Below are 57,671 nucleotides of genomic sequence, written 5' to 3'. Positions count from 1 at the left end.
CATCGGGCAGGACGAGGTTGAAAGTGACGAGCGCAGCGGTAAGCCAGTGCAGGACGCGTTGAGATACGGAGAATGATAGAGGTCTAGACGTTGTCATTGGTGATCCTTCCATCGTGGTTGTCTCAGACGTCGCATGGGGCGATCGGATGGTGAGCGTCGACGGGGCATTGGGTTTGATCATCGAGATCGCTTGGTGCGGGGACTTCAGCTTCACACGCACCGTTTCATTCCTTCGGTTGTCAGGATGATCGACTAGAGGCCGAAGCTGACATTGAACTGAAGGCGGTCAGGGTCATTTCCCAACGCCTGCCTCCGCTGCCATGACGCGGTCTCGAAGCGTTTTGCGACTGCATCAGGTAGAGAGACCCAGCCGCCACGACGGTCCGTTCCGGACGGCCCGAACACCGTGCCGGTCGCCGTGGAAAGGTTCATCCGCGGCAGCCGTTGCGGTCACGGATAGAGTTATACGGGGTGAAAGACCGATCATTCAAAGCGTATGCGAAAGCAGAAAAAAACAGACGCCGTGTTCAGGGGAGTCAATCCAAAAGTTCGCGTAAGACGGTCGCGAGCTCCCGAGCAGTATGTGGTTTCCGTAACCATCGTCCTGACTGAGCCAGTTCTTTACCGGCGATGGTTGGCTCGGCGTATCCGGACGTGAACAGAACCTTTATCGTCGGCTTTGCCATCCTCACTTGATCCGCAAGCTCGTTGCCTGTCATGCCGCCTGGCATGACGATGTCGGTAAAGAGGAGCGAGATGTCATCGTGCTTTTGGAGGAGTTCGAGCGCCTCAATTCCAGTTGCTGCTTCGATGATCTGGTAGCCGAGGTCTGCAAGCCGTGCGACCACAACTCGACGCACCCTCGGATCGTCTTCGACGACCAAAAGCTTTTCCCAGCCTCGGGGCAGCGGAGCGGTTTCGGCCGTGTCGAAATGCGTGATCTCTTCGTCAGCTTTTGACCGGGCGGAAGGCAGAAAGAGCCGGACGCTCGTTCCCTGCCCGGGCTCGCTGTAGAGCTGGATGTTTCCACCGGATTGCTTGGCAAAACCGTAGACCATACTCAAACCCAGACCTGTCCCGGCACCAAGGCCCTTCGTTGTGAAGAACGGGTCAAAAGCCTTCTCGCGAACCTCGGCCGTCATTCCCGAACCCGTGTCCGTTACTGAGATCAAGACAAAGTCACCAGTCCTTACCGACGGATAGGTTTTCGCGTAGTCAGCATCGAGTTTGACGCTGGAGATATCGATCGTCAGCCTTCCGCCTTTTGGCATAGCGTCGCGCGCATTTATCGCCAAATTCAGGATGGCATTCTGGAGCTGCGATCCGTCGACCGAAGCCTCGATGGCCGCGCCTGATATAACCGTGCGAAGCTCAACGGCTTCTCCAAGGGTTCTGCGTAACAGGTCCGAAAAGCCGCCGACGAGTTGCCCTATGTCCACCGTTCTCGGATTGAGGCTTTGACGCCGTCCGAATGCGAGAAGCTGGCTTGTCAGTTTGGCTCCGTCATCTGCCGCGCTTTGCGCCTCACGCAGGAGCACTCGAAGCTTTGGATCCTCAAGCTTGTTATCGATCATTTCCAGATTGCCGCTGACCACGGTCAGGAGATTGTTGAAATCATGAGCCAAACCGCCGGTCAGCTGGCCGATGGCCTCCATCTTCTGCGATTGGCGCAGTTCTTCCTCGATCTTGTGTCGGCTCGTCAGGTCCCGGATGAAGCCCGTAAAGATCCGCTTGTTGTGGGTTGCTGCTTCGCCCACCGAAAGCTCCATCGGAAAGGTCGAGCCGTCCTTGCGTCGTCCGGTCACAACCCGGCCATATCCGATAATGCGCCGTTCGCCGGTCGTCAGGTAATTGGAAATGTAGCTATCGTGCGCCGCGCGGTCGGGATCGGGCATCAAAACCTTGACATTCAGTCCGCAGACTTCTGCTGCCTTGTATCCGAACAGCCGTTCCGCAGCCGCGCTGAACGATGAAATGATGCCCGCTTCATCAATGACGACCATCCCGTCAGGAACGGTATCCAGGATAGAAAGCTGGTGGGCCTCGCGCTCGGCGACGGTTTCCTGCATCACTTTCATCGCCGTGACATCGTTGTTTGTCTGGACCACGACCTGCTCGGCCGAGCCCAGCGGCGACAGAAGAACCCAGTGGGTCGCAATGAAGAGAGGACGGCCATCCTTGTGGTGATGGATGACTTCGCCGCTCCAAGACTGCGCAGCCAAGAACCGGTTTCGTTGTTCTTCAACAGATTCAGGGAACTGCGTGCCGAGAAGCTCGTGAACCTCTTGGCCAACGGCCTCGATGCGTGACCATCCGTAGAGGTTTTCGCATCCTGCAGTCCAGCTGCGGATGATACCATCCGTTCCGTGAACAATGATGTTTGCCGCATCCAGCAAGCCTGTAACAGCAGAAAGCTGTCGTTCGAGCTCATCTCGACTGCCTCTATATGACATAGCTTTCCCATGATCGCACGCTCAGTGGGACCGTCCCCCGCGGACGATCGTTAACCGGGGCTCGCGGGAACGATCATCTTCATCTCCGGCCATCTGCGCAAGCAGAACCGGACGGCAGATCGTTATCGCGTTTCGAGCCGCCACACCGTCGATTTGGATGGCACCCTTGCCGATGAGCTTTGTCATGGTGCGCGAGACTGTTTCGATTGTCAGTCCAAGGTAATCGGCTATGTCCTGCCTCCCCATGGGAAGCTCCAGCGTGGTCCGGTTGCCTGAGGAAGCCGCTTGGCGCCGGAGTGTCGCCAGCAGAAAGGAACAAAGGCGTTCCTCCGCGTTCTTGGACGACAGGAGTACCATCTGATCCTGCGCTGCCGCCATCTCGTCGGAGACCAGAGCGAAGAGCTGTGGGCGCAAGTGATCACTCTCGGTCACCGCTGCATCGAACCGGCGTCGTGACAATCGCCTCAGGGTTACAGACGTCACCGCCTCGGCACTGTAGAGATAACGCCCGCCAAGCGAGATGCCGACGATATCGTTTGGATAGAGGAAGCCGGTAATCACCCGCCGTCCGTCGGCGATGATCCGAAAAATTCTCAACGTACCTTCGAGAATTTCGAAAACATCGACCGCATCGTCGCTCTCAAAGAAAAGCGCTTTTCCCGCTGTCAAATGTTCAAACGGCTGCTTGCAGAACAGGCTGTGAAGGCTGGTTTGGTGATGGACTGCGTGAAGAGCAGTCGTCCCACTTTCATAATTCTGAGTTGTACTGAGCATAACCGTGCCTCCAATCTCGATGCGCGCAGTTGACTCGCGTGGCGTGACGGGCGGATGCTGTTTCCGTGACAATCTATGGAATTGCGTAACACATTGTAACAGGAGGGGATAATGGCGCGGCAAAATCCTGCGACAGCTCACATCCTCATCGTCGATGATGATGTGAGGATCACTCAAATGTTGAAGCGATATCTCGACGAAGAGGGCTATTTAACCAGCGAGGCCAAGGACGGTGAGGAGATGCGCCTGCAACTTGCGCACACACAGGTCGATCTCATCCTGCTGGACGTCTCTTTGCCCGGAGGGGCCGATGGTTTTGATCTTGTTCGGGAGGTGCGAGCGGCGTCCGATACCCCGATCATCATGCTGACCGGTCGAAATGACGTTGTGGACCGGATCATCGGGCTTGAGATGGGCGCCGACGACTATCTCGCGAAGCCGTTTAACCTCAGGGAGCTGCACGCCAGGCTGAAAGCCATTCTTCGCCGGCGAAACGTGCAACCTCCCGAGCAGGAAGAGACCGACAAGATCGTCCATTTCGACCGCTGGGCTCTGAACCTTACGCGACGCGAGCTGTCATCAGCGGATGGCGAAGGTATCCATCTGACAACAGGCGAATACGACCTCCTTGCTGCCTTTGTGGCCCATCCAGGACGCGTGCTGTCGCGAGATTTCTTGCTAGAGGAAACAAAAGGGCGCCATCTCGATGCCTATGATCGGGCAATCGACGCTCAAATCGTCCGGATCCGGCGCAAGGTGGAGATCGACCCCAAACAGCCGCAAATAATTCGCTCCATCCGGGGCGTCGGCTACATGTTCGCCGCACGCGTCAGCGTGGCGAAGGTTGCTTAGAGGGCGATAGGTCATACGTTAAACCGGCCCGCGGTACTTTGAAAGTCGAGGTGTCGCCCAGAAGCCAGTGGTCCGTTTTGGCGACGGGCCAGACGTGGATGCGATTGCATCCTTCCTCTGCAGCGCGGCGTTTCGCATACTCCAACAAGCGCCCTGCCACGCTGTGCTCATTGAGGAGACTTACGGACGCGAGAACAGGAACTTCCAGCTGTTTGCTCAAGCCACTTTGCGGGCTGACAAATACCAGGGAAATCCCGCGGACAACCCCTGCCGGGTCGATTACAGTAAGCCAATTTCTCCGGAGGTCTTCTGTGGAAGTCGCTGCCTGCCACTCGGCAAGATCAATGTTCGGAAAGAGATGCCGAACGATTGCGTAAGCACGAGCAACGTCCGAGGCTCGAAGTGCACTGACCGTATAGTCCGCATCCATCTCCATCCCCCCATTGCACCGTTACTCTTTGGTGGACCGGCTGAGCCTGCATTGACGGCGGTCAACGCAACGACTGCAGATGTCGAAGGGTCAGCGCGGGTGAAGAAAGACGCAATATGGACGCTGAAGCGCCTTCTTCAGCGCGTAGCGTGAGGATCGAAGGAGAGCGCAAGGATGTGCTTATCCATTCGCCCGATGAACCTGGAAGGCATGCCTGCTCGGAAATCAGGCGACGGTCTTCAACTGGTCCTCTGCCAACATCCGCTGCGCCACAAACGCCTGACCCACAATGGCTCAACGATCAACGCCCCGTTGCATTGCGCTTTATCAATGAGAGCCGCACCATTCCGGGTGAAAGAGTTACCGGAGGCGAGCCACCGAGAACGACCGTTTTGAACACGCGGCCCCAAAGCCCAGCCATGCGGTCGCAGGACTACTGAATGATTGCCATTACAGCGCCGTGTCGAGCCGCGGGCTGCAAGAGGACGTGAAACAAGGACGCCTTTATGACGGACAAGCTTCTCCTCACCTTCAATGCCGGATCTTCATCCGTGAAAATCGGCATCTTCAGAGTGGACGGTGAAAGGCCTGAGCGGATCGGCAAAGCCGTGGTCGATTTTGCAAGCGACCCCGTGTCGCTGCATCTGAAGGAAGGTCCGGCGCAGTTCGAACTGTCGCTGGAAGGCGCTTCCGGCGACGATCTTGCCGGCCTGATGGACAAGGTGTTCGGGGAACTGAGTGCCCATTTCGATCTCGACGCCGTCACCTCCGCCGGTCACCGCATCGTCCATGGCGGCGACGTCTTCGACGGTCCCGTGGAACTGACGACCGCGACTGCTGCGAAGGTTCGGTCGTTGACGGCACTTGCGCCACTCCATCAGCCCCAGGCGCTACGGATGATCGAAGCCGTCCGGCACCTGCGCCCTGATTTGTTCCAGACCGGTTCCTTCGATACGACTTTCCATGCGACACAGTCCGACCTCGTGCGGCGTCTCGCAATTCCGCGCGCCTATCATGACGAGGGTATCAAGCGGTACGGCTTCCATGGACTGTCCTATCGCTACGTCGCCGGTGCACTGGCCGCCAAGGCGCCCGGTATTGCGGACGGCAAGGTCATCATCGCCCATCTGGGCAGCGGCGCCAGCCTCTGCGCCATCGAAAACGGTCTCAGCCGCGATTCCAGCATGGGCTTTTCGACGCTGGACGGAATCCCGATGGCAACGCGACCCGGCTGGCTTGATCCCGGTGTGCTGCTGCATTTTCTGGGGCCGCTCGGCAAGTCGGTCGAAGACGTGGAGGACATGCTCTACCACAAGTCCGGCCTGCTGGGTGTTTCAGGCCTTAGCGGCGATACGCGCGAGCTCCTGGAGAACGACAGTGAAGAAGCGCGGGAGGCAATCGATCTCTTCACGCTCCGGATCGCCGGCGAGGTCGGGAGGCTTGCATCCACGCTCGGTGGGCTCGACGGCCTCGTCTTCACCGCCGGCATTGGCGAGAACCAACCGGAGATCCGCAGGCGTATTGCAGACCAGCTTTTGTGGCTGGGCGTAGAGCTGGACGGTTCGGCCAATCAAAACAACGCGCCCACGATCAGCACCGCGGCAAGCCGCGTTGCCCTTCATGTCATCGCTACGGATGAAGAACAGATGATCGCAGAGGAGTGCCTGTCCGTTTTTCGCGCGAGGGAACATCCCGCCACCTGACGGCACCGCGGAGGCGTCGCTCCCAGTCACGACAGTAATTTTCGATCACTCGCCCTTTCGAAGGAGCAAGAAGATGCAGCTACGTAACAACCTGCCCGTCACGCCCGAGATCAGCACCGAGGAGCTGACGCTCATCGACCGCTATTGGCGGGCGGCAAACTATCTCTCCGTCGGGCAGATTTATCTTCTCGACAACCCACTGTTGAAGGAGCCCTTGAAGCCGGAGCATATCAAGGCACGGTTGCTCGGCCACTGGGGCACGACGCCCGGGCTTAACTTCATCTATGCGCATCTCAACCGGATGATCCGCAACCGCGATCTCAGCATGATCTATGTCTGCGGTCCCGGCCATGGCGGTCCCGGCATGGTGGCGAGCACCTATCTCGAAGGCACCTATAGCGAAATCTATCCGGACATCTCCGAGGATGCCGAAGGTATGCGGAAACTGTTCCGGCAGTTTTCCTTCCCTGGCGGCATTCCAAGCCATGCAGCGCCGGAAACCCCGGGCTCGATCCATGAAGGCGGCGAACTCGGCTACGCTCTGGTGCATGCCTATGGCGCAGCCTTTGACAATCCGAACCTCATTGTCGCCTGCGTCGTCGGCGATGGCGAGGCCGAGACCGGACCGCTTTCCGCAAGCTGGCAGTCGAACAAGTTTCTGAACCCCGCCCGCGACGGTGCGGTGCTGCCGATCCTGCATCTGAACGGCTACAAGATCGCCAACCCAACTCTTCTCGGCCGCATGGCGGACGAAGACATCGAGCACCTTTTCCGCGGGCACGGCTACGAACCGTTTTTCGTGGAGGGCCATGAGCCTGCCGATATGCACCGGCAGATGGCTGCGGCATTCGAGACGGTTTTCGATCGCATCCGCACGATACAGGCCGAAGCCCGCGACGGTACGGTGTCGGAAGGCTTCCCACGCTGGCCGATGATCGTGTTTCGCAGCCCCAAGGGCTGGACGGGACCAAAGGAAGTCGACGGCAAGAAGGTCGAGGGTTTCTGGCGCGCGCACCAGGTGCCGGTCTCCGGCTGCCGCGAGGACGACGGGCATCGCAAGGTCCTCGAGGACTGGATGCGGAGCTACAATCCGGACGATCTGTTCGACGCCAACGGCCGGCTGAAAGAGGAATTGCGGGCGCTTTCGCCCGGCGGCGAACGCCGCATGGGTGCCAACCCGCACGCCAATGGCGGCCTTTTGCGCAAGGAACTCATCGTTCCCGACATCCGCGACTACGCGGTGCCCGTAAAGACGCGGGGCGCCGACATGGTGCAGACGACGGAGATCCTCGGGAAGTATCTGCGCGACGTAATGAAGCGCAACGACGCGAATTCGAACTTCCGCATCTTTGGTCCGGACGAAACGGAATCGAACCGGCTCGGCAATGTCTTTGAGGTCACCGACCGCGTCTGGATGGAGAAGATCGAGCCCTACGACGTGCATCTGTCCCGCGACGGCCGAGTGATGGAGGTGCTTTCAGAGCATCTTTGCCAGGGCTGGCTGGAAGGTTATCTGTTGACCGGCAGGCATGGCCTCTTCTCCTGCTACGAGGCCTTCATCCACATCATCGATTCGATGTTCAACCAGCACGCCAAGTGGCTGAAAGTGTCGAGTGAACTGCCATGGCGCAAGCCAGTCTCTTCGCTCAACTACCTGCTCACCTCGCATGTCTGGCGGCAGGACCATAACGGCTTTTCCCACCAGGACCCGGGCTTCCTCGATCTCGTTGCCAACAAGAAGGCGGATATCGTGCGCATCTACCTGCCGCCGGATGCCAATACTCTGTTGTGGATCGGCGATCACTGCCTGAAGACCTGGGACCGCGTCAACGTGATCGTTGCCGGCAAGCAACCTGAACCGCAATGGCTGACCATGGACGAAGCGATCCGGCATTGCGAGGCCGGCATCGGCATCTGGGACTGGGCTGGCAACGAGGACGGTGCGGTCGAACCCGACGTGGTGATGGCCTGCGCCGGTGACGTGCCGACGCTCGAGACGCTGGCGGCGGTTTGCCTGCTGCGGGACGCGATCCCGGAACTCAGCATACGCGTCGTCAATGTCGTCGACCTGCTCGCCCTGCAATCGCAGGACCAGCATCCCCATGGTCTCTCAGACGAGATGTTCGATCGTCTGTTCACCACCGACAGGCCGGTGATCTTCGCCTATCACGGTTACCCCTACCTCATCCACCGGCTGACCTACAAACGTACCAACCACCAGAACATCCATGTTCGAGGCTTCATCGAAGAAGGCACGACGACAACTCCATTCGACATGACGGTGCTGAACGAACTCGATCGCTTCCATCTCGCGATCGAGGCGATCGAACGCGTACCCGGTTTGAAGGACAAGGCAGGCAGCGTGATCGCGATGCTTGAGGACAAGCTGGCGGAACACACACGCTATGTCCGCGAACATGGCGAGGACATGCCGGAGATTCGCGACTGGAAATGGAAAGCCATCGAGACGGTCGGATAAGAGGCCGGACATCAAACGAAGCAGCCCGACCTCATCACGCTCGGGCTGCTTTGAGCGGAAGCACCAAGTCCGCTTGACCACGATCAATGCCCTTGCCTGCGAGTGGAAGAATATCCGGTCTCACACTTAAAACTCGGGGACACGATGACGACATTCTCATTTGAGCAGCGGAAGCAGCGCGAGACGAAGTTCAAGGCGATCCTCCTCCAACGACAGCAGTATCTGCAAACACGCCTCGAAAAAATCGAGCATGACTTTGAACAACCTCGTAATCGCGACGACGACGATCGTGCCGTCGAACGCAACAACGACGAGGTTCTGGATGAGCTCGGCGAGGCGGGGCAAACGGAGCTGTTGGCGATCGAGGCCGCCCTTCACCGGGTAAAGGAAGGCACTTTCGGTATCTGCGCCAAATGCGGCAATGCCATCAGCGAGCAACGTCTCGACGTCGTCCCGCACACGCCGTTCTGCCAATCCTGCGCACACGCGCTTCAGCATCTCTAGACAGCCCTATGGCGGCGTTACGGGCGAAGGCGTGAATTCCGGCAGTGGCTGCGTCTCGGGCGCCTTGCGTTGCGCAAGATCAAAGGTCTCCAGCATCGCATCTGTCAAAGTGAACAAAAGCTGCGAGAGGATTGTTTGATGTTGGTCAGGGACTTCATGACACAGAGGCCGATCTGCGTGTCGGCGAACACGAGTATCAAACATGCGATCCAGCTGATGCTCGATCACAAGGTCAGCGGTCTGCCGGTGATCAGCGACGATGGTCAAGTCGTCGGGATGCTGACGGAAGGCGATCTCTTGAGTCGGAGCGTCTTCAATCTCGGCCCGCAGTCTCCACCGAAAGATCCTGACGATAGTTTCTTCGAAAATTACGTGCGAGCGCACGGCACCACCGTGGCAGATTCGATGACAAAGGACGTTATCTCCGTCTCGCCACAACAATCGCTTGCGGATGTTGCCGCGCTTGTCAGGACGCATGGTGTCAAACGGTTGCCCGTTCTTCAGTCGGAAAGGCTCGTGGGGATCATCAGTCGGAGCGATATCATGCGGGCCGTGACTGCAAACCGCGATGCCGTGGCAAAAGGAGATGTCGCGTTGCGGCTTGCAGTTTTGACGCGGCTGCGCTCGGAGCTCGGCCTCGAGCCAGAGCGACTTACAATTGAGGTCAGGAATTCGATCGTCGAGATCTTCGGCCCTGTCCCCTCGCCTGCGCAACGGCGTGCCATGCAAGTCGTCGCAGAAAGCGTTGCTGGTGTAGCCGGCCTGATTTTCGAAACCAACTGCGTTGAGACACTGGACCACTGACGCGACGTTTGCCTTGTCCAACGCCTTTCGGTTGTCCAAATAGGCAGGCGTAGGCGGCGACCGCCCCTCAAAACGAAGACGACCATGCGCGAGCGATTTCGTACGGTCCGCCTGCGCAGGCACTGTTCGGCTCAAAATCCTGGAGGTGAGACTGGCATCTCCGGTAGTCCGACAACCAGAATCTGATCGATCACCTTGGTGACACCCAGAGTGTTCTCAGCCGCGACCCGCGCAGCCGTCTTCTCGCGTGCATCCAGTACCCTGCCTTCAAGTGTGACCACAGTCGCGTCGACGGCCACCATGATGGTGTCAGCCCAGCGTTGCCGGTCATATTCAGCCTCAAGTCCGGCTTTGATATCCGCGTCGATCCGATCGACGGCGGACGCTGACATCTGTCGGATCAGGGTGCGCATGATGTCGGCTCGCGTGACGATGCCGACAAGCTTGTTATTTTCGACAACCGGCAGGCGTTTGATGCCGCGATCGCCCATCAGGTTCGCGGCATCTTCGACGGTTATCCATGGCTCTACCGTGATCGCCGGCGAGGACATGACTTCGCTCACCTCTTTCCCGAAAGCTTTCGCGTAATCCTCCGCCAACGCACCGCGTGACGAAAACAGCCTACGCCACATCCCGGGCGAAGCCTGCGACCGAAGCTCCCCGCGTCGCAGGAAATCGCTTTCACTGATCACGCCCAGCACCTGCTCGTCAATATCGATCACGGGCAGACCGCTGAACCCGCAATCCAACATGGTGTTGGCCGCCTCCCAGATCTTGGCGTCTGGGTGAACAGAAATCGGATCTGCCGTCATGATTGATCGCACGGTCTGCATGGTCTTTTCTCCCTCGTTGTGGGGAGGTTAAACCCGCGGCTCGGGCCGTCCTTGATCTTCATCAACGATCACCGCTTCGAGCGCCCCAGTCCGGGCAACGCGTGTGCGAAGAGGCCGGTCTGAAGATAATGGACCTGTTCGGTCTCCCGAAAGCGCTTTCGTACCCATCGATTGACAAAGATCATCGCCATCTCTTCCGAGGCTTCTAGGCTTGCTTCATCCAAAACCTCTGAAATGGATGGAGCCAACCATGTCGTTCAAAACTATTCTTGCTGTCGTCGGTGAACACGGCGCCAACGCCGATATTGCTAAGGCCATCGAGCTGACAATTGAGTCAGACGCGCATCTTTCGATCATGGTCATCGGCACGGCGTTGCAGCCGATCACGTCCGACTATCCCGTGGGGACCGCCTGGCTTGAGCAACGGCAGGCAGAGATAAAGGCGCTGGTCAACGTCAAGACGGCCGCCGAGGCGCTGTGCAGCCAGAGCGCCATTTCCTTTGATATCGATCACTTTTACGACGACAATTTCATCCTTCAGAGCAATATCGGCGTGCGCGCCATGTATGCCGACCTCGTCATTCTCGGCAACAGCGTCCGGCGCGAAAGAGGGTTGCGACGTCTGGTGGTCTCAGCTGCAGCCTTTGACGCCCGCACGCCGATCCTGCTGATCCCTTCCAAGGGCAACATCACTTTTCCGCCCAAAAATGTTCTTCTCGCCTGGAATTCCAGAGCGGAATCCGCAACAGCCGCCAAGGATGCACTGGATATTCTGAAACGAGCCGATGCCGTGCATGTCGTTCTCGTCGATCCGGATGGTGCCTACTTCAAAAACGGGGGCGAGCCTGGCGCAGACGTTGCCGCATTTCTCTCGCGACATGGCATCAAGGTTGTCGTCGAACAGCTGGCGAGCGGCGGCCGAGCAACCGAGGACATTCTCACGCAGCATGCATTGGAAACCGGCTGCGACATGATCGTCATGGGAGCCTACGGCCATTCGCGGCTGCATGAACGTATCTTCGGCGGTGTGACGGCTACCTTGCTGGAATCTTCGGATTTTCCGATATTCATGGCCCGATGAGCGGCTGTCACGCACAGTCTTCGAACCTTAGGGGCATCGGCTGCGGTCGGGCCTCTCGTTCCGTCCGGCGCGTTGACGGCCTCATGGCCGTCGCGCGCCCGATGGTTCTCGTGGTTCAGGGCTTGGTCCGTCCAGCACGTTCCCGCGTCGCTGACCCGGTCGATCCTATACAAATCGTCTCGGCGGCAACCGGGGTGGGAATACCGCACTCTAAGATTGCAATCCTGATCATGCGGTCGGTCCCTGGTAGCGGTCCCCCTGTGACGGTCCCCTGCCTCATCAACAAGCGCTTGAAGACGAGGATGACTATGCCCCTGGAACACTGGCTCCGGCCGTTACGGCCCCTTCTCGTCGCGGCCCCGATCTTCGGGCTGACAATAGGATTGATCGCCTGGCACGGCGGATTTCAGGATCTCTATGTCACATCGCTGGCGCTTGCGACCGGCCTCGTCATGGTCGCCCTCGTTGCCCAGATCATCGCGCGCATTGGCGCCGGTGAAATCGGTCTGGATGTCATCGCGCTTCTCTCAATGGGCGGAGCCCTTCTTTTTGGCGAATACCTTGCGGCGACGATCGTGGCCTTGATGTATTCCGGCGGTCAATATCTCGAGAATGTCGCCGAGGGCAGAGCCCGACGGGAGATGACCGCGCTTCTTTCGCGTGCACCTCATGTGGCAACGAGGCGCCGTGAAAGCCAGATGGAGGAAGTGTCGGTCGATTCCATAGCAGTTGGCGACTGTCTTGTTGTTCGGCGTGGCGATCTGGTGCCGGTCGACGGCACCGTGAACGACGGGGAGGCTGTTCTTGACGAGTCCGCACTGACAGGCGAACCGCTGCCTGCCAAGAAACGCCCGGGCGATATCGTCATGAGCGGGGCCGCCAATGTCGGTGACCTCTTTAATATGACCGCCACAAAAGCAGCCTCCGACAGTACCTATGCGGGCATCTTGAAGCTTGTTGAGGCGGCCCAGCAGAGCAAGGCGCCGATGGCCCGCATGGCAGACCGGTATGCGTTGGTCTTCCTGACCGTCACAATCGCAATCGCTTTGCTGGCTTGGTGGATTTCCGGGGATCCCGTCAGGTCCGTCGCTGTCCTCGTGGTCGCAACACCCTGCCCACTCATCCTCGCCGTACCGATCGCTTGGGCTGCTGGTGTCTCAAGGGCGGCAAGCTCCGGTCTTCTGATCAAGGGGGCAAAAATCCTTGAAGAGCTAAGCATGATCCGGACGCTGGTGCTCGACAAGACAGGGACGCTGACCGATGGCAGACCGACCCTGCGAGAAATTTCTACATCTTGGCCGGAGGACGAGTTTCTGCGCCTCGTCGCCTCGCTCGATCAGGCATCGAGTCACGTGGCCGCCAAGGCGCTGGTTGATGCAGCGCATGCCCGGAACTTGAGCCTTGTTTCGCCGGAACAGGTGAGCGAGGAACCCGGCGAAGGAATTGCCGGGACGGTTGGCGACAGAAAGGTTGCCATCGGTGGCATCAACTTCATCGCCTCGGCCTACGGCGTTGAAATCAACGACGCACACACACCAGGAACCATCGCCGCAGCGGTCGCGATCGACGGGAAATTTGCCGGCATCTTGTTGTTTTCGGATCAACTCAGGGCGGGAGCTGCTTCGGCGTTGAACGGTTTCAAGGCAATTGGGGTAACGCGGATCATTCTGGCCACGGGCGACCGCGCGATTGTCGCACGCCAAATCACCGCCGGCCTGCCTTTCGATGAGGTCAGAGCCGACCTCTCGCCAGGCCAAAAGATCGACATCGTCAAGGATGAAAAGACACGCGCGCCGGTGATGATGATCGGCGATGGCGTGAATGACGCGCCTGCCCTTGCTGCAGCGAATATCGGACTTGCCATGGGTGCGCATGGCTCAGCTGCCGCCATCGAGTCGGCCGATGCGGTTCTGTTGGTGGAGAGGCTCGACAGGATTGTGGAGGGCATCGCGATTGCGCACGCCTGTCGACGGATCGCGCTACAGAGTATTTTTGCGGGCATCGGTCTATCGGTGGGCGCGATGATCCTCGCCGCAGCGGGGTATTTGACGCCGGTGCAGGGTGCACTGTTTCAGGAAATCATCGATATCGCCGTCATCCTCAACGCCCTGCGTGCCCTAAGAATCCGACCTTCCGCCTCGCGTCTGTCATAACGCGATTGGCGTCGCGCCTGTCTATTCTACCGCCACTGCTTGGTTTGGCTTGGATCGACGACCCGATCTACAGAGGCGGCAGTTCTCAGCTGCTCTCACCTTCAATCAGGTCCATGGGCCATACCAAACGTTTGACGGCATCGGGGTAGTGCAACTTGTATTCCGGCATGACAGACAACAGACCCTCGGCAAGGCTTATGCCGAGATCGCGAAGAGAAAGACTGAAGCAGGTTAGGCTTGGTTTGAGAAACTGGGCCTGCGGGCTCTGCCGCCCGATGATGGCGATGTCCTTGCCGGGCATCAGCCCGACCTCTTCCAGCCCACGGTAGAGCCCGGTCACCAACGTCTCGTTGACAAGGACAACAGCCGTCGGACGGGTTTCGCAGTCCATGATCTGACGAGCCACGCCATAGCCACCCGTTTCGCTCGGCGTGGCACGAAAAATGTGCTCCGGCGAAAGCGACAGATTGTGCCGGGCAAGAACCTCCTGGGATCGGTGAACGAACAGATGGCCGAGGTTCAGATCACCATTCGGCCAGATCAGGCCGATGTGCCGGTGACCGCTTTTCACAAGCCGCTCGATGGCGACCTCTGCCATGCCCTCGAAATCCAGATCGATCCAAGGCTGGCCGACATCGGTCTGGCTTCGCCCCAAGGTGATGAAGGGAATATTGTGGCGAGCGAGCAGTTCGAAACGCGCATCGTGGAGACGGGTGGCAGAGAGAATGACAGCATCCGCGAAGCCACGCGCGACGACGCGCTGAAGATAGGCGTCCGGGTCTTGGTCGGATGAACACAGCAGTGCGACGAGATCGAGCTTGTGACGGGCAAGGACGGTTTGCACGCCGTCAAAGACACTCATAAAGAACGTGTCGCCCTGGCCTGTAATTTCGGGTCCCGTCTGCATCATGAAGCCGATGACGCCTGTCGACCCCTTGCGCAGAGAACGCCCCGACTGGTTGGCGACATAGCCCAGTCTGGTGGCCGCTTCGAGAACCCGGCGCCGAGTCTCTTCATTCACGTCCGCCTTTCCGTTCAAGGCGCGGGACACAGTTCCTATTGATATATCTAGATAATTTGCCAGCTGGCGAATGCCCTTCATGAACTGCCTTTCCGCGGACCCGAATGCGTCGCCCAAAACAATATTGACAAATTCTGGCTCCTGTCCATACTACCGTAAACGTTTACGGAAAATCGGAAGAGGAGTTTTGATTTCCGTAAGGAGGAGGATACCAGTGACATACAATGCTGTTTTGTGTGGATGCGGAGCTATGGCCAAAGGCTGGCTCCGGGCGGTGCGGGACACGCCCCACATCAAAGATGCCATAGAAATCGTTGGCCTCGTTGATCTCGACCGAGCGACAGCTGAGGCGCTTGCAACCGAATTCAATCTTCAACAAGCGGTTATCGGGACGGATCTGGAAGTTGTTCTCGCGGAGACCAGGCCAGACATCCTGTTGGATGTCGTCATCCCCAACGCTCGCCATTCGGTGGTCAGCGCCGGCCTCGCCCATGGCTGCCACGTCTTAAGCGAAAAGCCGATGGCAACCTCCATGGAGGAAGCGCAGGATCTGCGCCGTGCCGCCAGCGCAGCGGGTCGTATTCATGCCGTCGTTCAGAACCGACGTTTCATTGCAGGCGTCCGCCGCATGCGTCGTCTGGTCGAAAGCGGCGCGATCGGCGAGGTCACGGGCATTCATTCCGATTTCTTCCTCGGCCCACATTTCGGTGGCTTTCGAGAAGAGATGGAGAATGTCCTGCTCCTCGACATGGCGATCCATACGTTTGATGCAGCGCGTTTCGTGTCCGGCAAGGCGCCCCTCTCGGTCTATTGCGTTGAAACCAATCCGGCCGGCTCATGGTACGCCCATGGCGCTGCGGCCAATGCGATTTTCCGTTTCTCGGACGATGTGGTCTTTACCTATCGAGGTTCCTGGTGTGCCGAAGGCGAGCGCACCAGCTGGGAAAGCGCGTGGCGCATTGTCGGCTCGAAAGGCATGCTGACCTGGGATGGCCAAGATACGTTTAGGGCTGCCGTTGCCGGGAACGATCCCGGCCTCCTCCCGGGCTTTACGTCAATCGACGTCCCTGCCCCTGCCAGAGACGAGGAAACCCACGGCCACGCCAGCGTGATCGCCGATTTCCTCGATGCCATCAGCACCGGGCGCGAACCCGAAACAGTCAACCACGACAATATAAAAAGCCTGGCCATGGTGCTTGGCGCCATCGAAAGCGCCAAGTCGGGCCAATCCGTCGACATTTCAGCATAGGGACCGTGACATTGATCAACCAGCAGGAAAAATCCATTCGCATCGGCACCATGGTCAGCGCCTCGAAGGGGCAGGCTGCAGAACGCATTGCGCAGATCGCCGACATGGAGTTTGAAAGTTTCGAGCCCTTTTTCTGGCAGACGACCAATGGCCAGGACATTGCCGAGCTCGGCAAGCGCTGCCGCGAGGCGATTGGAGATCGCGACATTACAATGTCGACACTTGGCATGTTCGGTAACCCGCTCGAAGAGACCGACATGGACCTTCAGACGTTGCAGGGTTGGAAGGATTGCATCGACAACGCCCACCATTTTGGAGCGACGTGCGTTGCCGGCTTTACCGGCCGCATCCGCAACAAGCCGCTGCCCGACAGCCTCCCACGTTACAAGCAGGTTTGGAGTGAGCTGGCCAAGCGGGCGGCGGACAAGGGTGTGAAAATCGCTTTTGAGAACTGCGCCATGGACGGCAACTGGGCGACGGGCGACTGGAATATCGCTCACAATCCGGATGCCTGGGAGCTGATGTTCAACGAGACCCCCGATGACAATATTGGGCTTGAATGGGAACCCTGCCATCAGATGGTCTATCTCATCGACCCACTGCCGCAGATCCGCAAATGGGCTTCGAAGATCTTTCACGTCCACGGCAAGGATGCGACCATTCGGTGGGACGTCATTCGCGAACATGGCATTTTCGGCAAACATCCGTTCGTATTGATGCGCACACCCGGTTTCGGCGACAGCAACTGGACGGACATCATCTCCGAGCTGCGACTGGCGGGCTGGTCCGGCTCCATCGACATCGAAGGCTGGCACGACCCGGTCTATCGGGATGGACTGGAGATGACCGGACAGGTTCACGGTCTCAATCACCTGAAACAGGCGCGCGGCGGCGATTTCGTCGTCGACCCGGTTTAGATCGTTCAATGTTGGCGCGGCAAGGAGGAGGCCGCGCCGCGCGAAAGTGCATTCCGGAGAACCACAAAGGAGGACAATATGGGTATCCGAACATATACGATCGCCATCGCTACGGCGTTTGCAGCAACTGCATCGCTCTTTGCGCTCAGCGCTCAGGCAGAAGACGTCAAGCTGACGCTATGGTCGCTCGACCGCGACATTCAGCCCGCCCCCAATCTCATCAAGGAATTCAACGCCCAGAAGAACGGCATCCAGATCGAATATCGCCAGATTCAGTTCGACGATGTGGTCAGCGAGGCGATGCGAGCCTATTCGACCGGTAAAGCACCTGACATTATCGCAATCGACAACCCAAATCATGCCATGTTTGCGTCCCGCAAGGCATTTCTGGACCTTACCGACATGATTGCCGGTTCAAGCACGATCAAGCCGGAAAACTACTTCCCCGGCCCGCTCGCCTCCGCCACCTGGGACGGAAAATATTACGGCGTGCCGAAAGCGACCAATACGATCGCGCTTTATTACAACAAGGACCTGTTCAAGGCTGCGGGTCTGAATCCGGAAAAGCCGCCGCAGACCTGGGACGAGTTGCTCGAGACCGCCAAGAAGCTGACCGACCCATCCAAGAATGTTTACGGCATCACCTTCTCGGCCAAAGCCAATGAGGAAGGCACGTTCCAGTTCCTGCCCTGGGCACAGATGGGCGGCGCCACCTACAAGTCCATCAACAGTGATGGGGCTGTCCGGGCGCTGACGATCTGGAAGCAATTGCTCGACGGCAAAATGACATCTCCCGACACATTGACGCGCAGCCAGTGGGATTCCACGGCAACCTTCAATGCGGGCAATGCGGCGATGGCGATATCCGGACCTTGGGAAATCGACCGCATGGTGACCGATGCCAAGTTTGACTGGGGAACCGCGCTCTTGCCAGTGCCGCAGGAAGGTGCCGAGCGCTCTTCCGCTATGGGCGACTACAACTGGGCGATTTTCTCCAATACCAAACATCCGGAAGAGGCGTTCAAGGCGCTTGAGTTCTTCGCCTCCAAAGACGTCACCATGTACAAGGATTTCGGCCAGATCCCTGCCCGTTCCGACCTGCCGATCCCGCCGACCGGAAATGCGCTTAAGGATGCGGCCCTCAAGACCTTCGTGGAACAGCTGAAATATGCCAAGCCACGCGGCCCTTCGCCAGAATGGCCGAAGATTTCCAAGGCAATTCAAGATGCCGTCCAGGCGGCGCTGACCGGACAGATGGAGCCTAAGGCCGCGCTCGATCAGGCTGCAGAGAAGATCAAGCTTATCGAAGGCTGAGGCAGGACTGCCTTTCTCAGGAGCCGAGGGCACTCGTGCCATCCACCTTTTCCTCCCGGAAGGAGCTGTCTCGTTCGTCAAGAGCGGACAGCTCCACACCGGATCTTATGGGGTTTCCATGAAAAGGATACTTTCCAGCATCACGGACGGCCGCGGCTTCGACATTGGCCTGGTCGGAGTTCCCTTTGCCTTCCTGTTCATTCTTGCGGGCTTGCCCTTGCTCTACAATATCCTGATGAGCTTTCAGGAAGTGGACATGTTCAGTCTGGGAAGCATCATCAGGCCATTCGTCGGCTTCAAGAACTACATCGATCTGTTCAAGCAGCCCGAAACCCTGCCTATTCTCTTCAACACCGTCATTTTCGTGGTCGGCTCGATCGCAGGCCAGTTTCTCATCGGGTTTGGCCTTGCGCTGTTTTTCTGGGTCAACTTTCCGGGATCATCGTGGCTTCGTGGATTATTTCTGGTCTCTTGGGTCATGCCGGGTCTGGTCGTCGGTGCGATCTGGAACTGGATACTGTCGGGGGACTTTGGCGTCCTGAACTTCTTTCTGCGTGAAAGCGGCCTGATCGACAGCAATATCTTCTGGCGCTCAGACCCCAATTTCTCGCTCTGGGCGGTCGTGCTCGCCAATATCTGGCTTGGCACATCGTTCAATATGATCCTTCTGTCCGTCGGTCTTTCCGCCATACCCGGCGATCTCTATGAAGCAGCCGAGCTGGACGGTGCAAACGCCTGGCAGCGCTTCTGGACCATCACATTGCCCATGATGCGCTCCACCATCGGTGCGATCATTTCGCTCGGGCTTATCTTCACACTGCAACAGTTCGATCTGTTCGCGGCAATCACGGATGGCGGGCCGAACAACTCATCCAATGTCGCGCAATACTGGGCCTGGGACCTCTCCTTCCGGCAATACGACTTTGGCAAAGGTGCCACGATCTCGGTCATCATGACTGTGTTCGTGATGTTTGCGGCTATCGTCTATGTGCGCTCGACCCGTCATGAGGTGCGCGGATGACTGAAACCAACCGAAACCGCCTGATGCTCGCCATCGCCATCATCATGGCGGCGATCTACCTGTTTCCGCTCTACTGGATGTACGTCACGGCTCTCAAAACGGGCTCTGAGATGTTTGCCACCCCACCCAGCTTCTGGCCATCGACAGCGCAGTGGAGCACCTTCGCGTATGTCTGGGAAAGCCGGAACATGGGCCGCTACCTGTGGAACTCAACGCTGATCGCCTTTGGATCGGTGGCGCTCATCGCCGTTCTCGGTACCGGCTGTGCCTATGTACTGGCGCGGTACCGTAACCGCTGGGTGGATGTGGGCCTGTTCCTCATTCTGATGCTGCAGGTTCTGCCTGCATCGCTGATGATCACGCCGATCTTCGTCGGGTTCTCCCAAGTCGGTTTGCTGGACTACCCGCGCTTTGCCGTCATCCTGGCGATAGCGGCAAAGAGCATGCCGTTCTTCGTGGTTCTCGTGCGGGCGACATTCATGGCTGTGCCGATGGAGCTTGAGGAGGCCGCATTAGTCGATGGCAACTCGCGCATCGGTGCCTTCTTCAACATCGTGCTCCCGCTTGCCCGCAACGGTATTCTTGTCAGCGCCATTCTCATCTTCATGCAGGCATTCGGCGAGTTCGTCTATTCGAAGTCGATGATCCAGAACATCGAATTGCAGCCCGCAAGTGTCGGTCTCAACTCGTTCATGGGCCCAAACACCAGCGAATGGAACAACATCATGGCGTACGCAACGATGTACGTAACCCCGATCCTTGCCATCTTCGTCCTTCTGCAGCGCCGCATCGTTTCCGGCCTCACATCGGGAGCTCTCAAATGACCAATCAAATCGAATTGTCGGGCGTCAACAAATATTACGGTGCCTATCACGCGCTGAAGAACATCGACCTCACCATTCGCAAAGGCGCTTTCGTCGCCCTGGTGGGACCGTCCGGATGTGGCAAATCAACGCTTCTGCGCGCCCTCGCAGGGCTTGAATCGATCTCCGAAGGTAACCTTGTTATTGCCGGCGACCGCATGAACAATGTACCGCCCCGCAAGCGGGATCTCGCCATGGTGTTCCAGTCCTATGCGCTCTACCCGCATATGACGGTTGAGGAAAACCTCACCTATAGCCTGCGCATTCGCGGCACCAAGAAGGCGGAGGCGAAGAAGGCGGCAGAGGACGTGGCCGCCATTACCGGCCTGTCGGACCTGCTGCATCGCTATCCCCGCGAACTCTCCGGCGGACAGCGACAGCGTGTCGCGATGAGCCGGGCCATTATCCGCAATCCCAAAGCCTTTCTGTTCGATGAGCCACTGTCCAACCTCGACGCCGCCCTGCGTGTCCATATGCGCAAGGAAATCAGGGCACTGCATGACCGGCTTGGCGCGACCTCGGTCTATGTCACGCACGACCAGATCGAAGCGATGACAATGGCTGATCACGTCGTGGTCATGCGCCAGGGCGTGATCGAGCAACAGGGCCAGCCGCTTGAACTCTATGACCGACCGGTCAACCGTTTCGTTGCCGGATTTATAGGATCGCCGGCCATGAATTTCATTCCGGCAACGACAGGACCGGATGGAAGAAGCCTCATCCTGGATCTTGGCCGGCCACAGACGATCGGTCTCGACAGAACCATTCCGGCCAATCGAAATCTTGTCGTCGGTCTGCGGCCCGAACATCTTACCATCGCCGAAGACGGCAAGGGTTTGTTGGAAGCACCAGTGGCCTTGGTCGAGTCGACAGGGTCAACGACCTTCGTCACAACGGCAACGACGCCCGAATGTGTCGTCGTCGTAAATGGGCGGGTTCCAATAACCGGCGGTCAAACCGTCGGATTAAATTTTCAGCAGGAACACATTCATCTGTTCGATGCGGAAACGGACAGTCGGATTGAATGATTGATGCCTATGGCGACAAGCGTAACCACGCTCTTGAGCCGGGTGGCCGCGTCCGACGGCTTGCAGAAATCGTTCTGGCCGGTTTTGGTGAGCGCAGCTGGCACCGTTGTTTTTCCGCTGCGGCTTTCTTCTCTGCATTTTCCCCTTGCGGTCCGCCAATTCTGACCCGCCACACCCCCATGTTCATGGCTGGCGCGGTTTGGGGATTTGCTCAATAATCCTTTCTGGCCAAGCCGAGGCCTGAAAGCGAGTGTTATCTTGAACACCCAAACGGAGAGAGCCGGACCTATATCCGTTGTCATCGTCGAGGACGATGGACCAACACGTCAGCGTATCGCTGACGGCCTGTCCGATGCTTCCGCATTTTCGGTTCTTCAGGCGGGAACGCTCTCGGAGGCGCGCCAAGTGCTGAGGTCTGGTTATCCTGATGTGCTTCTGACTGACCTCCAGCTACCCGATGGCCATGGCATGGACCTGATCCGCGACGTCCGGCAGCATAGCCAGACCACCGAGATCTTGGTCATCTCCATCCTGGGCGATGAAGAAAGCGTCATTTCGGCTATTTTACTCGGTGCCAACGGCTATCTGCTGAAGGACGCTCTGCTGACCGACATCGCCGACACGGTGCGCGATCTTATGCGGGGCCACTCGCCAATCTCGGCCTCGATAGCCCGTTTCATCGTCAAACGGACCCAAGGCGTCAAGGATCCCGTCGTCGCGACGGACTTGAATACCGCCAAGCTGACAGCGCGCGAAATCGACATTCTGTGGGGCATCGCCAAGGGTTTCAGCTACGCCGACATCGCGGATTATCTGGGTATTTCACGCCAGACCGTTCCCGGCTATATAAAGAACATCTATCGCAAGCTCGAGGTGAATACCCGCGGTGAGGCCGTATTCGAAGCCTTGCAGCAGGGCTTGATAAAGCTTTAGGATGAAAGCTGCCGCTCACCAAGTTGGAAGGATGGCTCGACCGCGTGGCAGGATCGGCTGGCTGCTGCTGTACCTGGCGCTGCAACCTGTCTTCATCGTCCTTTGCATCCTGGCCCGCCAGATCGGCCCGCCCCTGCCTCCCGCGGTCTATGAACTGAGCGGCGTTGAGCTTCAAGACGCGACAGGCCAATTCCGTTCTGTGGACCTCCCGGACTTTCGCCCCGTCTCCGAAGACGCAACCTCCTCCGCGATTTATCGCGTCTCACTCGAACGACCGACTACACAGAAAGATGTGGCATGGAGCATTTTCGTGCCGCGCTTTACCACGGGCGTACAATTCGAGGTTAACGGCTCAATGATCCACGATACGCACCGGAATGTTATGAGCCGCAGACCCGACCGCAATACGTCCGCCATAGCGACGATTCCGGAAAGCCTGCTGCATGAGGGGCGCAATGAGCTGATCATTCACCTCGTCACATGGGGGCCGGTCGGCGGCTATCTGGACAGCGTTTATGCCGGTCCGGACAAGGTCCTGAGACCGGTTCACGATCAGCGGTCGATCATGTTCGAGACCCTGCCCCTCATACTCGTTGCCGGACAGGCGACATTAGGAGCGATCCTCGGCCTGATCTGGATCAACCGCCGGAACGATCGCAGCTATGGGCTGCTTGCGCTCGCCATGCTGATCGGTTTTTTTCAGTATTTCGTCTCGATGCCAGCATCACCACAGACGCTCGGCCTCGTCGGCGCTGCCGTTGTTACGCAAGCGCCGCTGGTTCTGCACTTCATCGTACGCTTCATCGACATGCCGCCACCGCGATGGCTTCATCTCACATTCGTACCCGGCATTATTATTGCCTTTGCGGGCCTTACCGGACAGCATGATTTACTTCACGCCATCTTCCTGCCGCTAGGGCCACCAACGATTGCTCTCTGCGCCGCCGTTGCTTGCGTGCTCTTGGGCAACGCAGCTCTGCACGGAAACCGAAAGGCGCTGATAATGGCGCCTGTATTCTCAGTCATGCTGGGATGCGCCCTGAACGATATCCTGACGGTCAGCCGGCTCATTCCGGGTGAACGGATCTTTATCGGCTGGTTCGGTTATTCGATCGTTCTGATCGTCATCGGAGTTTGGCTGACCTGGCGTTTCGTCCAGGCTTTGAATGATGCCGACAGTTTCGCCGACCGGTTGGTGAAGCAAGTGTCGGAGGCCGAAGTCAAGCTCAGGGCAAGTTTTTCCCGCGAAGAAGAACGCGCAAGGGCGGCGGCTTTGGCATCGGAGCGGACGCGATTGATGCGGGACCTGCATGACGGGTTGGGCGGGCAACTCGTCAGCATCGTCGCTCTTGCCGAACAGCCGAGAGATACAACGAATACAATCGGAGATGCCGCTCGCGCTGCGCTGCGCGATCTTCGTCTGGTCATCAACGCAATGGAAGAGATCGATGGCGACCTCATGCTTGCCCTTGGTTCTTGGAGGGAGCGGATATCAGGCCAGTTGCGCGCCCACGACATGCAGCTGGTTTGGAGCGTACAGTCGTCACACGGACTTCCCGTCTATCCGGGCCTGCGTCCAAGGCACGTTATCCAGGTGATCAGGCTGCTTGACGAAGCTGTCACCAATGCGATCAAACACTCGGGCGCATCGATCGTGACGATCATGATCGAGACCATACCTGGCCCCGACGGCGACGCGAGGGGCCAGATCTCCGTCAGGGACAACGGTTGCGGCTTTGCGGTCGATGCGGTGAATGGGGCCGGGACGGTGCAGGGCCGAGGCTTGCTCAACATGAAAAAGCGCGCAGCCCTCTGCGATGTGACCTTGTCCGTCACAAGCGCACCGCTCGGCACAACGGTCTCGCTGCTGCTACCCGCCGACTTCCCCGAAGCCACCCAAGGGGGCTGATGCCCGCGGGGAGCGCGCGGATAAGGTCATAGGAACCGAGCGCGGAGACACTTCCATCGCCTGGACTATCTGATGCCGAGACGGTTCCTCGGGCCACCACGATTGACCGGCGCGACACCGAGACCGGGTGCGCGAACGCCCGGCCTGCGGACACACCCAACCGGCAAGCCCGGAGCAGTACAATAGATCGCGGTCCTTGCCACGGGACGCGCCACGCAACCAAGCGGAACCCCCGGCGCCGTGCAGTAAACGACCACCGCGGCCGGGGGGCGCACCACGCAGCCTTTTGGGACGCCGACGGCGTTGCAATACACGACGGCCGCCGCCGGCGCGGCCATGAAAATTGGCGCTGCCAGCACGGCAAGATAGGTAAGGGCCAATGCGGCCTTGAAACCATTTGGGCGATGTTTCATGGCGAATGTCTCCCGGATTCTAAACTGCGCCGACGGATACCGGCTTGACCCCATCATGCCCGTTTCCGGTACCGCGAATACGCCATGAACATGGGGTGGATGCGCATCTTAAACGCACTTAATGGTTGAAACTATCGATAGCTCGCCAGGCCGGTTTGCCGGGCGAGCCGTAGTTTCTCTGCAAGTGCGAACGGGACTGGCACGATGGACGTCTCCGCGACTGCAACAGGCCCGTCCCCGGCCCCCGATCAGTCTGTCGTCAACGTCGCGGACTGGATCGTCAGTGCAGAGCAGGTCGTCGATCGTCTCGAGACGGCGTTGGTGGACACGGCGCTTGCCCTGCCACATCTTGATCAGGAACTGTTATGGGCGGGCACGGTGTCCATGACCTCGGCGCCCAGGGTTCTTGCCCTCAGCCTTGGCGCCGGCGGTGTCGTCATGCTGATTTTTCTGCTCAGCAGTTACGGTCTGAGAGGCCGACGCGAGGCTGCCGCGCGCGAACGCGTCCCATTCCTCGCCGTCTTGAAACGGACGGCCTGGAGCCTTGTGCCGTTGCTGGCCGCCATCGCAGTGGGGCGCGCAATAGCCGTTCGACTGCTGAGCGCCGATCCGCTCGGGGACGGCTTTGCCAGGGAGTTTCTCGTTTCCGTCATCTACTGGCTGTCTGCCATTACCTTTCTAGGCATTGTCTTTTCGCCCCGCACTCCTCATTTGCGGCTTCTGCCGCTGGACGAGAGCGGAGCGGAAAAAGGACTTAGGCGAAGCGCCGTGATCCTGGCGTGCGGATACCTGATGGTGTGCCTTCTGGCCGCAGCCGCCCGCGTCGGCATGCCGCCGAACTCTGTGCGGCTGCTGGCGATACTCGGCGCGTTTTCCATGATGGCGGCGGCTTTGAGATTACTGCATCTTCTGCGCCGTCACGGCCTGACGCCGCTGCTACACATGGTCGCCGCCTGGATGATCCTGCTGGTGTCAGGCTTGTGGATATGGGGCTGGCTGATGCAGCAGTTTGACCTGTACCAGGGGATCAAGGGAACAATGATCGCCCTTATGCTGGCGCTGGCCTTCGATCGCTCGATCGCCCTCTCGATCCAGCTGTCGCGCAAGCCCGAGGTGATGCGTCGACTGTTCGTGGTGAGGGTGGTGATCGATGCCTTGGCGGCAGCTGTCATCCTCAGGCTGATCGTCGAGTACTGGCTGGTCGGCACACTTGCGGTCATCCCGCAACAGGATTGGCCGCAATACTCTCGGCAGATCAATTTTTCGCTTTTGGTGTTGGTGCTCGCTGCCGTGCTCGCCGCGGTTACCCACGCATGGGTAGAGTCGCGCATGATGCCGGAGGAGGCTCTCACCTCGCTGGAAGACGCGGAGTTGCACCTTGCGCGTATGACAACGGTTCTGCCGATCCTGCGTGTGGTCTTGCTGGGGCTCATCGGATCGATTTTCTCGCTTGTGACCCTGTCGGTTCTGGGGGTCGACACCACTCCCATCATAGCCGGCGCCGGCATTTTGGGTCTGGCCATCAGTCTCGGGTCCCAGGCGTTGGTGAAGGACGTAATATCGGGCATTTTCTGGATGCTGGACGATGCTTTCCGGCTCGGCGAAGAGATTGAGATCGACTCCACTCCCGGCAGGGTGGAGCAGATACTGATCCGCAGTCTCAGACTGCGCGGCTTGGATGACAGGCTGCATACAATTCCCTACGGCCAGATCGAGACCGTTGTCAGCCGCAGTCGCGGACTCGTCCTCGCTCGGGTGAGCCTGAGACTGGAGAACGAAACGGACGCCGTCGGGCACGCGCGGTTACTGCGGTTGGCGGCGTCGACCCTTCGAAGCGAAACCAGGCTTCAGGCCGATATCATCGGCAAGATCGCCATCAGCCCGCCTGAAGCCCATGTGCAGACCAGGGAGCTGGTGTTGAGCTTCAATTTGGCGCGTGCCGCAGCGGTGACCGCCATTCCCCTGATCCGCTCTCTGCTGCTTGAAGTGCTCAAAGCCTCCGGCTTCGATCTCGCGCCAGATGGCGTCCATGTCTCCCTTGCTGAAAGGCGCGCCACGGCAGCCCCGGTGGCTGGCACGCTGGACGAGGTGCAGACCCCATGAACATGGGATGGCTTCAGTGCAGCCTTTGGTTGATCGTGCCGTCCAGCATCGCAGGGACATTGACCAGTCCCTTGAAGCAGGTCCTGCGGCCTCGTCGCGAAGAACTGGTCCGGATTAGCTGATGCTGGCAGTTCCGCCACTGAAGAATGGACTGCTGACCGCGTCCGCCCGGCAGGAGGCTCCCGACACAGGGATCAACCTGACGGATATCGCAACACTCAAAGGAGATCGAAATGGCAAACGTTAAGCTGATCACCCCTGTTCTGGTCGTCTTCGGGGGGCTCGCCGTCGCTTCGAGCGGCTATGCGCAACAGGAGGCCTTCATGACCGCAGACAAGAACGCCGACACGATGCTGGACCAACCCGAATTCAAGGTTTTTATCGACACGATGGCAGCGTCCGGAAAGCCGATAGCCCTCAAGGTCAAGCAGGCCGGTCGCTACAACCTGGCGTTTGGCCGGATCGACAAGGACAAGAACGGACTCCTGACGCCGAACGAGTTGCAGTCGCTGAAATAGCTGCCGCTCCCTGAGCAGGCCTGCCACGACATGCGCAAGGGAAGGATCTTTCCATGAAACATGCACTGTTGCCCGTGGTGGCCGCAGCTCTGCTGATTGGCTGGGTCGGGCAGGCCTGTGCCCAGGCGGAGAAGCGGAAAGTCGTGGTTGAGGCACCTACCCTCGTCGAGGTGACGCTGTACCTGGAGACGACGGGAACGTTCCGCGCGGTCAACCAGGTTGACCTCGTCGCCCGAGTCTCCGGTACGCTCGAGAAAGTGAACTTCAATGACGGCGACACCGTGCGAAAAGGTGACGTCGTCTTTCTCATAGAGCCCGAACCCTATCGCATCAGCCTCGCAGCTGCCGAAGCAGAACTGCGTCAGCAACAGGCCAACCTGCAACAGGCGGTCTCAAACGCGGCCCGGCAGGAAGGACTTTCTGCCAAGCAGGTCGTATCGCTAAGCGCAAATGAATCGGCGGTGGCACAGCGACTGGCAGCCGAGGCACAGGTCGAGGCCGCCAAGACCAAGGTGCGAAGTGCTGACATCAACCTCAGCTACACGGAAGTGAAGGCGCCGTTCGACGGTATCCTATCCGCACGCGCGGCCGATCTCGGCGCCTTTATCAATGCCGCTTCGGCTCCGAAGCTCGCCTCGCTGGTCGAACCGGACCCGCTCCACGTAATCTTTTCGGCCGATGAGCGGCAGGTAATCGCCATTCGCCGCGCGATGGCTGAGCGCCATATAGACCTGAGGAGCCTCGGGGCGATCCGGGTTGAAGCCGGTCTTCAGGGTGATGCGACCTACCCTTACAGTGGATATCTCGACTACATCGCGCCAGAGCTGGATAGCGCGAGTGGGACCATGACCCTTCGCGGCGTTATTGCCAACACGCACCGCTTGCTATCGCCGGGCATGTTTGCCCGCGTCCGAGTCCCGATCGTCACGCGCAAGGCACTGACCGTGCCGGAGGCCGCGATCGGCAATTCCCAGTTGGGCCGAACGCTTCAAATCGTCGATGCCGAAGGCAAGGTCGCAGCCGTCAAGGTCGCGCTCGGAGAAAAAGCCGCCGGCGGCCGACGGGAGGTTGTCAATGGCGTGAGAGAGGGCGACCGCGTGATCGTCAAGGGCGGGGCTGGGTTGCGTGCCAGAGAAGTCGTCGAAGTCGTGACGGCACTCGATTGATCTGCTTACAGAAACAGGGAATGCCCCAGGATGGCCAGGTTCTTTATCGATAGACCGGTGCTTGCGAACGTGATCGCGCTCCTGACCGTCATACTCGGTCTGGTGGCGCTGGTCGGCCTGCCTGTCGCACAATATCCGAATGTCGTACCGCCCTCGGTGCAGGTGACGGCACGCTATCCCGGTGCCAACGCCGAGACGATCGTCCATGATGTGGCATTGCCGATCGAGCAAAAGGTCAATGGGGTCGAGGGCATGCTCTACATGCAATCGACCTCCACCAGTGACGGCACCTACGCACTCACCGTGACCTTTGCCATCGGCACCGATCCCGACGCGGCGCAGATCCTTGTGCAGAACCGTGTGGCGAGTGCGACGCCTTCCCTTCCGGATGCCGTACAGGCACAAGGCGTGCAGACGGCCAAGCGCTCGACGGCTATTCTGGCGATTGTAGCACTCACCTCCGACAACCCGGATCATGACAGCCTGTTCATGACCAATTATGCAACCATCAACCTGATCGATCAGATCGCTCGCATCCCCGGCGTCGGTAGTGTTTCGGTTTTCGGCGCCGGCAACTATGCGGTGCGCATCTGGATGGATCCGGACCTGATGGCGGCACGCGGTCTCATGCCGTCAGATGTGAACAACGCGATCCGTCAGCAAAGCCGCACATCGTCCGCCGGCCAGCTTGGCCTTCCACCGGTGCCGGAGGGGCGCGATTTCCAATACACGCTGAAGCTCGACTCCAAGCTCGCCGATGTGGCGGCCTTCGAAGACATCGTCCTGCGCGCAAATGACAATGGTGATCTTGTGCGCCTGCGCGACGTGGCACGGGTAGAGCTGGGTGCTCAGCAATACAGCCAGGATTTCAGTCTCGATGGAAAGCCGGCGGCAGGCCTCGCACTGTTTCTGTTGCCCGAGGCCAATGCGCTTGACGTCGTAGCGGCGGTCAAGGCGAAACTGGAGGTCATGTCGACCGACTTTCCCGAAGGGCTTCGCCACTCCGTGCCGTTCGACACGACGCTGTTCGTCAAGGCCGCCATCGATGATGTCTACCACACCCTGGTGGAAGCCGCGGTCCTCGTGCTGGTTGTCATCCTCATCTTCCTGCAGGATTGGCGCGCGATGCTGGTGCCTGCCACTACGGTGCCTGTCACCATCATCGGCGCCTTCGGCGCATTGGCCTTGTTCGGTTTCTCCATCAATCTTTCCACCCTGTTCGCCATCATCCTTGCCATCGGCATCGTGGTTGACGATGCAATCATCGTGGTCGAGGCCGCTGCTCGCCATCTCGATGACGGAAAAACGCCAACGGAGGCTGCGGCGCTTGCCATGGACGAGTTGATGGGCCCGATCATCGGCATCACACTTGTGCTGCTTGCCGTGTTCCTCCCGGCCTCCTTTCTGCCTGGCCTCAGTGGCGAAATGTATCGCCAGTTCTCGCTGGTCATTGCCGCCACGGCCCTGATCAGCGCGGTCAACGCCGTGACCCTGAAGCCGACCCAATGCGCCCTATGGCTGAAACCACATGCCCTGAAGCCGCGCAAGAACGTCGTCTACCGCGGTTTCAACGCAAGTTACGATGCCGTCGAACGGGTCTATGCAGGGCTGGTGAGGGTCATGACCCGTTTCAGTGTGACGGTCTCGCTGGTGGCACTGCTGTTGGTCGCGCTCTCGCTCTCCCTGCTGGCGCAGGTGCCGACGGCCTTCCTGCCGATCGAGGACCAGGGGTATTTTCTGGTATCGGTCCAGTTGCCCGAGGGCGCGTCGCTCGAGCGCACACGCCTCGCAATCGAAAACCTGCGGGGGCGGGTCGAGAAGCTGGATGCCGTTGAAACGGCGGTCGCAATCAGCGGCGTCTCCGCCCTCAACAACAATGCCAGCCTTTCCAACGCGGGTGTCCTCTACGTGATCCTCAAGGACTGGAGCCTTCGCCAACAGGGAGATGACCTGTTGTCGCTCTACACCTACCTGCGGAGGCTGACTGCCGATCTCCCGGACGGACAGGCGCTCGTGCTTCCGCCGCCTCCGATCCAGGGTATCGGCAACGCGGCGGGCTTCACCATGCAGGTAGAGGCCCGTGACGGCGCCTTCGACTATGCGGCTTTGGAAGAAGTGGCGGCCAGCATCGCCCGTGCAGCAGGGTCTGATCCGACATTCCGCGAAGCCTTCAGTCCGTTCCGTGCCGACGCCCCCCAATTTGCCGTCTCGATTGATCGAAGCAAGGCTCAGCGCGCCGAGATCGATGTCGGCGGCGCCTATGACGCTGTCAGCCAGTACATCGGATCGTCCTATTCCGGCCAGATCAACCTCTTCGGCCGCATTTTCCAGGTTTATGTACAGGCAGACGCCTCAAGGCGCGCCGAAGTCGCCGACCTGGAGCGGCTTCGGCTGCGCGGCGCCTCCGGCCAGATGGTGCCGCTGGGCTCGATCGCAGACGTAAAACCGGCCACCGGGCCTGCGCTGATCAGCCTCTACAATCTCTATCCATCCGCTCAAATCATCGGCTCGCAGGCGCAAGGCTATTCGACTGGCCAGGCGCTCGATGCACTCGACGGGATCGCAAAGTCGCTGCTGCCTCACAATTTCGAACGGGAATGGACGGCTGTGTCCTACCAGGAACGAGAACTCGGCGGACAGATTTATCTGGTCTACGGCCTGAGCCTGCTTCTGGTCTATTTCGTTCTGGCTGGCCAATATGAGAGCTGGTACGCACCGTTCAGCGTCATCGCGACCGTCCCGCTCGCGCTGATCGGAACGGCTACGACGCTGCTGTCGCTCAATGCCGCCGTCAACCTCTACACGCAGATCGGTCTGGTGCTGCTCGTCGCACTGTCGGCCAAAAACGCGATCCTGATCGTTGAAACCGCGCGGCATCTGCGGCTGCATGACGGCGCAGAGATTGTGGATGCGGCCATAAGGGCCGCGATCACGCGGCTTCGACCGATCCTGATGACGTCGATCGCCTTCATCCTCGGCGTCGTGCCGCTCGTGCTGCAGACCGGGGCGGGAGCGAGCGCGCAAAAGTCGATCGGGCTCGCGGTTCTGACCGGCATGATGGGCTCAACCTGCCTGACCGTCGTTTTCGTACCGTCGCTCTTCGTCGTCATGCAGAGAATGGAAGAGCGCTTCAAACGTCGCGTTCCAGTTTCAAGCTAACTGTGGCCGGCAAGCAGAGAGCCTTGTAAAGTCGTTCGCATGAAACCGAACCTCCACGTAAGCGCTTTCGTTGCGGGGACCTAGAACGACGCCTTCAGCTGGCCGCCGATGCTCCATACAGGATCGGCGTCTTCGCGAAACGTTGCTGCGGCAGAGGTGTTGACCTGCCATTTTTCGGTAACCATCCACCCGATGCGTCCGCCAAGCGCCGCATAATTCTGGTCCTCTGTGCTGCCCTTGACATCGCCGACCCAGTCGACGGAGGCTTCTACGCCCTTCTTGTCTGCGGACGTGCGTCCTACACCCAGTAAAAGCGTCAGGTCGAACCGCTCATCGAGCTTGCGGCTCCAAGCTAATTCGGCGCCGAGACTGTCAGTGATCGTTGAGCCGGATCCCATCCTGGCGGCGAAGAGATTGTCGGTCTTGTCTTCCCCATAGCCATCGAGGTCGAGCCAGGATCGAGCGAAACGGGTCGACAGCGCCAGTTCGTTGGTATCGTCGGGCGCGTAGATGACACCAACCCGAGCGTAGGACGCAAACAACGATCCAGATGTCGCGCCCCCGGTCTGGATCATCTCATCGATGTTCATGTAGCTTCGGGTGAGCGACGCGGAAACATCGGGCGATCCCCATGCGCCAGCCTCCCCGAAAGCACGCCATGTTGCCGGCGCAGTCGTGTATCGGATACCTCCGGCAAAGAGCGCAAGGTCGTCCGAGAGAGCGTCCGACGCGCTCGCGCTGACGCGTGTTGCGCCCCCAAGCAGGCTGAAGCCGCTGCCAGCTTCCCAGCGAGCGTTAAAGCCCGCCGCCGCGTCACTGTTGCCCGAGAGAGAGACATAGCTTCCGCTGTCGAAGCGCTCGGATTGGCCTAACAGCGTTAGTGCTGTTTGAGAAAGATCGAGTGCAATGGACTGCCGCTGATGTGCAATCTGGTTCATCGAGTCCACGACGGAGCGGGTTGTGGTGAAGCCGAGGCGAGCGAAATCGATGGTATCGAGGAACAGGATTGCGTCCTGGGCCTCATCGTCCAAGGGCCCGGCGGATGTGAGGAGCACTGTAAGGTCGAGTGTGCTCGATCCCGAGACCCCGACCTTGCCACCAACCGCGACGTCGGCATCCACTGGGCCGGACGCCTCGTATTTCAGTATCTCCATCCGATCCTTGAGAGCTTGAATGGACACGGCCAGCCCTTCCGACGTCGAAACAAAGCCGCGATAGTCCATCGCATAAACTGAGTGACCATCCGGCTGTGTCACCGGTACGCTGAGAGAGCAGCGTGTCGTGGCGCGGCGGATACCGGAGGCACCGCCCGCTGTCGCCGAAAAATCGTCGAACAGATAACTGGTCGCGTTGCCGTCGGGTGATCGGACGCGCGAGTATGTCCCTTCAGCGCATCCGTCTGCTGCGAGCACCAGATCTGGAACAGAGAAATTGACCACAGCAAGCAGCGGGAGGAAACGGCGGATACGCATGACAAAATATTCCCGGCATCGGGGGGGCAGCGACCGTGCTGCCCCGGATTTTCCTTTTTAGCGGCAGTCGCGCCACTGAAGTTGGTAGACGATCGCTGCCTTCACGTCCTGCGTATCAACTGTCGCCATGGCCTCCTGCTTGCGCGTGGTATTGACGCGGATGCTGGAATTGGTGCGCAGGTTTACGTCCTCGCCGCACGCCGACCAGATCAGTGATTCCGCAACGAGCTTGTTTGAAATCAGATAATCCTTCTCGACCGGGCCGTTGAACGTTTTTGTGAATGCCGGGCCACTTCTGCCCGCGAAGAAGTACTCCACATTGAACTGCGAGCGCGCGCCGCGTGGGAGCTGGTTAAACCCGCGGTAATCGATCGCGAGGACCGAAACACTGCGACCCTGCGGGACATGGACCGGTATGGCAACGTTGCAGGTCTTGCGGTCCAGGGATTTGCCGGTATCACCGCCGGCTTCAACAATGTAGTTGTCGAACAGCAGGCTGAGAGCCTTTCCATCAGGGCTGATGGTCGCCGATACGCTGTCAGAAGGGCAACCACTTCCGCCATAGCCTGGTGTGCCAAGCGAGATATCGTCTGCTTGGGCGGCCGAGGCCATAAGGAGAGATGCGAGCAAGAGACCTGCGGTTTTCATGGGGTTCCTCAAATTTTGTCGAACGTGGCGTTCGGTAGCGGCATGACGCGAGTGAGCTGAACTTCTCCTGAGTGGGACATTCATGTCGGAGTCATTCGCCTGATGCCAAATGTCAGTAGGAGAGTTAAAAGATTTTTAACTAAAAGTGGCGGTGAAGGTACTTTTCGTAGGTCTAATTAAGGCAATCCAATCACTTTGCGCGAGAAACCGGATCCATCGAAGCAAAAAGCACTGACCGAGGAGATTCAGATGTTCAGGATTGGCACAACTTTGCGTCTTTCAGCTCTGGCGGTCAGCCTCGGCATTGGCCTGTCGAGTTGCGCTGCGACGGCACCATCCATCCGTTCCAGTGAAGCCGGACCATCTCAATCCTCGCGGGCTGCCGAACACCGGCGCGCGCAGAGGCAAAAAGCGATTGATGGCGGTTATCAGCGGCTTTATCGTCCTAAAGGATGCCGCTCCTCGACGGCATCATGCGATGGATTTCCTCGAATGTCGTTCAAGCTGTCCACACCGGGCACGGCGACGACATAGAATTCACACCGAGCGACGCCCGATGGTGATCGTCTCTACCGCTCAAGCCCGCCGTCACATTTGAACAACCAGCCGGATCACTTCGCCTCGGTGCAAGCGGTCGAAACCTTCGTTGATCTCGTCGAGCCGGATCTCGCCGCTGAGAAGCTTGTTCACCGGCAGGCGCCCGGACTTGTAGAGAGCAACGTAGCGCGGAATGTCGCGGACGGGGACGCAGGTGCCGATATAGCTGCCCTTCAGCGTTCGCTCCTCGGCGACGAGACTGACGATGTTGAGGGGAAGCGTCGCGGTGGGTGCCGGCAGTCCGGCTGTCACCGTCGTCCCGCCGCGCCGTGTCATCCTGTAGGCGCTCTCCAGCGCCTTTTCGGAACCGGCAAACTCGAAAGCGAAATCGGCGCCGCCATTGGTGAGCTGCCGAACCTTATCGACCGCGTCCGCATCGCGGGCATTGAATGTCGCCGTGGCGCCCAGATCGCGGGCGATGCTCAGCTTCTCATCCGAGAGGTCGACGGCGATGACCTGCGCCGCACCCGCCGAAATAGCTCCCAGCAGAGCAGCAAGCCCGACCCCGCCGAGGCCGATGATCACCGTGGTCTGGCCTGCCTGGACCTTCGCCGTATTCACCACCGCGCCGACGCCGGTCAGGACCGCGCAGCCGAACAGCGCTGCTTCGTTGAACGGCAGGTCCTTGTCGATCTTGACGATCGAGCGGCGCGACACGACCGCGTGTTCGGCAAAAGCCGAGCAACCGATGTGATGATGGACCGGCTCGCCATGCGATTTCAGGCGGATGCTGCCTGTCAGTAGTGTGCCCTTGCCGTTTGCTGCAGCGCCCGGTTCGCAGAGCGCCGGTCTTCCTTCCGCACAGGGAAGGCAGTGGCCGCAGCTTGGCACAAAGGCAAGCACGACGTGATCGCCGACCTCGAGATCGTCGACACCTTCACCCAGCTCCACCACTTCGCCCGCGGCCTCGTGACCGATTGCCATCGGCAGCGGTCGCGGCCGGCTTCCGTTGATCACCGAGAGATCCGAGTGGCAGAGCCCTGCGGCACGAATGCGCACAAGCACCTCTCCCTGCCCCGGCGGATCGAGATCCAGCTCGGCGATTTCAAGCGGCTTGCTCTCTGCATAAGGCATGCTCGCGCCTGTCTGGCGAAGCGTTGCGGCTCGGATCTTCATGTCATACCTCTCTGGAATCTGGAATGCGGCGCGTGAAAACTAGCATTGTCTGCACCGCATGCGAAAACTTCCGCCGTCGGTTTCGATCTGCGTGGCGTGCGGCGCCAGGAAATGCCCCGTCATCAGCATAGTCTCGGTGTCGGCGATATCGCCCAGCAATGCTGCCCGCGTAAGCGCGGACTGGGCCTGATTTTCGCAGCCCATGCAACTCAGTTGCGGATATTTGAGCTGGATCGGGTGATGGATGATATCGCCTGAAAACACGCATTCGCGGCCATTGGAATGCAGCCATATCGCGACATGGCCAGGCGTGTGGCCCGGCGCCGGTTTGAACGTGAGGCAGCCATCCAGTTCATACCCATCGTCGACCAGCACGACCTGACCGGTCTCCACGACGGGCAGAACGCTGTCGCTATAGGCTGCAAGATGATGGCCGCCGGGATCGGAGCCGTATTTCTCGGCCCAGTAATCGTACTCTGTGCGGCCAAAGATGTACTTGGCATTCGGGAAGGTCGGAACCCAGCGTCCGTCGATCAGCCTTGTGTTCCAGCCGACATGATCGGCGTGGAGATGGGTGCAACAGACATAATCGATGTCCTCGGGCTCAACGCCTGTTGCGCGAAGACGCTCGAGAAACGGGGTCGAAAGGTTGGACCACTGGGTGCGAGCGTGCCGTTCCTTGTCGTTGCCGACGCAGGTATCGATCAGGATCTTGTGCCGGCCGGTGTCGACCAGCCAGGCATGGATGCTGAGCCTGATCCGATCGCTATCGGCATCGTAGAAAGCCGGTGCAAGCCAGGAACGCTCGCGCTCGAGGATCTCGTCCGTAACGAGAGGGAAGAACGTCTTCATCCGGAACGATGTATCTTCCAGCTCCCAGATGGCCGAAACGGTGATGTCTCCAATGGCAAAACGGGTCATGAAATTCTCCGAAGTTCGGGCCTGCTCACGCGCTCGCGACAACTGCCTGTTGCCGGACCGGCGGCCAACCGGAATCAGTCGATGTCGCAAGCCGGTTCAGCAACTGTTTCAGCACCCAGACCTCGTTTTCGTCGAGAAGCGCAAGGCAGTCGGCTTCGGCAGCCTTCAGCATGGCGACGATCTCCATCATCGCCTTGCGTCCCGCGCCCGTCAGATGCGCACGCCGTGGGGCTGTCCCGTCGATCTCGATCAACCCTTCGGCCTCGAGCTTTGCCATCGTCTCGTCGGTAATCTCGTCTCCGCGCGAGCGACCGATCTCGCTGATGGTGTCGAGTGTCCTGCCATCCTCATGGCCGAGCAGCGTCAGCACGGCATAGTCCGCGCCGCTCCATCCGCGCCGCCGGCGTTCGACCACCGCGTCGTTGCGGATTTGATAGAAGACCCGTGAGATCTGGTAGATGAAATCATCGGGCGAAAGACTGCTTTCCGTTTTCTCAAACGAGGTGTTTTCGCCCGCGTGGCGAATGAGCCGGCCGTATTGCCCGCCATGGAAGACCAGCGGCGGTGTGCTCGAATGCTCGAACCCGGTGATCTCGCCCACGAAAATGATATGGTCCCCGCCTTCATACTGATGGGCGGTCCGGCATTCGAAACGGGCAGCGCAGTCTTTGAGCAGCGGAATGTCGCCGTCTCCCCTCTCCACGGTCAGCCCCTCGAACTTGTCTTCCTTCTTGCTGGCGAAAAGACCGGAGATGTCGCTCTGTTCGGCTGACAGGATGTGAACTGCGAAATGGCCCGCCTGCCGGAAATCGTCGAAGCTCGAGGATGTCTTGGCAAGGCTCCAGAGGATCATCGGCGGATCGAGCGACACCGAACTGAAGCTGTTTGCTGTGCGTCCGATATCCTGCCCGCCCGCGGATCGGGTGGTGACGACGGTCACGCCGGTCGCGAAGGATCCAAGCGCGTTACGCAGAATGCGGGGGTCGTTGGACATGGTGATTGCTCCCTGTCTTATTGATGGTGATGAATGGTCTTTGCGGATGATGCCGGTTGGGGCAGCGAGCCGCTCTGTTCGTCTTCGAGATCGGCACCGGCCGCCTCGCGCAACGGAATGATCGTGACGACCGACAGGCAGGCGGCGGCGATGATGTAGCAGGCAAGCGGTATCCAGCTTCCCGACCAGGCCCAGAGCGCGGCTGCGATCATCGGCGTCGGTCCGCTCCAGAGCACGGTTGCGAACTGATAGGCGACGGACACGCCGCTATAGCGGACCGACGCCCCATACTGCTCGGCGAAAAGGCTGGGCTGGGTGGATTGCGTCGTGGCCTGCCCGAAGATGATGGACAGGGTCATCGCAGCGGTGATCCAGAATACGCTCGCCGTATCCATGAGAAGAAAGAACGGCACGATGAAGAGGCCGTTGAAGATCATGCCCCCCATGAACACCCGCTTGCGGCCGATCCGGTCGGAAAGTCCGGCAAACAGGGGCTGGGCGATAAAGCAGAAGACGGCTGCGATCATCAGCGAATTAAGCGCCGTCGCCCGGTCGATGCCGACGACCGTCGTCAGATAGACCAGCGAATACACCGCCACGATATAGAAACTGGTGTTTTCCGCGGCCTGACAGGCGACCAGAAGCGCTGTCTTCTTGCCATGCTTGCCCAGCACGTCCACGATCGGCAGGCGCTGGCGTTCGCCACCGGATTTCAGCTTCTGAAAGCTCGGTGATTCCGCGAGGCGCCGGCGAAGGAAGATGCCGAAGACCAGAAGGATACCGCTGAACAGGAAGGGCAAGCGCCATCCCCAGGCCATGAACTGCTCGGGCGTCGTCAACCCGCCGACAAGCGCCATCACGCCGGACGAAAGAAGAAGAGCCGCCGGAATGCCCATCTGCGGCCAGCTGCCGAAAAAGCCGCGCGTCTCGTTGGGCGCGTGTTCGACGACCATCAGGGTCGCTCCACCCCATTCGCCGCCAACCGCAAAGCCCTGCAGGAAGCGAAGCACGGTAAGCAGGATCGGCGCCCCGACGCCGAGGACTGCATAGGTCGGGATAAGACCGATCAGAAATGTGATTCCGCCCATCATGGTGAGGCTGAGGATCAGCATCGCCTTGCGGCCGATCCGGTCACCGAAATGGCCGAACACGATGCCTCCGAGAGGCCGGGCAATGAACCCGATGGCGAAGGTCGCGAAGGCCGCGATCATACCTGTGACCGGGTCGAATTCCGGAAAGAACAGTTTGTTGAAGACGAGTGCCGTGGCAGTACCGAAAATGAAGAAATCGTACCATTCCAGGGTCGACCCGATAAAGCTCGCCAGTGCGACCTTGCGGATGTCGGATGTTTGCGTGGCCATGAAGCTCCTCCCCGAGCTGTTATTGGCAATCGCATGGGTCTCCCTCAAGCCTCCAGCGGAAGACCCATGCGCAGGTCGTGGTTAGTTTTCGAGCGGGATGTCGACATCCAGCAGGGGGGCGTGCTGTTGCGCACCGTAGACGTCGGTATCGCCGATATCGCCGGCGGGAATCGCTCGCGGGAACGTCGCCTTGAACGCGGCGGCGGTATCGTAGGGCGTGAACAGAACGTCTTCTTCCTTGACGCCGTAGAGCCTGGAGAAAAGGGCCGCATTGAGCGTTCCCGTCGCCTTCACGCGGCGGTAGAGGTCGTGATCCTCGAACAGGACGTCGATCGTGACGTTGAAAGGACCGGCATTCTTGCTCTTGCAGATCTGGGCGATGTCTCTGATGAGGGCCATGTCACACCTTCTCGTATTCGATGGGGAACAGGGCGCAGGGATCGCTGACTTCGACCGTATGGAAGATGCTGAAGCGATACATCGGGCCCATGTCGATATCCGATGGACTGAACGGGAACGCCATGTTGCCTTCCTTGCACAGACGTCCGGGGAAATCCGCATGCAGCATCGAGGTGCGCGCCATGGCGATGACCGCATTGGCGACATCCGCCGTCTTGGCGACAACCTCGATCACGAAGCCGAGTTCGTGGCTGGTGATCTGCTTGACCGGCTCCCAGCCGCCCATGACGCCGTCCTTGCCGTAGCAATGGATGATCATCCGGTAATCGTCGCGCGGAACGCCGAAGGATTCGGCCTTCACGGCAACCTTCTCGCGGTGGGTGGCGAGATAGTCGTCGATCTGCGAGATCAGGATCGGATCGCGCGTGCCGCAGATCGCGATGGACCGGTAACCGGCCATCTCGACGCCTTCGAGCTTGATCGTGTACCGATCGGCCGGCGTCCAGGTCATGCCGTCGATCTTGACGGCACGATCGCTGATCGCCTCGAACCGGCAATCGGTCGTGTCCAAGAGACCACCGGGCTCGACGTGGTGGATCGGGCTCGAATTCTCATGCAGCGCGAAATTCGCGACGGCCAACGGCGTCGAGCGCCGAATCGGGTTCGGCGGCTCGCAGACGACATGGTCGTCGCGAACGCGAAGGAAAATGCAGTCCGGCTCCTTTGGCACGGTCGGCTCGGCGCCGCATTCCAGCATCTTGCCCGCATACCACGACGGTGCCGGCGCCATGCCGGCCCGGATGGCGGGTGCCGCCCACTGCGCCGGATCGCTGCTTCGACCGGCCAGAATGACTTGCGCGCCCTCATCGAGTGCCTTTGCAAACGGCTCCGGCCCCATCATGCCGACGACGCGGGTAGAGTTGTCGATCATCTGCCGGTCGAGCGGCTTCATCTTTGCCAGCGGTTTCGTGAGGCCCTTCTCGGCCCAGCCGGCAAGGTCGCTCTTGCTCTGCTCGGAATGGATCAGCGCCATCTTGAACGACAGCCCCTCCTCCCGCGCAATTTCCCGCACCAGGGCTGCCGTATCCTGCAGATGCGGCTCGCCGCCTGCACCACCGGACGTGCCGATGATGCAGGGAATACCGGCCGCAATGCTGGCTTGCAGCATCAGCCGCAGGTCACGCTTGACCGAAAGGCGCGAGCAGAAGGACGTTCCGGCACCGAGATAGTAGGGCCCCGGATCGGTACTGCCGCCATCGCAACCAATGACATGCGGCTCCCACGACATTCCGATCTTGAGCGATTCCTCGGCATAACCGTAGCCGAGGATGCCGCTCGTCGAGAGCATTCTGAATTCTTTCATCACTCTTCTCCGACTGCTCGCTTATTCCGCCGCCTGGCGCTGGGCGGGATGAACCGGCATGGGAATGCCGAGGTTTTCGCGCAGCGTCGTGCCGGCATAGTCCTTCTGATAGACGCCGCGACGCTGGAGCTCCGGCACCACGTAGCGGACGAAGTCCTCGTAGGCGCCCGGTGTATGGGTGGCCGCAAGCACGAAACCGTCACAGGCTCCTGATGTGAACCACTCTTCCATCTGGTCGGCGACCATGGTCGGCGTCCCGCAGAAGATCGGAAACTCGCCGATCGTGCCGCGGCCCGAATAGTGCACGAAGTCACGCACGGTCGGATTGGGTTTGCCGCTCAGGGAGATGACGCGCTCCTTGAAGCCCGACCATGACAGCTTCTTCAGCTCCTCGTCGGTGAATTCGCTATCCATCGGCTTGCTGGCGAAATCGAAGTTGAGCGCTTCCGACAACAGCACGACGGCATCGATCGGCTTAGCGAGCGCACGGATGTACTCGCGCTTTTCCTCGGCGATTTCCTGGCTCTCGCCGACGCAGACGTAGCAGGCCGGGCAGATCGCCACGTCGTCGGGATCTCGACCGGCGGCAGCGACCTCCTGTTTGACGGCGGCATATTGTTTCTGCCCTGCCTCAAGGGTCGGGTAGACGACAAAGATCAGATCGCCCCACTTGCCGGCGAACTCCCGACCGCGGCCGCTCTGGCCTGCCTGGATCAGCACAGGGCGCCCCTGCGCCGACGGAGGCACCGGCAGCGGACCCTTCGAGCTGAAATACTTGCCCTTGTGATCGAGCCGATGGACCTTCTTCGGATCGGCAAACTGGCCGGTCTCCTTGTCGACGATCAGCGCATCAGGCTCCCAGCTGTTCCAGAGCCCTGTCACCACGTCCAGGAATTCGTCGGCCCGCTCGTAGCGCAGGTCATGCGCAAGATGCTCGACGCGGCCGAAGTTGGCTGCCTCGGAATTGTTGAGCGAGGTCACGACGTTCCACGCAGCACGGCCCTTGGTCATCAGGTCGAGCGTTGCGAACAGGCGCGCCACATGAAAGGGCTCGTAATAGGTGGTCGAATAGGTGATGCCCAGGCCAATATGGCTGGTCGCCATGCCGATCGCCGTGATGATCGAGACCGGATCCATCTTGACGACGCGAACACCGTTCTCGACCGCTTCCTGGTGATCGTCACCGTAGATGTCGGGCATGGCCAGACGGTCGTCGAAAAAGGCGAGATGGAACTTGCCGTCCTCAAGGATGCGTCCGATGCGCTGGAAATATTCGGCCGACAGAAAATCGGTGGCGCCGGCAGGATGCCGCCATGAGCCGGGCGCAATCGAGCAGTTCTGCGCCTGCAGGAAGCCCACCATTTTCATCTGGCGTTTTGAAGTAGACATCGTTCCTCCCGTGTCATCGTCAATCGCAAATATGTGCGCAAACGTTTGCGCACTCCGATCCAATCTCTTCTTGGAGGAGATGTCAAGTTGGGAGCGAATATTTTGTCATGCAGCCCCTCTTTTTCGCATCGGTGCGGATGCGGAGTGGCGCGACAGGGCGCAGCTGTTTTGTTATGAATCGGTATGAACTCAACACTGCCGCCTTCCACACCGCGCCGAGCGACGGTCGTTACCCTGTCAGCACTGGCGGGAGTCGCGCCATCGACGGTGACCCGCGCGCTCAAAGGCGACACGCGGATTTCCCAAAAAATGCGGGACCTGATCATCGGGCTTGCGAAAGAACACGGCTACATGCCGAACGTTCTGGCGCGCACGCTGTCTTCGGGGAAGAGCGGTCTGTACGGACTTGTCCTCGGACCGGCTGAAAACCCGTTCTATACGGAGCTGTTGCACGAAGCGACGCGACAAGCGGAGAAGCTCGGCTTTCGCCTCCTCATCATTCATGCCGGCGGCGGGCCTATCGAGGATACCACTGCGCAGGCGCTGATTCAGTACCAGGTCGATGGCTGCATCATCTCGTCGGCGATATTGTCTTCAAAGGCCGCCGACATCTGCGCCCAGAACAACGTCCCGCTCGTGATGGTCAACCGCGTCGCACTTTCGCACGGATGCTTCGTCACCTGCGATAATCGTGCTGGCGGTGCTGAGATGGCGAAACTTCTGATGTTGCGAGGATGCCGTCGTTTCGGACTGATCTACACCTCCTCCACCAGTTCGACGTCTCGCGAACGCGAGGAAGGATTTGTCGCCGAACTGGAACAGGCCGGTCTGGCACTCTCGCTTCGAATCGACGGCCACTCCAATTACGACGGCGGCTTCGAGGCCGGTCGCGAGATCGCGGCGATCCCGTCGGTGGAGCGCCCGGATGCGATCTTCGCGTTGAGCGACATCATGGCCATGGGCGTCCTCGACGCACTGCGCCTGGCGTCGATCGATGTGCCCGGCGACATCCTGGTTGCAGGCTTCGATGGCGTTGCTGCGTCCGCTCGGCCGATCTACGACCTCACGACAATCCAGCAGCCCCTGCCCCTGATGATCCAGCGGGCCTTTGAACTGCTGCGGGCGCGCACGGTCGATCCGAGCCTGCCGGACGAACTGATCGCCATGCGCGGCAAGCTGATTGTTCGCGGCTCCACCGGCAGGGCATGAAAGAGGGCGCTAAAAGCGCCCTTCCTCGATCCAAAATCCGTGCAGCCTATCCCCCCGCTTTCGGAATATACATCACGATTGCGGGGAAGAAGTAGATGGCAAGCACGGCGAACAGCATGATGACGACGTATGGCAGAGCCCCGTACATCACCTCCTTCAAACTCGATTTCGCCACCGACTGGATCACGAAGAGGTTCATACCCACCGGCGGCGTAATGAGCGCGATCTCGATCATCAGCACGAAGTAGATGCCGAACCAGATCGGATCGATTCCGTGCACGCCGAGCGAAGGGAGGAGCACCGGAAGGACGATCAGGATCATCGCGATCCCCTCCAGGAACAGGCCGAGCAAGAGCAACACCGCGGTGACCGCCAGCATGAACATGCCAGCCGTCTCGATATTGACGGCGATCCACTGGGAGATTTCGTAGGGAATGCGGTAAAGCATGATCGCCTTGCCGAATACGTTTGCCCCCGCAATGATCAGCAGCAGGTTCGCCGTGGTAAGACCCGCGCCGAACACTGCCCCGCGAAAATCTGCAAAAGACACGCCGCGGCGTATGCCGAATACGTAGATCAGGGTCATGACGAGGCCCACAGCTGCCGACTCCGTCGGCGTGAAGACGCCTGCATAGATCCCGACGATCATCGTCAGCGCAATGACCATGGTCGGCAGGGCGCGAAGGCTTGCAGCCATCCGACCACCCGAACCGGATTCATTTTTTTCCGCCTTCGGTGCCGCGCCCATGAACGACTTGACGATGCAGTAGATCAGGAACAGCAAGATCAGGAACAGCCCGGGCCCGACGCCGGCAAGGAACATCGAGGCGGTCGACTGCTCCGCGACCGCCGAATAGATGATCAGCGGAATGGACGGCGGGATGAGAATGCCAAGCGTTGCGCCAGCGGCGAGCGTTCCCATGACAAAGCGACGATCGTAGCCGCGCTTGGTCATCTCGGGAATTGCCACGGTGCCGATCATGGCCGCAACGGCCACGGACGAGCCCGAGATCGCGGCAAAGATGCCGCAGGAGATGATCGTTGCGATCGCGACACCGCCGCGCACGCCGCCGACCCATCGCTGCACCGCGTCGAACAGGTCTTTCGCGACCCCCGCCTTCAGCAGGATATTCGACGTCAAGAGAAACACCGGCACCGCCAGCAGGATGAAATTGTTGACCGAGCCGAGGAATTCCATCGACACGCTGGCGAGCGGCACGTCCTTCATCAGGAGAAGAACGATACCCGTCGTCGAAAGCGCGATACCGACCGGTATGCCCGCAAACAGAAAGACGAAGAGCGCGACTAGTACGATAACGCTTTCCATATCAGATCTCCTCGTGCGCGAGTTCGAGCTTGCGTCGCTGCCCCGTCGCAACAAGCAGGATCAGTTCCAGCGCAGCCTGGGCGAAGAAAAGAAAGAACCCGATCGCGACCGGCAGGTAGAAGAGCCAATAGGGGATGCGCAGGACACTCGCCGTAGCGCGGCCGACTCTCGCCGCGTCGATTGCGGCAACAAGCGCCTCGAAGGAGACGACGGCACAGGCGAGCGCAATGATCGCAAAGCTTATGCCTTCGAGAACGACCTTGGCGCGTTCGCCGACCGCATCGGAGAAAAGCGTGATCGAGATCAACTGCCGGCGCCCCATGCAGGCTGGAAACAGCAGGAATGTTGCCCAGACCATGCCGAGACGTGAGGTCTCCTCGACCCAGTCCGTCGGACTGTTGAAGAAGTATCGCGACGCCACTTCATAGGCGACGATGATACCGATGAAGAGGTAGATCCATGAACTGTATTCACCGATCCTCATGATGGTCGACTCGATTGTGCCGACCCATTTCTTTTCTTGCGGGGGCATGGTGCCGTTCCTCCCAGACGTTCGCGTCTGACCCTCTCAGACGCTGCGCGAATGCGCGTTTCGCCGCGACGGTGGCATTGCGCCCCGCCCTTGTTTTTGGTGTCGTGGTTTTACATTGTGCCGACTCTGTGCGAGGCGGCGCGGCTAGCCAATTGCCGCTACTGAAGCTTTTGCGCTTCGTCGAAAACAGATTTCGCAAGGTCGTTTCCGTTGTCGTAGAACGACTTTGCGACAGGTGCCGTTTCCTCTTTCCACCGGACGATTTCATACGGCGTGAGATCGATGATCTCCATCTTCTTCGCGAGAACCTCGCGCGTATGCTTGGTGGCATCGAAGATGCGATCCATGAGCACCGTCTCGAGTTTCGCGGCCTCCTCCTGGAAGATCGCACGAAGTTCGGTCGGCATTTTTTCGAGAGCTTTTTCGCTCATCAGGGCGAAATGCGTCTCATACATGTGGTCCGTCGCGATGACGTAACGCGAAACCTCGAAAAGGCGGCGCTCCTCGACCGACGGCCATCCCGTCAGCCCGCCATCGACGATACCGCGCTGAAGCGCCAGGAACTGTTCGCTACCGCTGGTGACGACCGGAGCGGCTCCCACGGCCTCGACGAATTCGCTGACGGTAGAGCCGAACGTTCTGATCTTCAGGTTGCGCATATCCGCAGGGACATGAACTTCCTTGTCGCGGGTGATCATCGTGATGAAGCCATAAGGGATCCAGAACATCGCGCGCGACCCGGTCTGGTTGATCCTCTTGTCGAGTATGGTCCTGATCGGGGTTCCGGGCAGCACGGCGCGATCGAGCTTTTCGCGCGTATCGAAAAAGAATGGCACGGCGAACACGTTGAGAGCGGGCACGGTGCCGGCAAGGATGGATGCAGAGGCAACGCCTATATCGATCGTGCCGTTTGCAACCGCCTCGTCCATGTGCTGGTCGCTGACGAGTGAACCCGAGTCATAGAACTCGAAGGTAATTTCGCCGTTGGTCCGCTTCGACACGTTGTCTGCGAACTCCTTGATGACGTTGGTGAGGTAGTGATTGTGCGGAACGCTGGTGGCGACGCGAAGGGCCCGCTCGGCGGCGAAACCCTGTCCCGTTCCCATCACAAGAGCTGCCAGAACGACAGCAAGTGTCTTGAGCTTCATCTTATCCCTCCCGGTCAATGCATGCATCCGGTGACTCAGCTGCGACCTCCTTATCGCCGCTGCAGATGCGCAAACGTGTGCACTAACTTTCGCAAATTTGCCCGTCCCGTCAAGTTTTTTTCTGCCGACGCCCGAAATATCCTTCTTCCCTGGTCGTGCAGGATCGTCTTCAGGCACTGCCGCGCACGATCAATTTGCCAGGCAGGATGCTGGTCGTCGTCTCGTCGGGTAGAACGGTCTTGCTGGCCTGTATCAGGCCCACGACCTCGGAGATCATGCGAGTAATCGGCTGCCGGATCGTCGTCAGACGATAGGATCTCCAGCCGGCCATGGGAATGTCGTCAAATCCAACGATCGAAAGATCCTCAGGTGCGGACAGTCCAAGTTCGCGGGCAGCATCTATGGCGGCGAGGGCCATGATGTCGTTGCAGCAGAACAGCGCATCCGGACGGTTTTTCGCTGTCAGCAGTGATAGCACTGCGCCGTAGCTGCCTCGGTAGGTGAACTCCCCGTTTCCCTCGGCAAGCACGGAATGCCCGCTCTCGCGTAATGCTTCGGAAAAGCCTTCCGCCCGGTCACGGTGGGTAGACGTGTTGGAGATCCCGCCGATGAAGCCTATCCGTCGGCGCCCCCTGCCGAGCAGAAACAGTGCCGCATCACGACCGCCTGCGTGATTGTCGCACGCGACCGCATTTACGCGGACATTGCGCTGGATCCGGTTGAGCAGCACCACCCGGATGCCATGCTGCCGGCAGGCGTTGGCCATTCCAGACGTCAGGCTTGCGGAGGTCACGACAAGTGCGCTGGGGCGAGCGGCAAGGATCTGCGGCGTCAGCTGGTCCATGTCCGCCTGCGGCGGGATAGCATAGACGAGCAATTGTCTCCCGACCGCCTGCAGTGCTTTTGCGAGCGTGTCGAGAACGAGTGGATAGAACGGGTTGGCGAGATCGCCTGCCACCAACGTCACTGTACCGGCGGAGATCACCTCGGCAGTACGGCGCGCCGGACTGCTATAACCCAACTGCGCTGCGACCTGAAGGATACGCTGTCTTTTCAACGGATCGATGGACGACCCCGGCGAAAACGCGCGTGATACCGCGGCGATGGAAACGCCCGCTTCATGAGCGACCTGCTTGGCTGTCGGCTTCAAAACAGACTCCATGAAATTTTTTCACGCAATGATGAAAACTTGCATTCAGCGTCGCTAGCACATTACGCTCGATGTCAAAAGGGAGGTGAGACATGTCAATTCGCTATATGAAACAGGGGAAGGCGGCCGCCGAACGCGCCGAAGATGACGCCAAAGTCAGGACGCTTGTCGAAGCGACGCTCAAGGACATCGAAACCCGAGGCGACGCCGCAGTACGCGACCTGTCGGCGAAATTCGACAACTTCTCTCCGGCCTCGTTTAGACTGACCACGTCCGAGATCGAGGCGGCAATCAACAAGGTGTCGGCTCGCGACATGGACGACATCAGGTTTGCCCAGACTCAGATCCGCAAATTTGCCGAAGCCCAAAGAGCGTCGATGACCGATATCGAAATCGAGACAATGCCGGGGGTCTTCCTCGGCCACCGCAATATTCCGGTCCAGTCGGTCGGTTGCTATGTTCCAGGCGGCAAGTACCCGATGGTCGCGTCGGCGCATATGTCTGTCCTCACGGCCTCGGTGGCGGGAGTTCCCCGCATCGCAGCAGCGGCTCCGGCCCAAAAAGGCGAACCCCACCCCGCCATCGTCGCTGCAATGCATCTCGGCGGGGCTCATGAAATTTATGTCCTCGGCGGCATTCAGGCGATCGGCGCGATGGCGCTCGGGACCGAGACCATTCGCCCCGTCGACATGCTTGTCGGCCCCGGCAACGCGTTTGTTGCGGAAGCAAAGCGCCAGCTCTACGGGCGCGTCGGAATAGATCTCTTTGCCGGCCCGACCGAAACGATGGTCATTGCGGACGAGACTGTGGACGCGGAAATGTGCGCCACAGACCTTCTGGGGCAAGCCGAACATGGCTACAATTCCCCGGCGGTTCTCGTGACCAATTCGGAGACGCTGGCGAAAGCGACGATCGCTGAAATCGATCGAATTCTCGGAATCCTGCCAACTGCCGAAACCGCTTCCGTATCCTGGAGCGAGTACGGCGAGATCATCGTCTGCGACACCTACGAGGAGATTCTCAACGTCGCCAACGACATCGCCTCCGAGCACGTGCAGGTTATGACAGACCGGGACGACTGGTTTCTCGAAAACATGCATTCCTACGGTGCGCTCTTCCTCGGCCCACGCACCAACGTTGCCAATGGCGACAAGGTCATCGGCACCAACCATACTTTGCCGACGAAAAAGGCGGGGCGTTATACCGGCGGTCTCTGGGTCGGCAAGTTTCTCAAGACGCATTCCTACCAGCGCGTCACAACGGACAAAGCGGCGGCTGAGATCGGCGCCTATTGCTCGAGGCTGAGCATGCTCGAGGGTTTCGTCGGCCATGCCGAACAGGCGAACTTGCGGGTGAGACGCTATGGCAACCGCGACGTCGCCTATGGCGAAGCAGCCGAATGAGCGGCCTTTTCAATCTTGGCGGAAAGCGGGCGCTCGTCACCGGCGCCAGCCGTGGCATTGGACGCGCGGTCGCCGAAGGCCTTGCCGAGGCGGGTGCCGAAGTAACGCTTTGCGCGCGCTCGCGGACGGAGATCGAGGAGGCCTGCGCTTTGATGTCTACGCGCGGCTGGAGGGCGCGGCCGCTTGTGTGCGATGTCACCGACATTGCCGGCTTCCGCCAGCATGTCGAGGCGCAAGCGCCGTTCGATATCTTTGTCAACAATGCCGGCACCAATCGCCCCAAGCCGCTGACCGAGGTCACTGAAGACGACTACGATGCCGTCTTCGGCCTGAACACGAAGGCTGCAATTTTTGCAGCCCAGTCCGTGACGGCCGTGATGCTGAGGCATGGTAGGCGGGGCACCGTCATCAACATGTCCTCGCAGATGGGCCATGTCGGCGCGGCCAACAGGACACTCTATTGCGGCTCAAAATTTGCGATTGAAGGTTTTACCAAGGCGTTGGCGGTCGAACTTGGACCTGCCGGCATCCGCATCAATACCCTTTGCCCCACCTTTATCGAGACACCCATGACCGCCTCGTATTTCGAGGATGAGGAGTTTCGCCGCGAGACGCTGTCCAAGATCAAGCTAGGTCGCCTGGGGCAGCCGGCAGACGTCGTCGGCGCCGCCATTTTCCTTGCCTCCGACGCGTCGTCCCTGATGACCGGCTCGGCGTTGATGATCGACGGCGGCTGGACGGCGGACTAGTCCGCCACCGCCTGCTTCGCCCGGACGATCCGCATCAGCATTTCATCGCGCCAGGAGCGTCTGGCATCGAGATCCTGCTCTGCGAGCAGTTCGCGACGCTCCGCATCCGCCCGTGTCACCGCATCCGGCGCCCAGCCTCGGTCTGCCCTGCGCTGATCGGCAAATCCGGCATACATCGGCCCGAGCCGTTCGGCATAATCTGCAAGCCCCTTCGGCGCGTTGAGATCGATGGTCTCGAACGGTCCCATGAACGACCAGCGCAACCCAAGCCCGTCGCGCACCGTGCGATCGATGTCTTCGGCCGTAGCATACCCTTCCGCAAACAGTGCAAACGCTTCGTCCAGCAGGGCGCCCTGCAACCTGTTCAGCACGAAGCCGGGAATTTCGCGCGACAGCGACACGGCTGACTGCCCCACATCCTCCATCAGGCGCCGGACACGGCTCGCTGCCTGTGGCGCAGTCCAGGGCGTCGGGACGATTTCGACCAGCGGCACGAGATGCGGAGGATTGACGGGATGCACCACCATCAACCGCTCCCGGTTGCCACACTCCTCATAGAACGCCGACCCGGGAAATCCTGAGGTGGAACTGCCGACGATGGCATGGGCGGGAAGCACCGCATCGATCGCAAGACTGACCTCGCGCTTCACATCGATCCGCTCGAACGCCGACTCCTGTACGTAGTCGCAGCCCGACACAGCCTCGCTGAGGCTCCGCGCAAAACGGATGCGCGACAAAACCAAAGACACGTCGCCGCAAAGCCCCCCGGCCGCAAGATCGCCGACGGCCTTGTCGATCTGCGCGCCGATGACAGCCTCGGCGTTTTCGCGGGCATCATAGACGGTGACGTCCATGCCGGCTCGCGCGAAGACAATCGCCCAGCCCTGCCCCACCAGACCTGCGCCGACGATGGCAACGTTCCTGATCGCATTCATGTCCTGGATCTCCCCTTGTGAGCTGCAGTCAAAGGCAGCGCCTCCACGCTGGCTGGGTGAGCAAGCAGCAAGGCAGCCCGAGGGTCAATCGCCGATCATTCAAGTGAAAATCTTTCACGAAGGAAGGCGTCCCACCGTCGTCGTATCGGCTTTTGGCAGTGGACGAGGCAGGCGGTTGCTCCCGGACTGATATCCCGAAGCAGCGTCACCGCCCCGGGGTTACTTCATTCCAGAACCGAACTTTTCCGAAGGCATTTCTGCAATCTCGGTGCTAGTGCGTCCTTGACGGCGAAGAGCCTGTCTCGCCGTAAACAGAGAAATCCTTGGACAGCCCACCTCATGCAGAGATGCGATGCCGGAGGACCGCTCCGACGAATTCGCTAGCGTGACGCCGAACAGCATTGAAAGCCTTCCAACCACGCGAGGAATTCGGACGGTTGTGTCAGTGCGCTGAAAGGACAGTGGCCAACATCGCGGTTTGCCTTCGCGGCGAGGGTTCCCTGATGGAAAGCCAACAGAAGTTGCTCCTTATCGACTCCAAGGTTTCCATCCTGTTCTTCGCGGACTGAGAAGTCATCGAAGACACTTTTGCATCGCGTAGCGAGCATGAGTCCATGCCTCCCATTGTTAAGTTGGATGTCAAACTAGTCATCGGGCCTGAATGGTGACTGAATACCAGCTCCCGCAATTTCACACGACCAGAAGTTCCAAGGGCGCGCGACCACTGTGTTGGACGCAGTTTGTGTGGCGGTAATTTCTGATTGGAAGCCCGCCAAACGGCGTCAGGCCGCGCGTGAATTGTCGATGGGTGTTGTCCAGGCAAAGGCTGGTAGGCAGGTCGCGCATGCCAGTTAACCCAGCGGATTTGTCTGGAGAATGCCTGCGATAAGGCTTATCCCTCAGCCGCTCTTCGCACTCGTTGGTAGGAGGATGCCTGGGGAAGTCGTGCCGCTGTTTCGCCATTTAACGCAGACGTAACCACCTTACTTACCCGTGCTTTAATAGCCTCTGTTTTACCATCACGTAAAATAAGAGATGACGGTTGCGGGATGAAGATACAGTTTCAGAGTCAGTGGTTTCTACGATGGTGCCTGCCGGCTCTCGTTTCTTTGGTCGTCTGTGGTCTGCTTTTACTGAGTTTGAGTTGGGCGGCTGCTACAAGCGATGAGGTGGCCGCGGCAAGGCAGCGCGATCTCATGAAACTTACGGTCGCGAAACTGACGGCTGGCATTGCGCATGACCAGGAAAGCGCGACTGTCTGGGACGACGCCGTGAGGCATGCAACCAGTGGCGACCTGAAATGGATCGAGACGAACCTCGGTTCATGGATGCACAGCTATTTTGGGCATGATGGCGCCTTGGTCCTTCGACCGGACCTCTCTGTGCAATATCTGTTTTCATCCGAGACAGACTATTCCCCTACCCCAGATGATCTCCGCAACGCCTACTTGCCGCTCGCTAAAAAGCTTCAAGCGCGTCTACTTGCCGAAGATACCGAGGGTATCAGCGAACGGACGCTTTCGATTGGCGAAGCTGATCTGAGCTATGTCGGATTTCGACCTGCAATTGTCAGCATAAAGCCAATCGTTTCAGACACCGGTGATCTGGAACAGACGCCGGGCGAGGAAATGCTGCATGTGAGCATACGCTTTCTCGACGGCGATCTTCCTCTGGCCATCGGTACCGAATATGAGTTCGCCAAACTGGAGTTCACCTCCAAGCGACCTCGGGAACGGAATGTTGCGTACGTACCCTTGGTCGCACGAGACGGGCAAGTCTTCGGATACTTCCGTTGGAACCCATTCCAACCCGGACAATATGTATTCGAAGCCACTGCCCCAGCCCTTTTCATCGCGTTTATCGCACTTTTCGCTGGGACCAGTTTTTCTGGAGGTGCAATCTGGCGCCGCTCCGAGCGGCTGGCTGCGAGCCGCGCAGAACTGAAACATCAAGCCTCCCACGATGCCCTGACCGGGCTTGCAAACCGCGCTTACTTCAACGAGCAACTCAATCGTCAACTATCGAGCGGGCACGCCGAGGCTCTCCACTGTGTGTTGTTCGTTGATCTTGATCGCTTCAAGGCTGTCAACGATACGTTCGGTCACCCGGTTGGCGACAAGCTGATCTGCTTGGCAGCAAACCGGATGCGCGATCTCCTGCCGCAAGCTCTTCTGGCGCGGGTGGGAGGCGATGAATTCACCATTCTGCTGGGAGGAAATGATGCCAGGAATGCTGAAGATCTCGCATCGAAGATTGTGCAGTCACTGCGGGCACCGTTCGAAATCGGAACGACGCATGTCGTCATTGGCGCAAGCGTCGGAGCAGCTCTAGCAACAGGCCCATGTGACCCAATCGAACTGACGCGCCAGGCTGATATCGCGCTTTATCATGCCAAAGCAGCCGGCAGGAATACCCATGCGGTGTTTGGTGAACATATGGACGAACTGCTACGCAGGCGCAGGGCGTTGGAAAGCGATCTCCGTTTTGCAGTCGAGACCAGGACCCAGCTCGAGACTTTTTATCAACCAGTCTTCAATGCGACCGACGGAAGCATTTGTTCTCTCGAAGCGCTTGCTCGGTGGAAGCACCCGACGATGGGCTACATAAGTCCCGACCAGTTCATTCCTCTGGCGGAGGACATCGGGTTGATCAACGACATCGGCGCCCTTGTGCTGGACAATGCATGCAGAACTCTCGCTGATCTTCCCGGCATCTCTATTGCGATCAACGCTTCGCCGCTTGAGCTTAGTTCTCCCGGCTACAGTCTGCGGGTTTTGACGACCCTCGCAAACATGAACGTAAGCCCCGAGAGGCTTGAGATCGAGATGACCGAAACTGCAACTGCGGATAACACAATCGACCTGAAGCGAACCATAGCCATGCTGCGAAAAGCAGGCGTCCGGTTTGCCATAGATGACTTTGGAACCGGGTATTCTTCATTCTCGCGCGTGCAGAATATCGAGGTGGATCGCATCAAAATCGATAGGTCGTTTATCGGCGAAATGCACCAAAGCGGCAGCAGAGCCTTTGTTGTTGCGATGATTGGCATGGCCAGAGCGAAAGGGCTCAAGATAACGGCTGAAGGCGTTGAGACAATCGAGCAGCGTGCCGAACTTGAACGGCTTGGATGCGACGATCTTCAGGGCTTTCTGATGTCGCGACCTCTTCCTCGCCAGGACGTTGCAGCATACGTCTCCCGGATGGCTCGAACCTGAAGGGGACAGGTTACGCTGGGGCTTTGCATTCTGATGCCATGCCCCGGCAGGAAGACCCCACGCGCAGACTTAAACGCATGCGTCCACCGCTGCGTCATCGTAACGGAACTTGCTTGGCGTCGTTTCGGACGCGCTTACGGCCATCACGCGTTTAGCAGTACCGCGCTGCTGCTGCGTTGTCATTTGAGCGTGTAGGGACTGCGCGCCAGTTCCCCCTGGCCGAAGACAACGGCATCCATTATCTGAAGATATCGGTCAACGCGCTGTCGGCGCCAAGGAAACGACCCATGTCTGATCTCAGCTTTATCTGGCCGCTGTCCGGCGGCCTTCTGATTGGCCTTTCCGCCGCGATCTACCTGCTGCTGAACGGTCGGATAGCCGGAATTTCCGGTCTGGCCGCATCTGCTGTCGGATGGACAGGCAGTGGAATCAGTCCGCTCGGGGTCGGTTTTCTGGTTGGCATACTCGGTGGAGCTGCCGCCGCCTTTACCTTGTTACGGCACGCAGAGTTCGCGATCACCGCCTCGCCTCCCCTTCTTGTGGTAGGCGGGCTCCTGGTCGGCTTCGGGACGCGGCTTGGTTCCGGCTGCACCAGCGGCCACGGTGTTTGCGGACTGGCACGCCTATCGCCCCGGTCCATCGTCGCGACGGCAACATTCATGATCGTGGCGGCAGCAACCGTCTTCATAACCCGGCATCTGATCGGAGTGGCATGATGACCCAGCGCATGCTCGTCTCCATCGCCTGCGGAATTCTGTTCGGCATTGGCCTTGTCGTGTCCGACATGGTCAATCCCGCCCGTGTTCTGGCGTTCCTCGATGTGACCGGTAACTGGGATCCGTCGCTTGCTTTGGTGATGGGCGGGGCACTGATCCCGTCATCAATTGCCTATGCGATCCGGCGTCGTTGCAGCAGACCGGTCTTCGAAACCCAGTTCCATGTGCCGACGAGCCGCATGATCGACCGTCCACTTGTCGCAGGCGCTGCACTGTTTGGTCTCGGCTGGGGCCTCGTCGGTCTATGCCCGGGTCCCGCAATCGCCTCTCTCGTTACAGGCCGCTGGGAAGCAGCACTGTTCGTCGCGGCCATGCTTGCCGGTATGTTTGTCCATCGCATGGTGTCGTCCCGACAGACTGTGGCAGCGCGGTCCTGATGAGACGGAGAAGGTAACTTCCGCAACCTCGATGGCATTCGAACCACCATCCCATGAACCATTGAAGGCAGTATAAGGGGTTCTTTACTCCCGCATTGTCGAGCATAGCATTTACCAGAAGCCAGTTTAGCTTCGCCCTCTCGTCCGGCCCGCGGCGCGGCCTTTTCCCGCCCACTCCGACAACACAATCATCATGCTCCAGAGACTGACGAGATCTCAGTTAAGCAGTCATTAACCATCTTGAGACGTATATTAGAATTGCTTGAAATGCTTCGGCTTGGAAAGTAGTCGAGCGACGGTGGTTTGTCTTTGCAGGTCCGTCTGGACCTGCGGGCTTGGGGGATACGATGAGCATGCTTTCCCGTGTTGTCCGGACGGCGATATTTGTGCCGCTCGCCTTCAGCGTTGCGTCTTGCGCGCAGACGCAGACGCGGGCGCGGACGACATCGGTCGACAGTATCGCGACCGCATCAGTCCCGAGCTCTCGGCCCGCAGTGAAGGACCGGAACACGAATTTGACCATGCAGGCGGCCGTCCGGCGGGCGGTCGACTATCAGCCATCGATCATGCAGGCGGCGGGCGAACTCAACCAGCAAGGCGCGGCGATCCGGGATGCACGATCGGGATATTTTCCGTCGATCGGGGGCGGGATCGATGTCGGCAGGCGCAGCGCTTTCGGGAACGGTTTTCAGCCGGCAGCGACTGTGACCGCGTCGCAGATGATCTACGACTTCGGGAAAGTCTCCAGTCAGGTCGCCAGTGCCACGGCGACAGAAGAAACCCGGCGCGCCGAGTTCATTGCCGTGGTCGACAACGTGATCAGGGACACCGCGCTTGCGTCCCTCGAAACCCTGAGAAACCGCAGTCTGGCGGTTGTCGCGTCCGATCAGGTGCGCGACACGAAGGAAATCCTCGAGCTCGTCAACGCGCGAACGGAACAGGGAGCCAGCACGAGATCGGACAAGCTTCAGGCCGAAGCGCGGGTGCAGATGGCCCAGACCACGGCACTGGAGATCAGGTCTCAGTCGGAGCGCTGGCAGGGCAGCATGGCGTCGCTGTTGGGTATGTCCGGGAAGATCAATCTCGGAGCGAGTATTCCCTCAGACCTCCCCAATGCCTGCTCTGCCAAAGAGCCCGATTGGGATACGGTGCCGAGCGTCCGGGCAGCGGCATCGAAGAAGACGGCCGCCGAGGCCAACCTGCGGTTCAGCAAGGCCGATGTCCTGCCCACCCTGGCGCTTGAAGGCGGTAGCAGCATGGATCTGCTCGGAAATTCACCAGGCAGCCCGGACTATACGATCGGTCTGAAACTGACCGGCAAGCTTTACAATGGCGGCTCCTATAAGGCCCGGAGCGAAGCTGGCCAGTTCGCGGTTCAGTCCGCTGAGGCCGGCATCGCCAGTGCCAGGACAGGCGCGCAGCGGAGCTGGATGGAATCGCGCACGCAGCTGTCTGGAATGCGCGCTTTGCTCACGACACTCGCCTCGCGACAGACGCTGATGCGCGAAACCCGAGATCTTTATCAGAGGCAGTTCCTCGACCTGGGAACGCGGACTCTCCTCGATGTCTTGAATGCCGATCAGGAGCTACATGCCGCACGTTTCGACGCAATCAACATCCAGTTCGATGTCCATAAGCTGAATATCGAGTGTGCCTCCGCGGCAGGGCGCTTGCGGGACATCTTCAAGCTCGAAAAGAAGCCGGGCACGGCCGCGACCGTCCTAAACGGCGGCGCCTCCAGGTCGGAGACGCCAATCGAAATGGCGGTCGCGATGCCTGCGCGACAAGCACTGCCGATAGAGGCAGGACCAGCTGCCGCAGAGAATGCCGAACGCGGAGCAGACGTTGAGACCGGACTCAGCGAGGCGCTTGCCGTTTCGCTTCAAGCCTCCAGTATCGGCGCGGACGTTAAGGACAAGCGAAACCGGTTCGAAGAGCTTGCTTTGCGCGGCGCTCTCTAGCCCGCAGGGGTCAAATTCGTTTTTGTCCGCCTTTCATAAACGCAAATACGCTGACCGGCATTAACCCTGCATCAACCGTCCGATGCGAGAATTAGTTATCGCTAATTGATAACGTTCTAAAATTGAGCAAGTCTTATCCCAGAGTTTCTTGGTAGGATTGACAGCAATCGAGACACTGCCGGACCAGCCAGTTCGGTATTCAACATTTTGCCCGGCGCAGACCTTTGACGGTCCGTGTCATCGCATCTCGCTGCCCATCCGCCAGGTCCGTTCAGTTTCGCTGTGACGCTCACGGCCTTAAGAGGATGTATCCATGGTTGCCGTTGTAACGAATATCGCAAGTGGTGAAAGCATTACCGTCGCATCGGGCAACATCTCTGTCCGTGAACCAAGCGTTATTCAGCTTGAGGTCGGCCCGAAAGACATTGCTGCGACCATCCGTGAGGGCGACGATCTCGTCATCCGCCTGCAGAACGGTGAGGCGATCCGAGTTGCCGATTTCTACACCAGCGGCCCTGGTGAAGCACCGAGCAAGCTGGTCCTGGTGGATGAGAACGGGGTCGTCTGGGATGGCAACCACACCGTCGGAGAAGCCGATTTCTCATTCACCGAGTCAGCCGGCGGCGACCAGTTGGTGGGTGGCGCTGAAGGTGGCGGCGATGCATCCATTCTCGGCCTTGCTGCACTCGGCGCGCTTGGAGCTGGAGGAATAGCTCTCGCTTCCGGAGGCGGCGGCGGTGGCGACGACAACGATGACTCGGACGCAGATGCAGACGCGGATGCAGATGCTGACGCCGATGCAGATGCCGACGCGGATGCGGATGCCGACGCGGATGCGGATGCGGATGCTGACGCCGATGCGGATGCCGACGCGGATGCAGACGCCGATGCCGATGCGGATGCCGATGCCGATGCGGATGCCGACGCGGATGCAGACGCCGATGCCGAT

General features: G+C 59.5%; 48 protein-coding genes (1 of these 48 cut by a window edge). 28 read left to right on the top strand and 20 right to left on the bottom strand.

Annotation, left to right across the window (positions count from 1 at the left end; all coding sequences use genetic code 11):
* From ASF70_RS04725 to ASF70_RS04715, 3 genes are all read right to left on the bottom strand, one after another.
* Positions 1–97: the 5' end (the start) of a cytochrome b/b6 domain-containing protein gene (locus ASF70_RS04725; RefSeq protein WP_062578392.1), read on the bottom strand. The gene continues 404 nt to the left of window position 1, outside the view; only the first 97 of its 501 coding nucleotides appear in the window; it begins with the start codon at positions 95–97; its stop codon lies off the left edge, out of view.
* A 439-nt stretch (positions 98–536) separates the two neighbouring features.
* Positions 537–2,453 (bottom strand): PAS domain-containing sensor histidine kinase, encoded by a 1,917-nt coding sequence (locus tag ASF70_RS04720; protein WP_062577865.1) that lies wholly within the window; start codon positions 2,451–2,453, stop codon positions 537–539.
* A 21-nt stretch (positions 2,454–2,474) separates the two neighbouring features.
* On the bottom strand, positions 2,475–3,299 hold the full coding sequence (locus tag ASF70_RS04715) for a helix-turn-helix domain-containing protein (protein ID WP_244473959.1): 825 nt from the start codon (positions 3,297–3,299) through the stop codon (positions 2,475–2,477).
* A 39-nt stretch (positions 3,300–3,338) separates the two neighbouring features.
* Between ASF70_RS04715 and ASF70_RS04710 the strand changes: the two genes are divergently transcribed.
* The 5 genes from ASF70_RS04710 (at position 3,339) to ASF70_RS04685 (ending at position 9,999) form a co-directional block, all read left to right on the top strand.
* Entirely contained in the window at positions 3,339–4,079 is a 741-nt protein-coding gene (locus ASF70_RS04710) for a response regulator (protein WP_062577863.1), read from the top strand.
* 936 nt (positions 4,080–5,015) lie between these two features.
* Complete coding sequence (locus tag ASF70_RS04700) at positions 5,016–6,212, top strand: acetate/propionate family kinase (protein WP_062577858.1); 1,197 nt, start codon at positions 5,016–5,018, stop codon at positions 6,210–6,212.
* Positions 6,213–6,285: 73 nt separating this feature from the next.
* A complete protein-coding gene (locus ASF70_RS04695) occupies positions 6,286–8,691 on the top strand; it encodes a phosphoketolase family protein (RefSeq protein WP_062577857.1) in 2,406 nt (801 codons plus the stop codon).
* A gap of 144 nt (positions 8,692–8,835) precedes the next feature.
* The gene (locus ASF70_RS23525) at positions 8,836–9,195 is read left to right on the top strand and encodes a TraR/DksA C4-type zinc finger protein (protein ID WP_082471766.1); all 360 of its coding nucleotides are present in this window, start codon (positions 8,836–8,838) and stop codon (positions 9,193–9,195) included.
* A 69-nt stretch (positions 9,196–9,264) separates the two neighbouring features.
* Entirely contained in the window at positions 9,265–9,999 is a 735-nt protein-coding gene (locus ASF70_RS04685; RefSeq protein WP_156461765.1) for a CBS domain-containing protein, read from the top strand.
* A 131-nt stretch (positions 10,000–10,130) separates the two neighbouring features.
* Here the strand turns inward: ASF70_RS04685 and ASF70_RS04680 are convergent, their stop codons facing one another.
* The gene (locus ASF70_RS04680; protein ID WP_062577851.1) at positions 10,131–10,832 is read right to left on the bottom strand and encodes a CBS domain-containing protein; all 702 of its coding nucleotides are present in this window, start codon (positions 10,830–10,832) and stop codon (positions 10,131–10,133) included.
* A 250-nt stretch (positions 10,833–11,082) separates the two neighbouring features.
* On the opposite strand from ASF70_RS04680, the gene ASF70_RS04675 reads away from it, so the two are divergent.
* The gene (locus tag ASF70_RS04675) at positions 11,083–11,913 is read left to right on the top strand and encodes a universal stress protein (RefSeq protein ID WP_082471802.1); all 831 of its coding nucleotides are present in this window, start codon (positions 11,083–11,085) and stop codon (positions 11,911–11,913) included.
* Positions 11,914–12,215: 302 nt separating this feature from the next.
* A complete protein-coding gene (locus tag ASF70_RS04670; protein WP_082471765.1) occupies positions 12,216–14,066 on the top strand; it encodes a heavy metal translocating P-type ATPase in 1,851 nt (616 codons plus the stop codon).
* Positions 14,067–14,151: 85 nt separating this feature from the next.
* Here the strand turns inward: ASF70_RS04670 and ASF70_RS04665 are convergent, their stop codons facing one another.
* Positions 14,152–15,168 (bottom strand): LacI family DNA-binding transcriptional regulator, encoded by a 1,017-nt coding sequence (locus tag ASF70_RS04665; protein WP_062577848.1) that lies wholly within the window; start codon positions 15,166–15,168, stop codon positions 14,152–14,154.
* A gap of 133 nt (positions 15,169–15,301) precedes the next feature.
* Between ASF70_RS04665 and ASF70_RS04660 the strand changes: the two genes are divergently transcribed.
* From ASF70_RS04660 to ASF70_RS04625, 9 genes are all read left to right on the top strand, one after another.
* On the top strand, positions 15,302–16,336 hold the full coding sequence (locus ASF70_RS04660) for a Gfo/Idh/MocA family oxidoreductase (protein WP_062577846.1): 1,035 nt from the start codon (positions 15,302–15,304) through the stop codon (positions 16,334–16,336).
* Positions 16,337–16,350: 14 nt separating this feature from the next.
* Positions 16,351–17,253 (top strand): sugar phosphate isomerase/epimerase, encoded by a 903-nt coding sequence (locus tag ASF70_RS04655; RefSeq protein ID WP_062578388.1) that lies wholly within the window; start codon positions 16,351–16,353, stop codon positions 17,251–17,253.
* Between the two features lie 78 nt (positions 17,254–17,331).
* Positions 17,332–18,567, top strand: coding sequence for a sugar ABC transporter substrate-binding protein (locus ASF70_RS04650; RefSeq protein WP_062577844.1), 1,236 nt, complete (start codon positions 17,332–17,334; stop codon positions 18,565–18,567).
* Positions 18,568–18,685: 118 nt separating this feature from the next.
* Positions 18,686–19,588, top strand: coding sequence for a sugar ABC transporter permease (locus ASF70_RS04645; protein ID WP_062459955.1), 903 nt, complete (start codon positions 18,686–18,688; stop codon positions 19,586–19,588).
* On the top strand, positions 19,585–20,412 hold the full coding sequence (locus ASF70_RS04640; protein WP_062577842.1) for a carbohydrate ABC transporter permease: 828 nt from the start codon (positions 19,585–19,587) through the stop codon (positions 20,410–20,412). Before ASF70_RS04645 ends, ASF70_RS04640 begins: the two co-directional genes overlap by 4 nt.
* Positions 20,409–21,479: a sn-glycerol-3-phosphate ABC transporter ATP-binding protein UgpC gene (ugpC, locus tag ASF70_RS04635; protein WP_062577840.1), complete on the top strand. Its 1,071-nt coding sequence runs from the start codon at positions 20,409–20,411 to the stop codon at positions 21,477–21,479. Before ASF70_RS04640 ends, ugpC begins: the two co-directional genes overlap by 4 nt.
* A complete protein-coding gene (locus ASF70_RS23895; RefSeq protein ID WP_139283875.1) occupies positions 21,476–21,697 on the top strand; it encodes a hypothetical protein in 222 nt (73 codons plus the stop codon). The genes ugpC and ASF70_RS23895 overlap by 4 nt, the downstream gene beginning before the upstream one ends.
* Before the next feature lie 40 nt (positions 21,698–21,737).
* Positions 21,738–22,412, top strand: a complete 675-nt coding sequence (locus tag ASF70_RS04630) for a response regulator transcription factor (protein ID WP_062577838.1) — start codon at positions 21,738–21,740, stop codon at positions 22,410–22,412.
* A gap of 382 nt (positions 22,413–22,794) precedes the next feature.
* The gene (locus ASF70_RS04625; protein WP_162237951.1) at positions 22,795–24,321 is read left to right on the top strand and encodes an ATP-binding protein; all 1,527 of its coding nucleotides are present in this window, start codon (positions 22,795–22,797) and stop codon (positions 24,319–24,321) included.
* Positions 24,322–24,386: 65 nt separating this feature from the next.
* Here ASF70_RS04625 and ASF70_RS23520 read toward each other — a convergent pair whose 3' ends face one another.
* Complete coding sequence (locus tag ASF70_RS23520) at positions 24,387–24,659, bottom strand: hypothetical protein (RefSeq protein WP_082471801.1); 273 nt, start codon at positions 24,657–24,659, stop codon at positions 24,387–24,389.
* Positions 24,660–24,938: 279 nt separating this feature from the next.
* On the opposite strand from ASF70_RS23520, the gene ASF70_RS04620 reads away from it, so the two are divergent.
* The 4 genes from ASF70_RS04620 to ASF70_RS04605 all read left to right on the top strand — a co-directional run bounded on the left by ASF70_RS04620 (position 24,939) and on the right by ASF70_RS04605 (position 31,680).
* Positions 24,939–26,837 carry a mechanosensitive ion channel domain-containing protein gene (locus ASF70_RS04620; RefSeq protein WP_062577835.1) on the top strand — a complete coding sequence of 633 codons (1,899 nt, stop codon included), beginning with the start codon at positions 24,939–24,941 and terminating at the stop codon, positions 26,835–26,837.
* Positions 26,838–27,070: 233 nt separating this feature from the next.
* Positions 27,071–27,355, top strand: coding sequence for an EF-hand domain-containing protein (locus ASF70_RS04615; protein WP_062459967.1), 285 nt, complete (start codon positions 27,071–27,073; stop codon positions 27,353–27,355).
* 53 nt (positions 27,356–27,408) lie between these two features.
* On the top strand, positions 27,409–28,521 hold the full coding sequence (locus tag ASF70_RS04610; protein WP_062577833.1) for an efflux RND transporter periplasmic adaptor subunit: 1,113 nt from the start codon (positions 27,409–27,411) through the stop codon (positions 28,519–28,521).
* A 30-nt stretch (positions 28,522–28,551) separates the two neighbouring features.
* Positions 28,552–31,680 (top strand): efflux RND transporter permease subunit, encoded by a 3,129-nt coding sequence (locus ASF70_RS04605; RefSeq protein ID WP_062577831.1) that lies wholly within the window; start codon positions 28,552–28,554, stop codon positions 31,678–31,680.
* An 80-nt stretch (positions 31,681–31,760) separates the two neighbouring features.
* On the opposite strand, the gene ASF70_RS04600 is transcribed toward ASF70_RS04605, so the two are convergent.
* From ASF70_RS04600 to ASF70_RS04560, 9 genes are all read right to left on the bottom strand, one after another.
* The gene (locus tag ASF70_RS04600) at positions 31,761–33,152 is read right to left on the bottom strand and encodes a DUF4360 domain-containing protein (RefSeq protein WP_062577829.1); all 1,392 of its coding nucleotides are present in this window, start codon (positions 33,150–33,152) and stop codon (positions 31,761–31,763) included.
* A gap of 57 nt (positions 33,153–33,209) precedes the next feature.
* Positions 33,210–33,800, bottom strand: a complete 591-nt coding sequence (locus tag ASF70_RS04595) for a DUF4360 domain-containing protein (protein ID WP_062577828.1) — start codon at positions 33,798–33,800, stop codon at positions 33,210–33,212.
* Positions 33,801–34,388: 588 nt separating this feature from the next.
* Positions 34,389–35,513 carry a zinc-dependent alcohol dehydrogenase family protein gene (locus ASF70_RS04590; protein ID WP_062577824.1) on the bottom strand — a complete coding sequence of 375 codons (1,125 nt, stop codon included), beginning with the start codon at positions 35,511–35,513 and terminating at the stop codon, positions 34,389–34,391.
* Between the two features lie 39 nt (positions 35,514–35,552).
* On the bottom strand, positions 35,553–36,434 hold the full coding sequence (locus ASF70_RS04585; protein ID WP_062577822.1) for an MBL fold metallo-hydrolase: 882 nt from the start codon (positions 36,432–36,434) through the stop codon (positions 35,553–35,555).
* 25 nt (positions 36,435–36,459) lie between these two features.
* The gene (locus tag ASF70_RS04580) at positions 36,460–37,428 is read right to left on the bottom strand and encodes a flavin reductase (protein WP_062577821.1); all 969 of its coding nucleotides are present in this window, start codon (positions 37,426–37,428) and stop codon (positions 36,460–36,462) included.
* Between the two features lie 17 nt (positions 37,429–37,445).
* A complete protein-coding gene (locus ASF70_RS04575; RefSeq protein WP_062577819.1) occupies positions 37,446–38,789 on the bottom strand; it encodes an MFS transporter in 1,344 nt (447 codons plus the stop codon).
* A gap of 81 nt (positions 38,790–38,870) precedes the next feature.
* Positions 38,871–39,188: a DUF4387 domain-containing protein gene (locus ASF70_RS04570; protein WP_062459166.1), complete on the bottom strand. Its 318-nt coding sequence runs from the start codon at positions 39,186–39,188 to the stop codon at positions 38,871–38,873.
* 1 nt (position 39,189) lies between these two features.
* Complete coding sequence (locus ASF70_RS04565) at positions 39,190–40,551, bottom strand: acyclic terpene utilization AtuA family protein (RefSeq protein ID WP_200943511.1); 1,362 nt, start codon at positions 40,549–40,551, stop codon at positions 39,190–39,192.
* Positions 40,552–40,572: 21 nt separating this feature from the next.
* A complete protein-coding gene (locus ASF70_RS04560) occupies positions 40,573–41,940 on the bottom strand; it encodes an LLM class flavin-dependent oxidoreductase (RefSeq protein ID WP_082471763.1) in 1,368 nt (455 codons plus the stop codon).
* A gap of 183 nt (positions 41,941–42,123) precedes the next feature.
* Here ASF70_RS04560 and ASF70_RS04555 point away from each other — a divergent pair, with 183 nt between their 5' ends.
* Complete coding sequence (locus ASF70_RS04555) at positions 42,124–43,149, top strand: LacI family DNA-binding transcriptional regulator (protein WP_082471762.1); 1,026 nt, start codon at positions 42,124–42,126, stop codon at positions 43,147–43,149.
* Between the two features lie 46 nt (positions 43,150–43,195).
* Here the strand turns inward: ASF70_RS04555 and ASF70_RS04550 are convergent, their stop codons facing one another.
* The 4 genes from ASF70_RS04550 to ASF70_RS04535 form a co-directional block, all read right to left on the bottom strand.
* On the bottom strand, positions 43,196–44,476 hold the full coding sequence (locus ASF70_RS04550; protein WP_062459155.1) for a TRAP transporter large permease: 1,281 nt from the start codon (positions 44,474–44,476) through the stop codon (positions 43,196–43,198).
* A 1-nt stretch (position 44,477) separates the two neighbouring features.
* Positions 44,478–45,008, bottom strand: a complete 531-nt coding sequence (locus ASF70_RS04545; protein WP_062577813.1) for a TRAP transporter small permease — start codon at positions 45,006–45,008, stop codon at positions 44,478–44,480.
* Positions 45,009–45,166: 158 nt separating this feature from the next.
* Complete coding sequence (dctP, locus tag ASF70_RS04540) at positions 45,167–46,156, bottom strand: TRAP transporter substrate-binding protein DctP (protein WP_062577811.1); 990 nt, start codon at positions 46,154–46,156, stop codon at positions 45,167–45,169.
* 169 nt (positions 46,157–46,325) lie between these two features.
* Positions 46,326–47,318: a substrate-binding domain-containing protein gene (locus ASF70_RS04535; RefSeq protein WP_156461764.1), complete on the bottom strand. Its 993-nt coding sequence runs from the start codon at positions 47,316–47,318 to the stop codon at positions 46,326–46,328.
* 80 nt (positions 47,319–47,398) lie between these two features.
* Between ASF70_RS04535 and hisD the strand changes: the two genes are divergently transcribed.
* Together hisD and ASF70_RS04525 are read left to right on the top strand one after the other, a co-directional pair.
* Positions 47,399–48,709 carry a histidinol dehydrogenase gene (gene hisD / locus ASF70_RS04530; RefSeq protein WP_062577810.1) on the top strand — a complete coding sequence of 437 codons (1,311 nt, stop codon included), beginning with the start codon at positions 47,399–47,401 and terminating at the stop codon, positions 48,707–48,709.
* The gene (locus ASF70_RS04525) at positions 48,706–49,458 is read left to right on the top strand and encodes a glucose 1-dehydrogenase (RefSeq protein ID WP_062577808.1); all 753 of its coding nucleotides are present in this window, start codon (positions 48,706–48,708) and stop codon (positions 49,456–49,458) included. Before hisD ends, ASF70_RS04525 begins: the two co-directional genes overlap by 4 nt.
* On the opposite strand, the gene ASF70_RS04520 is transcribed toward ASF70_RS04525, so the two are convergent.
* Entirely contained in the window at positions 49,455–50,393 is a 939-nt protein-coding gene (locus ASF70_RS04520) for a 3-hydroxyacyl-CoA dehydrogenase (RefSeq protein WP_062577807.1), read from the bottom strand. The two genes, ASF70_RS04525 and ASF70_RS04520, sit on opposite strands and share 4 nt — an antisense overlap.
* Positions 50,394–51,442: 1,049 nt before the next feature.
* Between ASF70_RS04520 and ASF70_RS04515 the strand changes: the two genes are divergently transcribed.
* The 5 genes from ASF70_RS04515 to ASF70_RS23515 all read left to right on the top strand — a co-directional run.
* A complete protein-coding gene (locus ASF70_RS04515) occupies positions 51,443–53,608 on the top strand; it encodes an EAL domain-containing protein (protein ID WP_062577805.1) in 2,166 nt (721 codons plus the stop codon).
* Positions 53,609–53,895: 287 nt separating this feature from the next.
* Positions 53,896–54,324 (top strand): YeeE/YedE thiosulfate transporter family protein, encoded by a 429-nt coding sequence (locus ASF70_RS04510; protein ID WP_062577803.1) that lies wholly within the window; start codon positions 53,896–53,898, stop codon positions 54,322–54,324.
* Positions 54,324–54,761 (top strand): YeeE/YedE family protein, encoded by a 438-nt coding sequence (locus tag ASF70_RS04505; RefSeq protein ID WP_062577801.1) that lies wholly within the window; start codon positions 54,324–54,326, stop codon positions 54,759–54,761. The genes ASF70_RS04510 and ASF70_RS04505 overlap by 1 nt, the downstream gene beginning before the upstream one ends.
* Before the next feature lie 521 nt (positions 54,762–55,282).
* Entirely contained in the window at positions 55,283–56,722 is a 1,440-nt protein-coding gene (locus ASF70_RS04495) for a TolC family protein (protein ID WP_062577797.1), read from the top strand.
* Positions 56,723–57,035: 313 nt separating this feature from the next.
* On the top strand, positions 57,036–57,671 hold a 636-nt coding region (locus ASF70_RS23515; protein ID WP_082471759.1), incomplete at its 3' end, for a BapA prefix-like domain-containing protein.

This window comes from Rhizobium sp. Leaf321, assembly GCF_001423215.1.
Taxonomy (GTDB): domain Bacteria; phylum Pseudomonadota; class Alphaproteobacteria; order Rhizobiales; family Rhizobiaceae; genus Neorhizobium; species Neorhizobium soli.
Note: the sequence above shows the minus strand (reverse complement) of the source record. Positions and strands in the feature narration are given on the sequence as shown.

Coding starts and splice junctions, on each gene's coding strand:
- ASF70_RS04650 (WP_062577844.1), top strand. CDS start 17,332: ATGGGTATCCGAACATATACGATCGCCATCGCTACGGCGTTTGCAGCA.
- ASF70_RS04560 (WP_082471763.1), bottom strand. CDS start 41,940: ATGTCTACTTCAAAACGCCAGATGAAAATGGTGGGCTTCCTGCAGGCG.
- ASF70_RS04510 (WP_062577803.1), top strand. CDS start 53,896: ATGTCTGATCTCAGCTTTATCTGGCCGCTGTCCGGCGGCCTTCTGATT.
- ASF70_RS04680 (WP_062577851.1), bottom strand. CDS start 10,832: ATGCAGACCGTGCGATCAATCATGACGGCAGATCCGATTTCTGTTCAC.
- ASF70_RS23520 (WP_082471801.1), bottom strand. CDS start 24,659: ATGGCCGCGCCGGCGGCGGCCGTCGTGTATTGCAACGCCGTCGGCGTC.
- ASF70_RS04645 (WP_062459955.1), top strand. CDS start 18,686: ATGAAAAGGATACTTTCCAGCATCACGGACGGCCGCGGCTTCGACATT.
- ugpC (WP_062577840.1), top strand. CDS start 20,409: ATGACCAATCAAATCGAATTGTCGGGCGTCAACAAATATTACGGTGCC.
- ASF70_RS04585 (WP_062577822.1), bottom strand. CDS start 36,434: ATGACCCGTTTTGCCATTGGAGACATCACCGTTTCGGCCATCTGGGAG.
- ASF70_RS04600 (WP_062577829.1), bottom strand. CDS start 33,152: ATGCGTATCCGCCGTTTCCTCCCGCTGCTTGCTGTGGTCAATTTCTCT.
- ASF70_RS04670 (WP_082471765.1), top strand. CDS start 12,216: ATGACTATGCCCCTGGAACACTGGCTCCGGCCGTTACGGCCCCTTCTC.
- ASF70_RS04620 (WP_062577835.1), top strand. CDS start 24,939: ATGGACGTCTCCGCGACTGCAACAGGCCCGTCCCCGGCCCCCGATCAG.
- ASF70_RS04575 (WP_062577819.1), bottom strand. CDS start 38,789: ATGGCCACGCAAACATCCGACATCCGCAAGGTCGCACTGGCGAGCTTT.
- ASF70_RS04520 (WP_062577807.1), bottom strand. CDS start 50,393: ATGAATGCGATCAGGAACGTTGCCATCGTCGGCGCAGGTCTGGTGGGG.
- ASF70_RS04505 (WP_062577801.1), top strand. CDS start 54,324: ATGACCCAGCGCATGCTCGTCTCCATCGCCTGCGGAATTCTGTTCGGC.
- ASF70_RS04555 (WP_082471762.1), top strand. CDS start 42,124: ATGAACTCAACACTGCCGCCTTCCACACCGCGCCGAGCGACGGTCGTT.
- ASF70_RS04700 (WP_062577858.1), top strand. CDS start 5,016: ATGACGGACAAGCTTCTCCTCACCTTCAATGCCGGATCTTCATCCGTG.
- ASF70_RS23525 (WP_082471766.1), top strand. CDS start 8,836: ATGACGACATTCTCATTTGAGCAGCGGAAGCAGCGCGAGACGAAGTTC.
- ASF70_RS23895 (WP_139283875.1), top strand. CDS start 21,476: ATGATTGATGCCTATGGCGACAAGCGTAACCACGCTCTTGAGCCGGGT.
- ASF70_RS04595 (WP_062577828.1), bottom strand. CDS start 33,800: ATGAAAACCGCAGGTCTCTTGCTCGCATCTCTCCTTATGGCCTCGGCC.
- ASF70_RS04525 (WP_062577808.1), top strand. CDS start 48,706: ATGAGCGGCCTTTTCAATCTTGGCGGAAAGCGGGCGCTCGTCACCGGC.
- ASF70_RS04615 (WP_062459967.1), top strand. CDS start 27,071: ATGGCAAACGTTAAGCTGATCACCCCTGTTCTGGTCGTCTTCGGGGGG.
- ASF70_RS04710 (WP_062577863.1), top strand. CDS start 3,339: ATGGCGCGGCAAAATCCTGCGACAGCTCACATCCTCATCGTCGATGAT.
- ASF70_RS04695 (WP_062577857.1), top strand. CDS start 6,286: ATGCAGCTACGTAACAACCTGCCCGTCACGCCCGAGATCAGCACCGAG.
- ASF70_RS04665 (WP_062577848.1), bottom strand. CDS start 15,168: ATGAAGGGCATTCGCCAGCTGGCAAATTATCTAGATATATCAATAGGA.
- hisD (WP_062577810.1), top strand. CDS start 47,399: ATGTCAATTCGCTATATGAAACAGGGGAAGGCGGCCGCCGAACGCGCC.
- ASF70_RS04545 (WP_062577813.1), bottom strand. CDS start 45,008: ATGCCCCCGCAAGAAAAGAAATGGGTCGGCACAATCGAGTCGACCATC.
- ASF70_RS04640 (WP_062577842.1), top strand. CDS start 19,585: ATGACTGAAACCAACCGAAACCGCCTGATGCTCGCCATCGCCATCATC.
- ASF70_RS04550 (WP_062459155.1), bottom strand. CDS start 44,476: ATGGAAAGCGTTATCGTACTAGTCGCGCTCTTCGTCTTTCTGTTTGCG.
- ASF70_RS04535 (WP_156461764.1), bottom strand. CDS start 47,318: ATGGAGTCTGTTTTGAAGCCGACAGCCAAGCAGGTCGCTCATGAAGCG.
- ASF70_RS04590 (WP_062577824.1), bottom strand. CDS start 35,513: ATGAAGATCCGAGCCGCAACGCTTCGCCAGACAGGCGCGAGCATGCCT.
- ASF70_RS04495 (WP_062577797.1), top strand. CDS start 55,283: ATGCAGGCGGCCGTCCGGCGGGCGGTCGACTATCAGCCATCGATCATG.
- ASF70_RS04515 (WP_062577805.1), top strand. CDS start 51,443: ATGAAGATACAGTTTCAGAGTCAGTGGTTTCTACGATGGTGCCTGCCG.
- ASF70_RS04570 (WP_062459166.1), bottom strand. CDS start 39,188: ATGGCCCTCATCAGAGACATCGCCCAGATCTGCAAGAGCAAGAATGCC.
- ASF70_RS04580 (WP_062577821.1), bottom strand. CDS start 37,428: ATGTCCAACGACCCCCGCATTCTGCGTAACGCGCTTGGATCCTTCGCG.
- ASF70_RS04720 (WP_062577865.1), bottom strand. CDS start 2,453: ATGTCATATAGAGGCAGTCGAGATGAGCTCGAACGACAGCTTTCTGCT.
- ASF70_RS04565 (WP_200943511.1), bottom strand. CDS start 40,551: ATGAAAGAATTCAGAATGCTCTCGACGAGCGGCATCCTCGGCTACGGT.
- dctP (WP_062577811.1), bottom strand. CDS start 46,156: ATGAAGCTCAAGACACTTGCTGTCGTTCTGGCAGCTCTTGTGATGGGA.
- ASF70_RS04625 (WP_162237951.1), top strand. CDS start 22,795: ATGAGCCGCAGACCCGACCGCAATACGTCCGCCATAGCGACGATTCCG.
- ASF70_RS04605 (WP_062577831.1), top strand. CDS start 28,552: ATGGCCAGGTTCTTTATCGATAGACCGGTGCTTGCGAACGTGATCGCG.
- ASF70_RS04675 (WP_082471802.1), top strand. CDS start 11,083: ATGTCGTTCAAAACTATTCTTGCTGTCGTCGGTGAACACGGCGCCAAC.
- ASF70_RS04610 (WP_062577833.1), top strand. CDS start 27,409: ATGAAACATGCACTGTTGCCCGTGGTGGCCGCAGCTCTGCTGATTGGC.